The organism is Curtobacterium sp. PhB170, assembly GCF_003752345.1.
Taxonomy (GTDB): domain Bacteria; phylum Actinomycetota; class Actinomycetes; order Actinomycetales; family Microbacteriaceae; genus Curtobacterium.
The window spans coordinates 1-57,391 of record NZ_RJUM01000009.1 but is presented as its reverse complement, the minus strand read 5'-3'; the positions used below and the strand labels follow the sequence as shown (position 1 = coordinate 57,391).

Genomic DNA, 57,391 nt, shown 5'->3' with positions numbered 1-57,391 from the left:
CCGTCGTCGCCGGTGCCCGGACGACCACCCCGACGGCGGACGACGGCAGCGACCTCGGCTGGTTCGCCTCGGCCGAGCCCCTCGGCGACCGGGTGATCACGGCCGTGGCGCCGGGGGAGGGCGTCCGCCTGAACCTCGTCAACCCCACGCAGGAGGACCGGACGGTCACGATCCGCTCCGGGGACGAGAAGCGCACGGTCGAGCTGCTGTCCGGCGCCACGGCGACCGTCCCGGTGCAGACCGCGAAGCAGTTGTCGCTCTCCGGGACGGACGGTGTCGTCGCCGGTGTGACCTACCTCGGAGACGACGGCATCGCCGGGTTCCCGGTGCGGCCCTCGACCCAGGTGTCCACGCCGGTGCGGGTCTACCCCTGACGCCGAGGACGGTGCGGCGCCTCCGGGTGCCGCGGCGTCACCAGTGGCGGTAGCGCTCCGGCGCCAGGTCCCACGGGTCCTTGCCGATCAGCTCGCCGACGGCCCGGAACACGGCCGTCTCGATGATGATCCGCCGGTCCGCGTCGTCCTTCTCGGGGCTGCGGTTCACCCGCTCGACCGGGATCCGGAACACGGTGACCCTGCGGGTGTCGCGGTCGATCCGCCACCGGGGCATCGCGTCGGGCAAGGTGGCATCGGTCGGCATGTCGGCCACCTGGAACACCACGCCCGCCAGTTCGTCGGGCCACAGCCCGATCAGGTAGTGGGCGCTGTCGCCGACGATGCGGTCGAAGGCCTCGGCGCGGGTCGTGATCGGCGCGAGTTCGGGACCGGTCACGCTCGACCGCCCGCCGCGTCCGTGCCGGGACCGGCCTCGACCGCGGTCGACGGGAGTGACGAGGCGGGGCTTGCGACGCATCCCCACATCGTACGCGCGCACCGGGTGCTCCCGGGTGCTCCGCTAGGCTCCGTGTCGACATGGACGTGAGGATCTGCAGCAAGGTCGCGTGCGCCGCGAGCGCTTCGGCGACCCTGACCTACGACTACGGGGACTCCATGGTCGTCGTCGGGCCGCTCTCCACGCGGGTCGAACCGCACGGCTACGACCTCTGCACCCGGCACGCCGCCGGTCTGCGCGTCCCGCGCGGCTGGCAGGTGGTGCGGCGCGAGCCGCTGCAGCGCGAGACCGACTGACGGCTCGCGTCCGCGACGCACCAGCGGCGGTGCACGGGAGGCCCGTGGAACGTGACCGACGTCGGCTGGGGACCCGCGCCTCCCGGCATGGAAGACTGATGGGCATGCCCACCGAAGCCCAGACCGCAGCACCGTACCGCGTCGCCGACCTCTCGCTCGCCGAGGCGGGCCGCCACCAGATCCGCCTCGCCGAGAACGAGATGCCGGGCCTGATGGCCCTGCGCGAGGAGTTCGGGGCGGCGCAGCCGCTGGCCGGCGCGCGCATCGCGGGGTCGCTGCACATGACGGTGCAGACGGCCGTCCTGATCGAGACGCTCGTCGCCCTCGGTGCGCAGGTGCGATGGGCGAGCTGCAACATCTTCTCCACGCAGGACGAAGCCGCCGCGGCGATCGCGGTCGGCCCGACCGGCACACCGGACGCACCAGCCGGCGTCCCCGTGTTCGCGTGGAAGGGCGAGACGCTCGAGGAGTACTGGTGGTGCACCAGCCGCATCTTCGACTGGACCGCCGAGGCCGCTGCCGTGGAAGCCGACTGGGCCGGTCCCAACCTGATCCTGGACGACGGCGGTGACGCCACGATGCTCGTGCACACCGGTGCCGACGCCGAAGCCGCTGGTGCTGCTCCCGTCGCGGGTGCCGACGCGAGCGCCGAGTGGACGATCGTGCTCGACACCGTCGCGGCGTCGCTCGAGACGTCGTCCGACCGCTGGACCCGCATCGCCGCGGACATCGAGGGCGTCACCGAGGAGACCACCACGGGCGTGCACCGCCTGTACGAGCTGTCGCGGAACGGACAGCTGCGGTTCCCCGCGATCAACGTGAACGACTCCGTGACGAAGTCGAAGTTCGACAACAAGTACGGCATCCGCCACTCCCTGCCCGACGGCCTGAACCGTGCGACCGACGTGCTGATGGGCGGCAAGGTCGCGTTCGTGGTCGGGTACGGCGACGTCGGCAAGGGTGCGGCGGAGGCACTGCGCGGCCAAGGCGCCCGCGTCATCGTCAGCGAGGTCGACCCGATCTGCGCGCTGCAGGCCGCGATGGACGGCTACCAGGTGGCACGTCTGGCCGACGTCATCGAGACCGTCGACATGGTCATCACGTGCACCGGCAACCTCGGCGTCGTGGGCGTCGACGAGATGCTCGGGCTGAAGCACCTGGCGATCGTCGCCAACGTCGGCCACTTCGACAACGAGATCGACATGGCCGGGCTCGAGTCGCTGCCCGGTGTCGAGAAGGTCGAGATCAAGCCGCAGGTGCACGAGTGGCGTCTGCCGACCGGCCGCTCGATCCTGGTGCTGTCCGAGGGGCGGCTGATGAACCTCGGCAACGCCACCGGGCACCCGTCGTTCGTGATGAGCAACTCGTTCACGAACCAGGTGCTTGCGCAGATCGAGCTGCACACCCGTCGTGACGAGTACCCGACGGGGGTCTACGTGCTGCCGAAGCACCTGGACGAGAAGGTCGCGCGCCTGCACCTCGGTGCCCTCGGGGTGGAGTTGACGACGCTGCGCCCGGAGCAGGCGGCGTACATCGGCGTGCCGGTCGAGGGCCCCTTCAAGCCCGAGCACTACCGGTACTGAGCCGGGGCGCGCCGCGCTAGCGCGGGAAGCCCGGGGGCCGCGCCGACGCCGACGCACCCGCCTCGGTGAGGAACCCGACACGGGAGCGCAGCGCCTGCACGTCCCGCCCACGGCGCAGCACGACGACCCCGGCGAGGAACACCTCGGCGGGCACCGGCGGCACCGGGTGGGCGAAGGGTGCGACGTCCGCGGCGAGCGCGCGGGCGGCGGACTCCCGGAGTTCGGGGCGCATCACGGCGGCCCCGCGGAAGAACGCGCCGAGCCGGTTCTCGAGTCGCTGTGGCAGCGCCGAGACGTCCGCGACCGTGGCCCAGGCCGTCAGCTCGGGCGGCAGCACCACCTGGGGGTCGCGCTGCTTCGGCAGCCGCTCGTGCTGCACGACGGTGCCGGCGAGCAGGTCCCCGAGGCGCCGCGGACGACTGCCGAACAAGGCCACGAGCAGCGCCACCGACCCGAACGTCATCCACAGCTCGAACAGCCCGACGAGCGCGCGGGTGAACGCGTGCCGGAACCCGATCGCACCGCCGTCGACCCGGACGACCCGCGTGCCGACGGCGTACCGGCCGACGCTGCGGCCCCGGGTCACCGTCTCGACGGCGGCCGGCACGAGCACGAGCACGGCGACGAACAGGGCGAGGCTCAGCGCGGCGCCCCACGCCTCGTCGAGGCCGCTCGGCCACAGCCGGGACACCCCGAACATCAGCAGCAGGTACAGGACGAGCAGGCACACCCCGTCGAGGAGCGCCGACGCCAACCGCAGGACGAGTCCGGCCGGCTGCACGTCGAGCGCGACCGCCTCGCCGACCACGAGCTCGTCGGGGGTCTCGTCCAGGGCGAGCGAGAACCGGGCATCGGCGAGGTCGCGCGGCGTGCGGGGCTTCGACATGGGATCATTCTGTCGGAAGTCGGCCGACACGAGGGGGAACACGTGGACCTGGACGCCTACGCCGAAGTGCACCGCGACCGGTGGCAGGAGCTCGACCGCCTCGCGCGCGCCCGGCACACCACCGGTGCCGACGTCGACCAGCTCGTCTCCGGCTACCAGGCCGCCGCGACGGACCTCGCCCGCATCCGCGGCGCCGCACCCCGCACCGCGACCGGCGACCGGCTGTCGCTCACGCTGTACCGCGCCCGCCTGCGCTTCACCGGCACCCCGGTCGACCCGCTCACCGCGGTCGCCCTGTTCTTCACCCGGCAGCTGCCCGCGGCGCTGTACCGGATCCGCTGGGTGACGATCTGGGTGGCGCTGGCGACCGTCGCGATCGGCGCGATCGTGGCCGTCTGGATCACGACGACACCGGGGGCGACGGCGACCTTCGGCACGCCGGAGGCGCTCCGCCAGTACGCCACCCAGGACTTCGTCGACTACTACTCCGACCACGGCCTCGGCGCGTTCACGGCGCAGGTGTGGACGAACAACGCCTACATCGCGGCCACCATGGTCGCGTTCGGCATCACGGGCGTCTTCGTGCCGTTCTCGATCATGCAGAACGCCGTCGGGCTCGGGGTCTCCGCGGCGATCATGCACTCGCAGGGGCGCCTGGCCGACTTCTTCCTCTACATCGCCCCGCACGGCCAGCTCGAGCTGTACTCGGTGTTCCTCGCCGGCGGGGCGGGCCTGATGATCTTCTGGTCGTGGGTCGCTCCGGGGCCGCACCGGACCCGTGCGCAGGCCCTCGCCGAGGACGGCCGTGCCCTCATCACGATCGCGGTCGGCCTGACGCTGACGCTGCTGCTGTCCGGCCTGGTCGAGGGCATCGTCACCCGTCAGGACTGGCCGTGGCCGGTCAAGATCGGCATCGGGACGATCGCGCTCGCCGCGGTCCTGGCGTACCAGTGGGTGCTCGGCGGTCGCGCGTACCGGGCCGGGGAGCGCGGCGACCTCGACGAGTTCGAGCGCGGCACGTCCGCCCTGGTCGCCGGGTAGCGTCCGCCCGGTTTCAGAGCCGGCCGGTCGCCTTCGCGCGCAGGTAGGCGTCGGCCACGAGCGGTGGGACGTCCTCCGGTGCGCCACGGACGACCTCGGCGCCGCTCCGGCGTGCGACGTCGGCGACGCCGTCGGCATCGAGCAGGGTGCGTTCGGCGGCTGCCCGCCGGTACACGTCGCGCTCCGCGCCGGTGGGGAGGCCCGGCACGCGTCCGCCCTGCGCCGTGCGGATCGTCGTGGCCGGGTCCACCCCGCCGCGTGCGGTCCGCTGCACCGCCGGGTCCTCGATGCTCGTCACCACGACGGCGTGCCGCCGGGTGAGCCGGGGCAGCACCGCCAGCAGGTCACCGGAGGCACCGACCGAGTCGAGGCTCGACGCCAGCACGACGAGCGCCCGCGAGGTCGTGATCGAGTCGACGAGCGCCGGCACGGCGGACCAGTCGGTGGCGGCGAGCCCGGGTTCCGCCATCGCGAGGGCCTCGCCGAAGCGCTGGACCACGTCGGTGCGGGTCGCCCCGTGCACACGGTCGTGGACGGTGTCGTCGAGGACCGCCAGGTCGACCCGGTCGCCGGCGGCCGCGGCCAGGGCACCGAGGAGCAGTGCGGACTCGATGAAGGTGTCGAGGCGCGGTTCGTCGGCCACCCGTCCGGCCCCGGCGCGCCCGGCGTCGACGACGACCACGACCCGCCGGTCGCGCTCCGGGCGCCAGGTGCGGACCACGAGGTCCTGCCGTCGGGCGGTCGCTCGCCAGTCGATCGAGCGGACGTCGTCGCCCCGGACGTAGTCGCGCAGCGAGTCGAACTCGGTGCCGTGGCCGCGGAGCTGCAGGGTGGTCTCGCCGTCGAGTTCGCGCAACCGGGCCAGCCGTGACGGCAGGTGCCGTCGCGAGCGGAACGGCGGGGTGACGACGAGTTCGCCCGGCGCCGTGACGACCCGCTGGCGGGCGGCGAGACCGAGCGGACCGAACGCCCGGACCGCGACGCCGGCCGTGCGGCGTCGACCGCGGCGGAACGGGGTGAACCGCATGCGGGCGGTCCGCCGTTCGCCCGCGGGCACCGTCATCCGGATCCGGCGCGGCCGGTGTCCGGCCGAGGGCTCCCACATGTCGCGGACGATGCCCCGGAGCACCCGCCCGCCGTCGTTCGCGAGCACGAGCGTGCCGTCGGCGGTGCTGTCCCGGCGGGCCAGTCGCGGCATCCGCCGTTCGACCCGCACGCGTGCCAGGTCGGCGGCGAGGAGCACGTCGAGGGCCGCGGCGAGCAGCACGACGACGACCCACGCCAGGCCGGCCCACCCGCTGGCGAGCAGCACGGTGGGCACGACGGCGACGGCGAGCAGCGCGACGAACCGGCCGGAGACCGCCACTAGATCGGCACCCGCACCTGCTCGAGCACCTGCTGGAGCACACCGTCGGCGCCGACACCCTCGAGCTCGGCGTCGGCGGCCACCCGGAGCCGGTGCCGCCAGACCGGCAGGGCCATCGCCTGCACGTGGTCGGGCGTGATGGCGTCGTAGCCGGTGAGCCACGCCCAGGCCTTCGCGGCAGCGAGCAGGGCCGTCGCACCGCGCGGGCTGACCCCGACGCGGACGGACGGTGCCTGACGGGTGGCGCGGGCGAGGTCGACGATGTACGCCAGCACGTCGTCACGGGCACCGACGGCCCGGACGGCGCGCTGCGCGGCGAGGACCTCGTCGACGCCGACCACGGGGGTGATGCCCGCCGACCGGACGTCCCGCGGCACGAAGCCGTCGGCGTGCCTGCGGAGGACCTGCCACTCGACGTCGCGCGGCGGGATGTCGAGCGTCAGCTTCACCAGGAAGCGGTCGAGCTGCGCCTCGGGGAGCGTGTACGTGCCCTCGAACTCGATCGGGTTCATGGTCGCGGCGACGAAGAACGGGTTGGGCAGCAGCCGGGCGTCACCGTCGACGCTGACCTGGCGTTCCTCCATCGCCTCGAGCAGGGCGGACTGGGTCTTCGGGGGCGTGCGGTTCACCTCGTCGGCGAGCAGCACGTTCGTGAAGACGGGGCCCTCGCGGAACGGGAACGTGCCGGTGGAGGCGTCGTACACGAGCGAACCGGTCACGTCGCCGGGCATCAGGTCCGGCGTGAACTGGATCCGCTTCGTGTCGAGGGACATCGCGGCGGCCAGGCTGCGGACGAGCAGGGTCTTGGCGACGCCGGGCACGCCCTCGAGCAGCACGTGCCCCTGTGCCAGGAGTCCGACGATCATGCCGGACACCGCGCCCTCCTGTCCGACGACGGCCTTGGCGACCTCGGCCCGGACCCGCCCGAAGGCGTCGCGAAGCCCGGGGTCGTGCTGGTTCCGGTCGTGCGGGGCGCGGTGACCCGGTGCGGGGTCGTGCTGGTCGGGGGCAGCTGGCAGGTCGGTCACGGTCGTGCTCCTGGTCGGTCGTGGTCGGTGCTGGGACGGTCGCCCGAGGTGGATCGTCGGACGGCCCGTTCGAGGTCGTCGAGTGCCCTCGTGCCGTCGACGAGGGCGCGGTCGTCGGAGGTCGGACCGCCGACGAGGACGGCGCCGACGCGGTCGTGCGGGATGCCGGTGGCGCGGGCCGCTGCGCGGACGACGTCGTCGACGTGCGCGGACCGGGGGAGTCCGAGCATCCGACCGATCCGGCGCACCGCTGCGACGCGGAGGGTGTCGAGGGCGTGGGTGCGGTCGTGGGTGCGGGCGTACATGCGGGCCCGGCCCTCGGTGGTCTCGGCGGCGCGGACCACGACGGGCATCCGCTCGACGACGAGCGGCCCGAGACGTCGGCCCCGCCACACCGCGGCGGCGACGGCCACCAGGGCGAGCAGCGCGATGCCGCTCGGCACCCACGGCGGTGCGAGCTCGCCGAGGGTCGGGGCGGCGTCGGGGGCGCCGACGGTCGGCGTGTACCAGGTGAGACGGTCGTCCGAGCCGAGCAGGCCGAGGGCGAGCGCGGCGTTCCCGGCGGTCGCGATCGTGTCGTTGCGGAACGCCGACGTGGTGCCGACGAGGGTGACGTCACCGCCGGGCGTCGCCGCGCGGACGAGTCCCCAGGCTCGGTCGTCGCCGCTGCCGGACGGCGCGCAGCGGTCCGCGTCGGGGTCGTCCACCGTGTAGCCGTACCCGGCGGTGGACACCCGCGCGGCCGACGCCGCGGCCGGGATCGCGCAGGACGCGGTGGACACGGTGTCGTCGCCCTCGGGCGCGGTGGCCGTCGTGACGTCGAGGCCGAACGACGTGAACGGCGTGGAGTCGCCGCCGACCAGGACCACGTGCTCGGCGGTGCGGGCGATGCGCTCGGCGACGCCTGGGTCGAGGACGCCGTCGGAGTCGTCGACGAACACCGTGCCACCGTCGATCCCGTCGGCACGGTCGGTCACCCGGACGGAGGTGCCACGCTGCTCCAGGACACGGACCAGCGCGGCCGATCCGCTCGCGGTGGTCGAGGTCGGGTCGAGGGGGCGTCGCTCCGGGCCCTCGGCGCCCTGCACCACGGCCGTGAGCACCGCGAGCACGATCCCGACGAGCACGATGGCGATCCAGAAGCCGAACCTGAGTCGGCGGCCCTCTGGCTGGTCCGGCGACGGCGCACCCGTGCGCGGCGCGGCGGCGGTGGCAGTGCTGGCGGTCATGCCGGTACCACCGGCCCCGTGGACCTTGCCGGACGAGCCTGGCGCACGGCACGCTCGGTGTCGAGGACCCGGCGAGCAGTGGCCTCGTCGGCGTCGAGCCCGAGGTAGCGGACGGCGTCGAAGGCCGTCGCGGCGTCGTCGAGCGCCGGGGCCTCGGCGGGGAAGGGCGCGGCTCCCCGTACGGCGATGGTGCGTGCGGTGGCCCCGGGGACGTCCGGGACCAGGTCGCGCTCGCCGAGGCCGCGGGCGGTCGCACGGAAGCCGTCGAGGACCGCGGCCGACCAGTCGCCCCGGCGGATCGCGGACTGTGCGGCCTCGAGCAGTTCGCGGGCGGACCGGAGGTCGTCGTCGTCGAACACCCCGCCGGTGTCGTCCGCGTCGCTGCGTGCACGACGTCGGGGGAGCCCGCGGGCCACGACGACGAGCACGACGACGGCGACGAGCACCACGATCGCGATCACCAGGGCCGTGCGTGCCGCGACGGGGGAGTCGAGCCCGTCGGCGCGGAGCGACCCGAGCCAGTCGAAGAACGTCCGTGACGCGCGGTCCCACCAGGTCACGTGCGCGCCGTCGTACGCGGGCCGGTCGAGTTCGCGTTCGAGCAGACGGCGGGCCTCGTCGGGGTCGACCGCGGTCATGCGGTCCCGTCCGGCGGGCGGTGCTGCCCCTGCTGCGGCGGGAGTTGCGGCCACGGTTGCTGCTGTCCGGGCCAGGGCTGCTGCGCCTGCTGCTGTCCGGGCCACGCCTGCGGGGGCTGCCCGGGCCACTGCTGCTGCTGCTGCTGCTGCGCCCACGGCTGCTGCTGCCCGGCCCACGGCTGCTGCGGCCACGGCGGTCGGGCGACCGGCGCGGACGGTGCGAACGGGTCGGCCGGCTGCCCGGTGTCGAGGTGCGAGGCGATGCGCTGGTCGAGGGCCTCGGTCCGGATCCGTCGGTCGATGGTCAGGAAGGTGACGACCGCCGCGCTCAGCACGTCGGTGACGCACTGCACCGCGATCGCGAGCAGGCTGCCGATGACGATCAGGACGAGGGCGCCCGCACCGATGCCCGAGGACGCGTCGGTCTGCCCGAGCGGGTCGAACACGCCGCCGACGAGCACGGCTCCGATGGTGAGCGGCGCCGTGGCGATCGACGCCGCGACCCCGAACATCACCTGCACGAGCAGCAGGATGCCGAAGGTCCGCCAGAACGCACCGCGGGTGAGCCGCCACGACTGCGCGGCGGCGGCGAAGACCGGCCGGCCCTCGAGCGCGATGGTCGGCACGGTGAAGGCGAAGCGGATGCCGAGCCACGTCAGCACGACACCGAAGCCGAGCACCATCACGAAGACCGCCAGGACGAACCACCCGGCGCCGGCGTCCCCGGCACCGAGCGCCGCGAAGAACCCGACGAACACCACCGCGACGATGATCCCGACGACGAGCCCCGCGCCGATCTGCACGAACATCCACGCGACGACCGGCCACCGCCGCCCGGCGAGCAACGCCCACAGGCCCCGGAAGGTCGCGCGACGGCCGAGCACCCGCTGGCCGGTGTCCGCGGCGACCGGTGCCACCAGGAAGCCGCGACCGAGGTACGCCAGGAACGGCAGGCCGATCGTCAGCAGGATCCACAGCGTCACCGAGCCCGCGACGATCGTGTCGCCACCACCGCTGCCGTCGAACGCCGTCATCATCCGCGACTGCAGCGCCTGCTGGCCGAACGTGCTGACGAGGGTGGAGAGCAGCCCGAGCACGCCGCTGAGCAGCACGCTCCAGAGCAGCAGGACGCGGGCGTTGCGGCGGAAGACCGTGAAGGCGCCGCCGAGCACGTCACCGAACCCGAGTGGGCGCAGGGGGATCACCGGACGCGAGCCGGACGGCGGACGACCGCCGGGGGGTCGACCCGGCCCCGGGGCGGGCGGCGGCGGCGCGGAGAAGCGGGGCGGGCCTCCCGGCTGTCCCTGCCACGCGCCCTGCTGCCCGGCACCCTGCTGCCCGGCACCCCGCTGACCACTGCCAGGCGTCTGCCAATCGGACATGACCTCGGCCCCCTTCGTCGTGTCGGGCCGCGCTGCGACGCGCGGTCCACCTCCATCCTGGCGGAAAACGCCGCGTGACGGGGCCTCGGCTATCGTGTGGGGACACGTGCCGACCCGGCACCACCCGCACGCCACACGGAGTCCACATCACATGACACCGCGCATCCTCGTCGTCGACGACGACCAGGCCCTCGCCGAGATGATCGGCATCGTCCTCCGCTCGGAGGGCTACGAACCCGAGTTCAGCGCTGACGGCAACGACGCCGTCGACGCGTTCCACAGCACGAAGCCGGACCTCGTCCTGCTCGACGTGATGCTCCCGGGCATCGACGGCATCGAGGTCTGCAAACGCATCCGTGCCGAGAGCGGCACGCCGATCATCATGCTCACCGCCAAGAGCGACACCGCCGACGTCGTCCTCGGCCTCGAGAACGGTGCCGACGACTACGTCGTCAAGCCGTTCAACCCGAAGGAACTCGTCGCCCGCATCCGCACACGGCTGCGGCCGAGCGCCACCGACGCCACGGTGCTGCACGTCGGTGACGTGACGGTCGACGTCGCCGGGCACGAGGTCCGCCGCGGCGACACCGTCATCGCGCTCACCCCGCTCGAGTTCGACCTGCTCCGCGCGCTCGCCGAGAAGCCGAACCAGGTCTTCACCCGCGAGATGCTGCTCGAGCAGGTCTGGGGCTACCACTACAAGGCCGACACCCGACTGGTGAACGTGCACGTCCAGCGCCTGCGCGCGAAGATCGAGCACGACCCGGACAACCCGAAGACCGTCACCACGGTCCGTGGCGTCGGGTACCGGGCCGGAGGAGCCTGACCACCGTGCCGCCCGCCCCGCCCGCCGGCTCCGCTCCCGGCACGGCAGCCGGTGCCGCCTCCGGCACGGCCACCGTGTCGATCGGCGTGGTCGGCCGCGGGCGACGACGGATGCGCCGCTGGGTCCGTCGTGGCTGGCGGCCCGTCGCGTACGTGTGGCGTCGCTCCCTGATGTTCCGCTCGGTCGCCATCACGGTGATGACGACCGGTCTGGCGGTCGGGATCATCGGCACGGCCGTCATGGTGAGCATCTCGACGAACGTCTACTCGCAGCGCCGCGACCAGATCGAGTCGGAGTCGGCCCGCGCGACGATCGTCGCGCAGGGGATCTTCGACGCCGCCACCGCGGCCGAGGACAACAACCAGTCCGAGCTCGAGACGCTGCAGAACGAGGCGCAGCAGGCGATCCTGTCGAACACGACGAGCCCCGGGGGCACGAGCATCGCGATCGAGCGGAGCCCGGACCAGTCGACCCCGCAGACCCTGCAGACCATCGCGAGCCAGGACTTCCCGGACGCCGTCATCACCGACGCCCTGCGCAAGGAGGTCGGTGCGAACACCGGCAAGCTCAGCCTGCAGCCGGTGCAGCTCGACGACGACGGCCGCCGCGTGCCCGGGCTGGCCGTCGGCTCGACGCTGCAGATCCCGAGCGCCGGCCAGTACGAGCTCTACCTCGTCTACGACCTGTCCGACGCCCAGCAGACCCTCGACTTCGTGTCGCAGACGCTCTCGATCGGCGGTGTCGCGCTCATGGTGCTCATCGCCCTGGTGACGTCGCTCGTGGTCCGGTTGGTCGTCGTCCCGATCCGCGAGGCGGCGGAGACGAGCCGCAAGATCGCCGCCGGACGCCTCGACGAACGCATCCCGGTGCGCGGCCAGGACGACCTGGCGACGCTCGCACGGAGCTTCAACGGCATGGCCGAAGCGGTCAGTCGGCAGATCACCCAGCTCGCCGAGCTCTCCCGCGTGCAGCAGCGCTTCGTGTCCGACGTGTCCCACGAGCTGCGCACGCCGCTCACCACCATCCGGCTCGCCGGCGACATGCTCTTCGACTCGCGGCACGCGTTCGAGCCCTCGGTCGGTCGCTCGGCCGAGCTCCTGCACGCCCAGGTGGAGCGGTTCGAGCTGCTGCTCGCCGACCTGCTCGAGATCTCCCGCTACGACGCCCAGGCCGTGCAGCTCGACACCGAGCCGTCGGTGCCGGCGGCGCTCGCCGCGGACATCGTCGAGGAGTTCCGGCCCCTGGCCGAACGCGCCGGCATCGACCTGCAGCTCGCCACACCCGGCGGCCACACCACGATGCGACTCGACGCCAAGCGCGTCCGCCGCATCCTGCGCAACCTGGTCGGCAACGCGATCGAGCACGGTGACGCCAAGCCCGTCCAGGTCGTCGTCGACAGCGATGCCCGCACAGTCGCCATCGCGGTGCGCGACCAGGGCGTCGGCATGCCGCCGGAGGACGCAGCACGGGTGTTCGACCGATTCTGGCGCGCCGACCCGAGCCGCAAGCGCACCATCGGCGGCACCGGCCTGGGTCTCGCGATCAGCCTGGGTGACGCGAAGCTGCACGGTGGTCGGATCGACGTGTGGTCCCGCCCCGGTCAGGGGTCGACCTTCGTGCTCACCCTGCCCCGCAACGAACAGGTCACCGCCGCGACGTCGGCGATCCCGCTGCCCGAGCTCGACGAGTCGTACGACGGCCCCCGCGCCGTGCGAGAGGAGTCCTGATGCGCCCCCGTCTCCGTCCCCGCTTCCGGCACGTCGTCGCCGCGGCACTGGCGGCCGTCAGCGTGCTGGCGCTCACCGCCTGCGCCGCCATCCCCGTCGACGGCGCCGTCCGCACCGGGCAGACGATCAAGGACGAGTCGCTCTCCGGCGTCGACTTCCGGCCGGACAAGCCGATCACCGGCTCCGACCAGACGGCGATCCTGCGCGGGTTCATCGCGGCGGCCACCGGCGCACAGGACAACTACGCCATCGCCCGGCAGTTCCTCGCCTCGGACTTCTCGCAGCAGTGGAACCCGCGGCGGGGCGTCACGATCCGCGACGGCAGTGGCACCGTCGAGCGCGCCGACGACCGCGAGCTGACGTACACGCTCACCGCGAGCGCGACGGTGGACTCCGAGGGGGAGTACACCCAGGCGGTCCGCCCGACCTCGTCCACGTTGACGTTCCAGTTCACCCGCGAGGACGGCGAGTGGCGCATCGCCTACGCCCCGGACGGCATCATCCTGTCCCCGGTGAGCTTCGACTCCGTCTTCCAGCAGCACGCCCTGTACTTCTACGACCCGACGTTCCGGTTCCTCGTGCCCGACGAGCGCTGGTTCCTCGCCCGCTCGTCCACCAGCACCCGCATCGCGAGCGCGCTGATGGCCGGTCCCGCCGACTGGCTGAAGGGCGCCGTGGTCTCGTCGTTCCCCGAGGGCACCCAGCTCTCCCTGAACGCGGTCACCATCGACAGCGGCACAGCACTCGTCGACCTGTCCAGCGACGCCCTGCGCGCCAGCACCGTCGACCGCGTCCGGATGCGCGAGCAGCTGAGCAAGTCGCTCGCCTCGGTCGCCACCATCTCGTCGGTGTCGATGACCATCGAGGGCGCGAGCCTGTCCGTCCCGGACTCGAGCGGGGCGAACGCGCAGCAGAACCCGGACGTCGACCCCCGCCCCCTCGTGGACGAAGACGGTGTGGTCGGCTACGCGGCCTCGGGCACCGGCAAGGTCTCGAAGCTCGGCGGTGGCGTCGGCGACACCGTGGCCGGCCTCGACCCGACCTCGATCTCGCTGTCCGCCTCAGGCACCGCGGCCGCCGTCGGCAACCGCGACGGTGCCGTCGTCGTCCGCGGCGACGACCACCTGCGCGTCGACGCCCGCGAGGACCTCGTCGCCCCCGCGATCGACGACCTCGGGTTCGTCTGGGTCGGCCAGTCCTCGGACACCCGCCGGATCACCGCCTACGGCCTCGGCGGCGACCCGCACCAGGTCGCGACGTCGTTGCCGCGCGGCGACCTCGTGTCGTTCCAGGTGTCCCGCGACTCGACCCGGGCACTCGCCCTGATCCAGACCGCCGACGGTCCCGGCCTGTACGTCATGGCGATCATCCGCGGGTCCGACCGCTCCCCGACGTCGTTCGGCGCAGCCGTCCGCGTGCAGGCGGCCACCGGCGACGCCGTCGGAGCGACGTGGGTGAGCGACACCGACGTGGCGTCGGTCGGGCAGACCACGGCCGGGCCGAACGTCGTCCGGACCACCATCGGCGGGCAGTCGAGCACGCTGCCGAAGCCGGACGGTCGCGCGACCTCGATCAGTGGCGGGAGTGGTGGTGCACTGCTGCTCCGGATGTCGAGCGGGTCGGTGCTGCAGTCCACCGGCGGCGGCTGGGACACCACCGGCGTGACCGCGGACGTGCTCGGCGTCCAGCGCTGACGACGCGGTCACCCCTCCACACCCACCCCGGCCGGGAGGCCCGTCCACCGTCCGTACCGTCGGCCCACGACCGCCGTCCGGTCGCCACCACACTCGTCGCATGCGTACCGAGGACACGCCCACCGAGGACACGCCCACCGAGGACCCGCCCACCGAGGACCGGTCCACGGTGGACCCGCTCACGCCGTGGCGCGACGCGGCGCTCGCGGTGCTCGGCCTGTTCCTGCCGGTGGAGTGCCTGGGCTGCGGACGCCCCGACCGTGCGCTCTGCCGGGCCTGCCGCGCCGCCCTGGCCGTACGCCCGCGTCGGGTCCGACTCGTCGCGGGCGTGCGGCTCGACGCCGCCTTCGAGTACGAGGGACTCGTCCGGACCCTGCTGCTCGAGCTGAAGCTCCGCGGTCGGGTGGACGTCGCACGACCGCTCGGTGCTCGCTTCGGCTCGCTCGTGCGTGCCGCGCTCGCCGAGGCACCCGTGGGCATCGTCGTGCTGCGGGTCCCGCCGTCGCGGGCGGGGGCACGGCGTCGGGGGTTCGACCCCGTGGTGCTGCTGCTCGCCCGCGGCGGCGTCCGTGGCACCGGGCGGCTCCGACGGGTGTGGGTCCGGGGTGGACCGGCGAGCGGAGGGCCGGGCCAGAAGGAACGGACGGCGATCGAGCGGGTCGCCGCGACCGTCGGCACACTGCGGGCGTGCGGGGTCGACGGGCGGGACGTGGTGCTCGTGGACGACGTCGTGACGACCGGCGTCACGATGGCCGAGGGCGTGCGGGCGGTCCGCGCCGCGGGCGGGCGGGTCGTCCGGTGCGTGGCCGTCGCGAGCGTCGAGGACTGACGGCTCGGTGAACACCGGGTGACCGCTGTGCGTCCGGTGGGTGTCCGGCGGACTCGCCGACGCACCGTGACGCGGGACCTGCGGCGGGTCTAGCCTCGCGGCAAGGCGTTCGGGTTCGCCGGATGGAGGCGACGCGCCGAAGCTCGATGGGAGCCGCGACATGGACGTGACGATCACAGGCCGGAACGTCGGGGTCACCGACCGATTCCGCACCTACGTCGAACAGAAGTCCGAGAAGATCGACGTGCTCGCTGACCGTGCGCTCGCCTTCGAGGTGCGCATCAGCCGCCACCACGAGAAGTCGGGCGGCAGCCAGGGCGAGGACCGCATCGAGCTGACGCTCATCGGTCCCGGGCCCCTCGTGCGGGCGGAGTCCGCGGCGTCCGACAAGTACGCCGCCTTCGACCTCGCCTTCGCCCGCATCATGGAACGGCTGCGTCGTGCTCGTGACCGGCGCAAGGTGCACCGCGGTCGTCACCGCCCGACCTCGGTGGCCGAGGCCGCAGGCAGTGGCTTCGACGGCATGGGGGTGGTCCCCGCTGACGGCCGCCTCATCGAGGACGTCGCCACCGGCGCGGTCCCGGTCGTCGACGCCGACGCACCGGAGGACGAGGACGACGAGGTCTACAGCCCCGTGGTCATCCGGCACAAGGTCTTCGAGGCCGCCCCGATGACCGTCGACGACGCCCTGTACTTCATGGAGCTCGTCGGACACGACTTCTACCTGTTCGTGGACGCCGAGACCCACCGCCCGAGCGTCGTCTACCGACGCAAGGGCTGGGACTACGGCGTGATCGGCATCGACGACCAGACCGGTGCCGCGGCGTCGGTGGACGCCGAGCCGGCCGCCGCGCTCGCCTGACGCGATCGCTGCGGACACCGTCCGACCCGTGTGTGCGCGGTCCGTTCGCGGGCCGCGCACACCGCTGCCCCCACACCGACACCCCTCACAGCGCACGGCACCGGGGGGTTGCTAGCATGACTGGTCGATCGGGCGCGCAGGTCGCGCACGACGACCCCGTAAGGAGCTCACGTGGCAAACGTGCTGGAGAAGGTCCTCCGCATCGGCGAAGGACGCACCGTCCGCCGGCTGAAGGCGTACGCCTCGGCGATCAACGACCTCGAGGACGACTTCTCGAGCCTCACCGACGAGGAACTCCAGGACGAGACGAAGGAGCTGCGCGAGCGGTACGCCAACGGCGAGACCCTCGACGACCTGCTCCCCGAGGCGTTCGCCGCCGTGCGGGAAGCAGCGAAGCGCACCCTCGGCATGCGGCACTTCGACGTGCAGCTCATGGGCGGGGCGGCCCTGCACCTCGGCAACATCGCCGAGATGAAGACCGGTGAGGGCAAGACCCTCGTCGCGACCACGGCGGCGTACCTCAACGCGATCCCGTCACGCGGCGTGCACGTCATCACGGTCAACGACTACCTGGCGTCGTACCAGTCCGAGATCATGGGTCGCGTCTTCCGCGCCCTCGGCATGACGACCGGCTGCATCATCGCCAACCAGACGCCGGCCGAGCGCCGCGAGCAGTACGCCGCGGACATCACCTACGGCACGAACAACGAGTTCGGCTTCGACTACCTGCGCGACAACATGGCGTGGCAGGCCTCCGACATGGTGCAGCGCGGCCACTTCTTCGCCGTCGTCGACGAGGTCGACTCGATCCTCATCGACGAGGCCCGCACGCCGCTCATCATCTCCGGCCCGTCCTCGGGCGAGGCCAACCGGTGGTTCACGGAGTTCGCCTCGATCGCCAAGCGCCTGACCCCGGGCGAGGACTACGAGGTCGACGAGAAGAAGCGCACCGTCGGCGTGCTCGAGCCCGGCATCGAGAAGGTCGAGGACTACCTCGGCATCGACAACCTGTACGAGTCGGCGAACACCCCGCTCATCTCGTTCCTCAACAACTCCATCAAGGCCGTCGCCCTGTTCAAGCGCGACAAGGACTACGTCGTGATGAACGGCGAGGTGCTCATCGTCGACGAGCACACCGGCCGCATCCTGATGGGCCGTCGCTACAACGAGGGCATCCACCAGGCGATCGAGGCGAAGGAGAACGTCGAGGTCAAGGCGGAGAACCAGACCCTCGCCACGGTCACGCTGCAGAACTACTTCCGGCTGTACCAGAAGCTCTCCGGCATGACCGGTACGGCCGAGACCGAAGCGGCCGAGTTCATGTCGACCTACAAGCTCGGCGTGGTCCCGATCCCGACGAACAAGCCGATGCAGCGCATCGACCAGACCGACCTGGTCTACAAGAACGAGAAGTCCAAGTTCGAGCAGGTCGCCGAGGACATCGCCGAGCGCCACGAGCAGGGCCAGCCCGTCCTCGTCGGCACCACGAGCGTCGAGAAGTCCGAGTACCTGTCGAAGCTCCTCGCCAAGAAGGGCGTGAAGCACGAGGTCCTCAACGCGAAGAACCACGCGCGTGAAGCCGCGATCGTCGCCCAGGCCGGCCGACACGGCGCCGTGACCGTCGCGACGAACATGGCCGGCCGAGGCACCGACATCATGCTCGGCGGCAACTCCGAGTTCCTCGCGGTGCAGGAGATGCACGCCAAGGGCCTGTCGCCGACCGAGACCCCCGACGAGTACGAAGCCGAGTGGGACGAGGTCTTCGCCCGCGTCAAGGCCGAGGTCGAGGTCGAGGGCGACAAGGTCCGCGAGGCCGGTGGGCTCTACGTCCTCGGCACCGAGCGCCACGAGTCGCGCCGCATCGACAACCAGCTGCGCGGTCGTTCCGGCCGTCAGGGCGACCCGGGCGAGAGCCGCTTCTACCTGTCGCTCACCGACGACCTGATGCGCCTGTTCAACTCCGGTGCCGCCGAGAGCCTCATGGGCCGCTCGAACGTGCCGGACGACCTGGCGATCGAGAACAAGCTCGTCGGCCGCGCGATCCGTTCCGCCCAGGCACAGGTCGAGGGCCGGAACGCCGAGATCCGCAAGAACGTCCTGAAGTACGACGACGTCCTGAACCGGCAGCGCGAGGCGATCTACAGCGACCGCCGCCACATCCTCGAGGGCGACGACCTGCACGACCGCGCGCAGTCGTTCCTCAAGGCCGTGATCGACGACGTGATCGACACCCACACCGGCGAGGGCTCGCCGGACGACTGGGACCTCGACGCCATGTGGACCGAGCTCGGCACGCTCTACCCGATCTCGATCTCCATCGACGAGGTCATCACCGAGGCCGGCTCGAAGGGCAAGGCCTCGCGTGACTTCCTCGGCCGCGAGATCCTCTCCGACGCCAAGCTGGCGTACTCCACGCGTGAGGAGCTCCTCGGCGACGAGGCGATGCGCGAGCTCGAGCGTCGTGTCGTGCTGTCGGTGATCGACCGCCGCTGGCGCGACCACCTGTACGAGATGGACTACCTCAAGGACGGCATCGGCCTCCGTGCGATGGCGCAGCGTGACCCGCTCGTCGAGTACCAGCGCGAGGGCTACGCGCTGTTCCAGACGATGATGGGCCAGATCCGCGAAGAGTCGGTCGGCTACCTGTTCAACCTCGAGGTCCAGGTGCAGTCCGACGGCGAGAACGCCGTCATCGAGGCCAAGGGTCTCGGCGAGGACGAGGTCTCCGGCCTCGAGTACTCGGCACCGTCGATCGACGGCGAGGTCGAGGTGCGCGACGAGAAGGGCCGCCTCGAGCAGGCCGCCACGGCGCGCGCACAGCAGGCCCAGGCCGAAGCCGAGGCAGCTGCCGAGCCCGAGCAGGGCTCCGCGTTCGGCAACGCGGCCACGGCCTCCGGCCAGGCTGCCGCGGCCGGCAACCGTGCCGAGCGTCGTCAGGCGTCGAAGAAGTAGTCCGCGTGCGCGACAGCGCATCGTGAGCAGCAATGGTCGGGTCCCGCGTCGGGACCCGACCATTGCTGCTCACCAAGCGCACCGACCGGCGGACGGGAGGCCCGTGGCGACACCGCCACGGGCCTCCCGTCCGCGTCAGGCACCTACAGGACGCCGATCGCGGTCGCGCGCCACCTGCCGTCCCGCGTCTCCAACCGCATCGCCACGGCGCGTGCATGACTGCGCGTGTGCACGACGACGGTTGCCTCGGCGACGCCGTCCGCCGGTCGGCAGACGAGCACGCTGCCGACCCGCAGCACCGCTCGGCTCCGCGACCGTCGGCGCACCGAGCGGGCGTGCGCGGCCACGGCTGCACGTTGCTGCAGGTGTCGGTGCACGTCGTCGGTGATCCAGCGGGCGATGCTGTCGACCTCGCGGGCCCCGGTCAGGACCTCGGCGACGCACAGTCCCAGGGCGCGTGCGGTGTCCGCCGGGTCCGGTGGGCCGCTCGCTGGTTGCTCGACCGGCTCTGGTTCGACGATCGTGAGCGGCGGTGAGTGCGCCGTCGTCGTCGTGTGGTCGATCCGGCGTGCCTGCTCCGCCACCCCTGCCCCTTCCGTTGCTGGTGCGAGCGTATGGGGCGTGCAACATGAGAAATACAAAGCTGCTGAGCCTGTGGAGAGGGCGACGTTGTCCACAAGTCGGCGCACCTAGACTGGCTGGGTGTCGACCCTCAGTGACCTCGTCCTCGCGCAAGGCCGTTCCTCCGAAGCCGACGTGGAGTGGCTCCACCTGCTCGTGGGGGACTGGCAGCTGCTCGCTGACCTGTCCTTCGCCGACATGGTGCTGTGGGTGCCGACTGCCGAGGACGGCTCGTTCGTCGCCGTGGCACACGCCCGACCGAGCTCCGCGGCCACGTTGTTCTACCGCGACATCGTCGGCCAGGAGATCCGCGAGGAGTGGCGCGGTCAGGTGACCGAGAGCTTCGCCGGCGCCCGCGTCGTCGACTCGGCCGAGCCCGACTGGTACGAGGACACCCCCACCCGGGTCCGCGCGATCCCGGTGCTGCGGCGCCTCAGTGCCAAGAGCGCGGAGACCACCGAGCGGCCGATCGCCGTCGTCACGCGGCACTCCAACCAGGACGAGATGCGGACGCCGAGCCGCCAGGAACTGAACTTCACCGCGAGTGCGAACGACCTGTTCGGCATGATCGCGACGGGCGACTTCCCGGACCTCGGCGCCCCGGCCGGTCCGCGCCGCGGCGCCCCGCGCGCCAGTGACGGCCTGCTGCGCCTCGACACCGCCGGCATCGTGACGTTCGCCAGCCCGAACGGCCTGAGCGCCTTCAACCGGATGGGCTTCGAGGGGGAACTCGAACGGAAGTCCCTCGCCGAGGTCACCACCGAACTCATCGGCGCGCAGCTCGACGTCGACGAGTCACTGCCCCTCGTCGTCACTGGTCGCGCTCCGTGGCGGGCCGACATCGAGTCGAAGGGCGTGACGGTGTCGCTGCGGTCGATCCCGCTCCGCGACCACGGCGACCGCATCGGTGCGATCGTGCTCTGCCGCGACGTGTCCGAGCTCCGGCACCAGGAGCGCGAGCTCATCACCAAGGACGCGACGATCCGCGAGATCCACCACCGCGTCAAGAACAACCTGCAGACGGTGGCGTCGTTGCTGCGCATCCAGGCCCGCCGGACGCACTCCGACGAGGCACGCACGTCGCTGCAGAACGCGATGCGCCGCGTGGCAGCCATCGCCGTCGTGCACGACACGCTGTCGAGCGGCCTGAGCCAGACGGTCGACTTCGACGACGTCTTCGACTCGGTGCTCAAGCTCGTCACCGAGGTCGCCGCGTCGCACAACACCACCGTGCACCCGAAGAAGACCGGCGAGTTCGGGGTGCTGCCGTCCGAGGCTGCCACGCCGCTCGCACTCGGGCTCACCGAGCTCGTCACGAACGCCGTCGAGCACGGGCTGGACGGCCGCGACGGTGAGGTCGAGATCGTCGCCCGCCGGTTCGACGACCACCTGGAGATCGAGGTCCGTGACAACGGCGTGGGCCTGCCCGAGGGGAAGGTCGGCTCGGGTCTCGGCACCCAGATCGTCCGCACGCTCATCCAGGGCGAGCTGGGCGGCACGATCGACTGGCACACCCTGACCGGTAGCGGCACCGAGGTGACGATCACCATCCCGTTCCGCTGGCTGACCGCTCCCGCCTAGCCCCTGCGCCGCGCCGCGGGAGTGGCGCGTCGGGTTCGCGCCCGCTCACGGGCATTGCGCCCCGGCTCTTCGGGGCGCAATGCCCCTGCGGGGGCGCGCATGGGCACCCCGCTTCTGCCGGGCAGCCGCCTCCGCGCCCGCTCGTGAGGTTCCGAGATCTGCGCATCTCGGCGGGCGATCGCGCGTGTTGTGGAACCTCGACGGTCGGCGCGCGGCAGGTTGTGGAACCCCCGAGGACCAGCGCACGGCGTGCCGCCCCGCCCCGCCCGGGCCCCCGCGCGCCACGCGCACGACGACGCCCGCCGCCCCCGAAGGGACGACGGGCGTCGGTGTGTCAGTGCGTCGGGCGGAACCTGGTCAGGAAGCGCGGCGGGCGCGGGCAGCACGACGCTTCAGCGCACGACGCTCGTCCTCGCTGAGGCCACCCCAGACACCGGAGTCCTGGTTGTTCTCGAGTGCGTACTGCAGGCACATCTCGGTGACCGTGCAGCGCGCACAGACCGACTTGGCCTTCTCGATCTGATCGACGGCGGGCCCGGTGTTCCCGACGGGGAAGAAGAGCTCGGGGTCCGCGGTGAGGCAAGCTGCCTTGTCACGCCAGTCCATGTGTGGTGCTCCTTGATGTCGATGCTCGAACGGCAGGCCGGGGCCGGGGTTCGGGGGATCGGAACGCTGACCATGCATGAGGCATGAGGGGACAACTGTGGGGAGGAGTCCGCTGGAAGCGAGTCTGACGCCCGCGTGACGCTCGGGGGAGGAGCGACGAACCACGGGAGACGCACACCACATCGTGCCGTCCAAACGACCTCGAATATCGTTCCATACTGGTAGGGGCAAATCAAGGGTTCCGATGCTGGAGGATCACTGTGCACGATGACGACCCGACCGCGGTCGACCGTCCTGAGCGACGCTCACGCGCGCTGATCGGCCTGCTGGTGGTGGTCGGCCTCGAGTTCGCCGCGCTCGTCGTGGTCACGGTCGTCCTGGTCGTCGAGCTGATCGTCGCGCCGGCGTCGAGCCTGGCCTCCGGGATCGCGCTGACGATCCTGTCGGCCGTCGCGGCGCTCTGGCTCGGTGCGCTCCTGAACGGCCTGTGGAAGCGTCGCGCCTGGGTGCGCTCGGGGATCATCGTCTGGCAGGTCCTGCAGGGTGCGATCGCGATCGGCGCGTTCCAGGGCGTCTTCCGTGAGCCGGCGGTCGGCTGGGTCCTGCTGATCCCCGCCCTGCTCGGCATCACGTTCGTGCTGTCGCGGTCGGTGACAGCCGCGCTCGCGCGTCCCGTGGAGTAGACGCGACGGACGGACGGACGGGAGGCGCGGTGCCAGCTGGCACCGCGCCTCCCGTCTCGCTGTGGTCCGGTCCTCAGACCAGGCCGAGCTTCTTCCGCAGGCTCGCCACGTGTCCGGTCGCCTTGACGTTGTAGAGCGGCAGCTGCACGCTGCCGTCCTCGTCGACCACGATCGTGGAGCGGATCGTGCCGGTCACGATCTTGCCGTAGTTGTTCTTCTCGCCCCACGCGGCGTAGGCCTTGTGCACCGCCAGGTCGGGGTCGCTCAGCAGCGGGAAGGTGAGTGCCTGCTCGTGCTGGAAGGTCTTGAGCTTCGCCTGCTCGTCCTTCGAGACGCCGAGGACCTCGTAGCCGGCTGCCTGCAGCGACGACATGTTGTCGCGGAAGTCGCAGGCCTCGGTGGTGCAGCCGGGGGTGGACGCGGCCGGGTAGAAGTACACGATGACCTTCTTGCCCCGCAGCGCCGCGAGCGAGTGCTCGGCGCCGTCCTGGTCCGGCAGCGTGAAGTCGGGGGCGGTGTCGCCGGCGGCGAGACGGTCGGTCATGGTGCTCCTGTTCGCTTGGTGCCCACGAGTGGTCGTGAGCGCGCAGAACCCATGCTATTGTTGATTCCCGTTGCGGCACGGAAGCCGGAACATGCACCTCTAGCTCAATTGGCAGAGCAACTGACTCTTAATCAGTGGGTTCTCGGTTCAAGTCCGAGGGGGTGCACCACGACCACGAAGGCCCCGACTCATCGAGTCGGGGCCTTCGTGCGTTCCGGGCGTGTGCACGCGTTCCGAACGGGACACGCCCGAGGTGCTTCCGGCGGTCGGATTCAGTCGGCGGCGACGTCGACGATCCGTTCCGGGCCGACGACGAGGTCGACGGCGCCGGCGGAGGCCGCTGCGAGGTCCGCGGTCAGGATCGCGAGCGCGTCGGCGGGCACCCAGACCTCGAACGTCGCTGCGCGCCCGTAGGCCGTCGCACCGAGGGTCGCGTGGTGGTGCCGGACCCAGTCGCGCAGGACGTTGTCGAGCCGGCCGGCCTCGGCGTGCGGGGCGTCGAAGTGCACCTGCGTGAGCGCCTCGCGTCGGACGAGCGCGGCGGTGTCGAGGGCCTCGGAGACCGAGGTCGAGTAGGCGCGGACGAGTCCGCCGGCGCCGAGCTTCACGCCGCCGAAGTAGCGCGTCACGACGGCGACCACGTCGGTGAGGTCGCGGCGGCGGAGCACCTCGAGCATCGGCACGCCCGCCGTGCCCGACGGTTCTCCGTCGTCCGACGACCGGGCCTGGTCGCCGAGGGTGCCGGTGACCATCGCGGTGCAGTTGTGCCGGGCGTCCCAGTGGCGGCGTTTCACCTCGGCGATGACCCGCTCGGCGTCCGCGACGTCCGACACGGGGGTGACCGTGGTGATGAACCGCGACTTCGTGATGACGATCTCGTGCTCGACCGGCTCGGCGATCGTCGCGGGGAAGCTGCGGGCCATGCCCACGAGGCTAACGGCGTGCACCGTGTCCGCCGCGCTACGATGTCGTGCACGCACGGCTGGGGAGGAGTCCGACATGGAGACCGGTGATCCGAGGGGCGGGGTCCTGGACGCCGCCGAACTCGCACGGCGCATCAACCTGCTGCTCGACTTCGAGGAGTCCCAGCGTGGTGCTCCGGTGCCGTTCGCCTCGATCGAGGAGTACGTCGCCGCCCACGGCGGTTCGCTCTCGCGGGCGAAGTGGACCTACATGCTCTCCGGCGACGGCCGACGCAACCGCGACACCGAGCTCCTGCGGCTGCTCGCGGGGTTCTTCGAGGTCGACGAGCGCTTCCTGCTCGAGGACAGCGACGTCCCCGAGCGCATCGGCGCCCAGCTCGCCCTCGTCCGCTCCCTGCGTTCCGCCCGCGTGAGCGAGTTCGCTGCACGCACCTTCCCCGGCGAGCTCTCACCCGACGCGCTGCGGCGCATCGCCGAGGTGCTCGAGGAGGAATCACAGCGCGGGAGCGTGGCGTGACCGACCCGCTGCTCGAGTCCTTCTGGGCACGCGGTGCGGTCGAGGGGTGGTCCGACGTCGACCAGGCCGTCGCAGCCGCAGCCGTCGTCGTGGACAAGCCCATCGTCGTCCGCGAAGAGGCGTTCCTGGCGACGGAGCCCGTGTGCGGCTTCGTCGCGACGCTCGAGCACGCCCACCTGATCATGATCTCACCGACCGCGTCGCCGACCTTCCGGGCGTTCGTCATCGGCCACGAGCTCGGCCACGTCCTGCACCGGCACCAGGAGCACGCGCCCCAGTCGGCCTACATCCGCGACGTCATCCCGGACCTGCCCGAGTACAAGGTCGAGCGGGCGCTGGCGCGGGGGATGTTCTCGAACGCGTACGAACACGAGGCCGAGGTCTTCGCCGACGCACTCGCGTCGCTCATCCGGCGACACCGCGGCCGCCCGAGCGCCTTCCGCGGGGTCTTCGGGTGATCGTCGCCGTCGTCCAGGCGGTGCTGCTCATCGCCGGGACGATCGCGCTCTTCGTCCTGCAACGCGGGCAGGACCGCACCCTGGCGGTGACCTTCCTGCTGTTCGCCGGCACCATCGTCACGAACGTCGACCCGCTGTACCGGTGGCTCGACCCACTGCTCGGTGGCTTCAACGTGGTCACCGTGGTCAGCGACTGCCTGATGGTCGCCGGTACGAGCACGCTGCTCTGGGGCGTGGCGAAGGCGGTCGGGGCAGCCCGGCCGTGGCTCCGGAACGCGATCGTGGTGTCGTGCGCCGCGGTGGTGGTCGTGGTGGTCGTCGCCTTCTCGGTGCTGGACAAGCCCGCCACCACGACGACGTTCATGCTCGACGCCGGGTCGCACCCGGCCGCGACCGTCTACTCGATCGCGCAGACGGTGTACCTCGGGGTGGCGCTCGGCGCGACGGGCCTCATCTGCGTCCTCCGCCTGCGCGAGGCCCGGACGACGACGGACCTGGTCGGGCTGTGGGTCCTCGTGCTCGGCGGCGTGCTGGGGGTCGTCCGGATGGTCGTCGTCGTGGTCATGGACCTGGCGCACGTCACGGGGGACCTCGACCGGATGCGCTCCCTCGCGCTGCCGTACGACGTCACGACGCCCGGCGCCGTGATCTGCGTCTCGACGGGGATGCTGCTGCTCGTCGTCGGACACCGGGTCTCGCGACGTCGGCGCACCCGTCGGGTCGACGTGGCGCTGCGACGTCTCGCGCCGCTGCACGCGCGGATCGGTGCCGACAACGCCTACCCGTCGACCGAGGACCCCGCCACGCGGTTGAGCCGCGCGATCGTCGAGGTCAACGACGGGCTCCGGCGGACGCGTGCGCCGTTGACCGATGCCGAGCGAGCCGTCCTCGCCGAGGCCGAGTCGGCGCTCGACTCCGCGTAGCCCGAAGGGGTGGCTCGACGGTCTCCCGGAGCCCGTGTAGGGTTTGTAGCAAGTGCTACAGATCCTGTGGCTCGTCGGTGGGACTCGGCCGCGTTGGGGGCGGCCGAGCACCACCGACACTCGTTGTCTAGACTCGGACGGTGCTCGTCTTCGCCGCAGTCGTCCTGTTCATCGGTGCCGTCTTCAACGTCGTCACCTGGCCGCGCTTCTTCCAGCGCGTCGCGAAGGACACCCGCGCGCGGGACGCCGCGGGCAAGCCGACGACGTTCTACACGGTGCACCTCGTGCTGCTGCTCATCGCGCTCGCCATCGCCGTCGCCGCGGTCGTCGCCGGGATCTTGCTGCTGGTCTGAGCCGTCCGCCGTCGGGCGTCGCTTCAGCGCTGCTTCAGGGCGGCACGGCAGGATCGTCGCCATGCGTGTCCTGGTGGTCGATGACGAGGTGCGACTCGCCGACGGCGTCCGTCGCGGCCTCGAGGCCGAGGGGTGGGCGGTCGACGTCGCCCACGACGGCGTCGACGGCCTGTGGCACGCCCGCGAGTTCCAGTACGACGCGATCGTCCTCGACCTGATGATGCCGGGGATGAGCGGATGGGCGGTCTGCGCCCAGCTCCGGGCCGACCAGGACTGGACGCCGGTGCTCATGCTCACCGCCAAGGACGGCGAGTGGGACCAGATCGAGGCTCTCGACGCCGGCGCCGACGACTACGTCACGAAGCCCTTCTCACACCCGGTCCTCGTCGCCCGGCTGCGCGCGCTCGTCCGCCGTGGTGCGCGGGAACGCCCGGCGGTGCTGACCCTCGGCGACCTGGTGGTCGACCCGGCCGCACGGACGGTGACGCGTGCCGGGACCCCCGTCGACCTAACGAGCCGGGAGTTCGCGGTGCTCGAGTACCTCGCGCGGCGCTCCGGGCAGGTGTGCTCGAAGCGCGAGGTGATCGAGAACGTCTGGGACGTCGACTTCGAGGGCGACCCGAACATCGTCGAGGTGTACGTCGGGCACCTCCGGCGCAAGCTCGACCGGCCGTTCGGACGGACGTCACTCGAGACCGTCCGCGGTGCGGGCTACCGACTGGCGGCCGACGGTGGCTGACCGGGGGACGGGGCGCAGGCGCCGCTTCCGGTCGGTGCGCGCGCGGACCACACTCGGCGCCGGCGTGGTCGTGCTCGCCGCCCTGGTCGTCGGTGCCGTGGGGTTCGTCGTGGTGCTCCGCCTGGTGCTGCTCGACGGGGTGCGGACGTCCGCCGAGGCCGGACTCGAACAGGTGTCGTCACGGGTCGAGTCCGACGGTGCCGGTGCGGTGACCGACTACGAGGACGTCCTGGTGCAGGTGGTCGGTGCCGGCGGCTCGGTCCTCGCGCACGGTGAGGACGCCGACGCTCCGGCCCTGCCGACCGCCGACGAGTCCCGGTGGTCGCACGACGGCGAACGCTGGTTGCTCGTCGCCGACGACGTCGACCTGCCCGGTGGGGGTGAGGCGACCCTGGTGTACGGCGTCTCCCTCGAGCAGACCGACACGGCCATCCGGACCGCCGTGGTGCTCCTCGCCGTCGGGGTGCCGGTGCTCGTCCTCGTGCTCGGGGTCGTGACCTGGTCCGTGACCGGGCGGTCGTTGCGGCCGGTGGAACGGATGCGCACCGAGGTCGAGACGATCCGTGCCGCGCAGCCCGATGCCCGCGTGGTCGTGCCGGACACCGGCGACGAGATCGCCCGGCTCGCGACGACCATGAACGCCATGCTCGACCGGCTCGACCGATCCGCGGCGGGGCAGCGGCAGTTCGTGTCTGACGCCTCGCACGAGCTGCGGTCGCCGATCGCTTCCCTCCGTCAGCACGCCGAGGTCGCCGTCGCGTACCCGGGCCGGACGGACGTGGCCGAGTTCTCCGACGTCGTGCGGTCCGAGGCCGTGCGCCTGCAGGACCTCGTCACCGGGCTGCTCGAGCTGTCACGGCTCGACGAGGGCGGCGCGGGTGTCCGTCGTCCCGTGGACCTCGACGACCTCGCACTCGAGGCCGTCGCGCGGGCGCGGGCCCGGGTGCCGGGTGGTGCGACCGGCGACCGTGCGATCCGGGTCGACGGCTCCGGGATCTCCGCCGCACGCGTGCTCGGCGACGAACGGCTCCTCACCGGCGTGGTCCGGAACCTCGTCGACAACGCCGTCCGGCACGCCACGTCGCGCGTCGCGGTGGCCCTGGTCGAGCAGGACGGCGCCGCGGTGCTGACCGTCGACGACGACGGCTCCGGGATCCCGGCGGCCGAGCGCGACCGGGTGTTCGAGCGGTTCGTCCGGCTCGACGAGGCCCGCAGCCGCGACGCCGGTGGTGCCGGCCTCGGTCTGGCGATCGTGCGGGACGCCGTCCGGGCGCACGGAGGCGAGGCGATGGTGGCGGACTCGCCGCTCGGCGGGGCGCGGTTCGTCGTGCGCATCGCACTCGGCGGCTGAACAGGCGGCTTCAGGTCTGCTTCAGCACCCCGCCGACATGCTCGTCCCATGACCTTCCGCACCCAGCTCCAGAAGCCCTCTGCCCGCCGCATCGCCGCCCTCGCCGCCCTCGCCGCCCTGCCCGTCGTGGCCGCGCTCGCCCTCACCGGCTGCTCCACCGACGGGTCGTCCGACTCGGCGGCATCGTCCTCGAACGGGTCGGCCGCGACGGACGCCACCACCGGCACGTCGGGTGGCGCGTCCGCGACCGCCGCCTCGGCCACGTCGAACGACGCCCTGCTGGCCGCCGTCGCGACCGCACGCGGGAGCGTCGGCTCCGGCACCGTCATCTCGGTCGAGCAGGAGCAGCGTGGCAGCGCGTACGAGGTCCTCGTCGTGACGAAGGACGGCACCGAGCACGAGGTGCACACCGACGCCGCCGGCACCGGGGTGACCGGTACCCCGCAGACGGAGGCCGCGGACACCGACGACCGTGCCGAGCACGACCGGTTCGTCGCAGCGGCGGACCTCGACGTCAGCAAGGCCGTCAGCGCCTTCGAGGACCTGCACGCCGGTTCGATCACCGAGCTCGGCCTCGACGACCACCTCGGCACGGTGGTCTGGGAGGGTGACGTCGTCGACGGATCCGGCACCAAGCACAGCGTCCGGATCGACGCCGGCTCGGGCGACGTCGTCACCGACCAGGTCGACACCGACGACTGACCCGGCGACCGGCCCGGCGACCGGCCCGGCGACCGGCCCGGCGACCGGCCCGGCGACCGACCCGGCGACCGACCCGGCCGACGTCGGCGGTCAGCGGTAGACCTGGGGCATCCGACCTCGGCGTCGGCGACCTCGGGAGACACCATGACGGACCAGACCCCTCGCACCTACCCGCAGGGCGTGCCGAGCTGGATCGACGGACGACACCCGGACCCCGACGCCGCGCAGGCGTTCTACGGCGGTCTGTTCGGCTGGGACTTCGAGGAGCGCTTGCCGCCCGGTGCCCCCGGCTCGTACCGGATCGTGAGCATCGACGGCCGCGAGGTCGGCGCGATCGCCTCGGGTGACGAGCCGGCGTCGTGGACGACGTACATCGCCGTGGACGACGCCGACGCGGTGGCCGCTCGGGTCGTCGAGCTCGGTGGCACCGCCGCTCCGGTGGAGGACGCCGGGCCGGGTGGCGCCGCGGGCCGCAGCGTCGACTGCGTCGATCCGCGCGGTGCGGCGTTCGGACTCTGGCAGGCGCGCGACCGGCTCGGGTCGCAGCACATCAACGCCCCCGGCGGCTGGGTCTTCAGCGACCTCCGCTCGACCGAGCCGGAGCAGGCGATCTCGTTCTACGAGCAGCTGTTCGGCTGGCGGGTTTCGGGCATCGAGGAGGGCCCGAGCGCCATGGTCCGGCTGCCCGGCTACGGGGACCACCTCGCGGCCACCTCCGACCCCGACATCCGCGATCGGCAGGTCGGCGCACCGGAGGGCTTCGCGGACGTCATCGGCGCCCTCGCCCGACTCGACGACGGGCCGGACGACTGGCACGTGTCGTTCAGCGTGGCGGACCGTGACGCCGCCGCCGCACGGGCCGAGGAGCTCGGCGGAGCCGTGCTCGATACCTGGCAGGGCCCGTGGACGCGTGCGGCCGAGCTGCGGGACCCGCAGGGCGCCACGTTCCGCGTCACGCAGTTCGCCCCGGAGGGCGACGCCTGAGCGCAGCGCCCGTGGACCGTCAGCCGGTGGTGAGCGGCGGTCCGAGCACCTTCCGGATCGCCAGTGCGGCGAGTTGCTCGTCCGAGGTGTCGAGCAGCACGCGGAAGGTCTCCGGCTCAGTGACGAACTCGACGCAGACGGCGTCCTCGTCGCACGGTCCGAGCCGCCACCCCGACACCGCGTCCATCGGAACCGAGACCCGCGCCTCGCGCTCGTAGTCGGTCTCGGCCTCCAGGCGGTCGGGGAACACCCGCAGGCGTCCGTACGCGCCTCGCCAGCTCAGCTGGAGATCGAGGGTGGGGGGAACAGACGCAGGGGAGACAGAGCGGTCCGGCACCCGCCGATCGTACCGACGGGTGCCGGACCCACTGCACTCGGCGCGCGACGTGCTGCGCTCCGGGGACAGATCAGACGGTGTCGTCGGACCCCTTGTGCTCGCCGCCGTCCTGGCCGTCGCGACGGACCTGGTTCGCCGGGTCACGGACACCGATCGGGTACGGACCGGTGACGCCCTGTCGGAGCGACGCGATGCGCAGGATGCGGTCGCGCTGCAGGAACCAGCCGACGACGAGCAGCGGGATGACGATCACGAGGGACGCGATCGTGTAGGTGCCGACCGGGTAGTCGATCGCCATCAGCACGATGACCGACGCCAGGAACGCCAGGGTGAGCCACGCGGTCACCGGGGCGCCGGGCAGCTTGAAGGACGGCTCCTTCGCCAGTCCCTGCTTCGCCCACGACCGGAGCCGCATCTGACAGAGGATGATCGTGCCCCACGCCGTGATGATGCCGAGGCTCGCGATGTTCAGCGCGATCTCGAATGCCTGGCTCGGGACGAAGTAGTTCAGGACGACGCCGGCGACGGTGAAGCCGGCGGTGAGCAGGATGCCGGCGTACGGCACACCGCCCTTCGACATCTTGGTGGTCCACTTCGGCGCCGAACCGTTCATGCCCATCGAGTGCAGGGCGCGACCGGTCGAGTACAGACCGGCGTTGAGCGACGACAGGGCCGCCGTGAGCACCACGAAGTTCATGATGCCGCCGACGATCGACCCGACCTGCGGGTTGCCGAGCGACGAGAAGAACGTCACGAACGGGCTCTCGCCCTCCTTGTACGCCGTGTACGGCAGGAGCAGGGAGAGCAGGATGATCGACCCGACGTAGAAGACCGCGATGCGGAACACGACGGAGTTGATGGCGCGGGGGATGACCTTCTCGGTGTTCTGCGTCTCACCGGACGCGGTGCCGACGAGCTCGATCGCCGCGTACGCGAACACGACACCCTGGATCACGATGACCGCGGGGAGCAACCCGTTCGGGAACAGTCCGCCGTTGTCGCCCCAGATCGAGAAGCCCGTGCGGACGGCTTCGCCGCCGGCCTCGACCGGGAACGCGAAGACGAGCCAGATGATCGCGACGACGAGGAACGCGACGAGTGCCGCGACCTTGATGAGCGCGAACCAGAACTCGAGTTCGCCGAACACCTTGACCGCGACCATGTTGGCGGCGAGCACGACGATCAGGGCGATCAACGCGAGGAGCCACTGTGGTGCGGCGGTGAACGCGGACCAGTACTGCAGGTAGATCGCGACGGCGGTGGTGTCGACGATCGAGGTCATCGCCCAGTTCAGGAAGTACATCCAGCCGGCGGCGTAGGCGAACTTCTCGCCGTAGAACTCACGTGCGTAGGAGATGAACGACCCCGACGACGGACGGTGCAGCACGAGCTCGCCGAGGGCGCGCAGGATGAAGAACGCGAAGATGCCGCAGATCAGGTAGGTCAGCGCGAGCGCGGGGCCCGCGGTGTGGAGTCGTCCACCCGCACCGAGGAAGAGTCCGGTGCCGATGGCCCCACCGATCGCGATCATCTGCAGCTGCCGGGGCTTCAGACCGTGCTGGTAGCCCTCTTGCTCGTGCGAGAAGTCGTTCGCCGGAGCACGGTTCACGCCCGTGTCGTTCTGCGCTGTCATGCGCGCCAACCTACATGCGCACGGAACCGGGGCGGCACACAAACCTCCGAACGAGCTGATCTGTAACAGGACGGTCACGATCGCGATCCCCATGTGCGTGGGCGACACGCCGACGACGGGGTACAGCGGTGCCGGGATTCCGGCGGACGTCGATTGTGATCGGGGGACAGGAGACCGTTAGGTTTGAACGTCCCCACAGGCCCGACGGCCGGGGGCACGACGACCAGAACGCGTCCGCGGCCAGCAGCGCCGCAGCCGTACGGTCGGCCGGACCGGGACCGCCCCGAGCGTGGTCCCCGCGTGCGTGATCGCTCGCCCTGCGCCGTTGCGCGGGCTCGACGTGGCCGCGCGCACCGTCCCGGACGACCCGTTCGCAACCACACCGTCGCCGCACGTGCGCTCCGTCCGCCGTGGCGACGCGAGGAGCCCAGTTGTCCATCGCACCACCCCAGAGCCGGCACACCCCGTCGCCGGACCCCACCGGCACGTCCCCGGACCCCACCACGTCGCCGGCGGTCAGCGTCCGCGACGTCTACAAGGTGTTCGGCCGCCGACCGGCCGACGCCGTCCGCCGCCTCGCCGCCGGCGCCACCCGCGACGAGGTCCGCGAGCAGGGATCCGCCGCGGTCATCGACGCGTCCTTCGACGTCCGACCCGGCGAGATCTTCGTCGTCATGGGGCTGTCCGGCTCCGGCAAGTCCACCCTCATCCGGATGCTCAACGGCCTGCTCGAGCCCACCGCCGGCAGCGTCGAGATCGGCGGCCGCACGGTCACCGGCGCGACGCCGAAGGGGATCCGCGACATCCGCCGGTCCAGCGTGTCGATGGTCTTCCAGCACTTCGCCCTGCTGCCGCACCGCACCGTGCTCGAGAACGTCGCGTACGGCCTCGAGGTGAACGGTGTCGACAAGACGACGCGCCTCGCGAAGGCCCGTGAGGTCATCGACCTGGTCGGCCTGGACGTCTGGGCCGACGCGAAGCCCGACGAGCTGTCCGGCGGCATGCAGCAGCGCGTCGGCATCGCCCGCGCCCTCGCCGCCGAGACCGACGTCCTGCTGATGGACGAGGCGTTCAGCGCGCTCGACCCGCTCATCCGCCGTGAGATGCAGGAGCAGCTCGTCGACCTGCAGCAGCGGCTCGGCAAGACCATCGTCTTCATCACGCACGACCTCAACGAGGCCATGTTCCTGGGGGACCGCATCGCCGTGATGCGCGACGGCCGGATCGTGCAGATCGGGTCGCCGGAGGAGATCCTCACCGACCCGGCGAACGACTACGTCGCCCAGTTCGTGCAGGACGTCGACCGTGCCCGTGTGCTCACCGCCGCGAGCGTCATGGAACCGGCCCGCGCCACCGTCCCGCTGACCGTGGGTCCTCGTGGCGCACTGCGCACCATGCGCGACCTGCAGACGGCCGCGCTCTTCGTCACCGGTCGTGGCCGGAAGCTCGAGGGCTGGGTCCGCGACCGCCACGTGATGCGCCAGGTGAAGGCTGGCGACACGAACCTCGATGCCATCGTGAACACCGAGTACGCGCGGGTCGCCCCCGACACGGCGCTGACCGACCTGTTCGAGCTCGCCGTCGAGTCGCCCCTGCCGATCGCCGTCGTCGACGACGAGCAGCGCCTGCTCGGCGTCGTGCCCCGCGTCACCCTGCTGGCCGCGCTCGGCAACGTGCCGACCGCGACGATGCCGATCCCGGTCCTCGAACCGGTCACCCGCATCTCCGACTCCGACATGGACTCGACCCTCGCCGCGACCGGCGAGACGCCTGCCCACACCGGCGAGCCCGCCATCGAAGGAGACCACGCATGATCACCCCCGGTACCAACTCCTTCGGTGACTTCCACCTGCCCCTCGGCAGCTGGGTCGCCGCGGTCGTCGACTGGATCACGACCTACCTGTCCGGCTTCTTCGACGTCGTCCGCTACGTGTTCACGTGGATGGACGCGTGGATGGAGTACTTCCTCTCCACCCCGCCGTTCTGGGCCGTCGTCGCGGTCCTCGTCGTGCTCGCGTTCCTGGCGAAGGGCTGGAAGCTCGCGCTCGGCGCTGCCATCGGTCTGCTGTTCATCGTCAGCGTCGGGCAGTGGACGAACGCGATGAACACGCTCGCGCTCGTCGTGGTCGCCGCCGGCCTGGCCGTCGTCCTCAGCATCCCGCTCGGGGTGTGGGCCGCCCGGTCCGACGCCGCGAGCCGGATCATCCGCCCGGTCCTGGACTTCATGCAGACGACCCCGGCGTTCGTCTACCTGATCCCGGCGCTGCTGCTGTTCCGCGTCGGCGTCGTCCCCGGCATCGTCGCGACGATCGTCTTCGCGATGGCCCCCGGCGTCCGGCTCACCGAGCTCGGCATCCGCGGGGTCCCGAGCGAGGTCGTCGAGGCCGGTGCCGCCTTCGGGTCGAGCCCGTGGCGCATCCTCCGTCAGATCCAGCTGCCGTTGGCGAAGGCCAGCATCATGGCCGGCGTCAACCAGGTCATCATGCTGTCGCTGTCGATGGTCGTCATCGCCGGCATGGTCGGCGCTGGCGGCCTCGGCGAGCAGATCGTCGCCTCCCTGAACCGCATCGACGTCGGTCTCGGGGCGGAGGCCGGTCTGTCGGTCGTGGTCCTGGCGATCCTGCTGGACCGCCTGACCGCAGCGCTCGGCGGCGACGCGAGTGGTGCCTCCCGGCCGTGGAAGCGCGGGCGCAAGCCCACCGTGACCGCGACGCCGAACGCGGCGACCGCCCAGACCGCCGCCACCACCGAAGCAGCCCCGGCCGACCGCCGGCGCGAGCCGCAGACGACCAGCGCGTGAGGAATGACCACATGATGAAGCGAACCAAGCGCACCCTCGCGGCAGCCGCGCTCGCCGCGGCGACCGCCGTCGGCCTGTCCGCCTGCATGCCGCCCGGCTACTACGGTGCCTCCGGCACCGTCGACAACGGTGACCAGAAGTCGATGCACGTCGTCGTCTTCAACGGTTGGGACGAGGACACCGCCGCCAGCTACCTCTGGAAGCACGTGTTGGAGCAGAAGGGCTACGACGTCCAGCTCACGAACTCCGACGTCGCACCCGCCTACACCGGCCTCGCGTCCGGCGACTACGACGTCGTGTTCGACACCTGGCTGCCGAACACGCACAAGGAGTACATGGACACCTACGGCAAGGACCTGACGGACCTCGGCGCCTGGAACGAGCAGGCGTCGCTGGAACTGGCGGTGCCGGAGTACTCGGACATCGACTCGATCGACGAGCTCAAAGCGCACGCGTCCGACTTCGGCAACAAGATCATCGGCATCGAGCCCGCCGCCGGTGAGACGAAGGTCGTGTCCGACCAGGTCATCCCGCAGTACGGCCTGGACGGCATGGACTTCATCACGAGTTCGACGCCGGCGATGCTCGCCGACCTCAAGGCCTCGATCGCGAAGAAGGAGGACGTCGTCGTGACGCTGTGGCGTCCGCACTGGGCGTACGACGCCTTCCCGATCAAGGACCTGAAGGACCCGAAGGGTGCGCTCGGCAAGAACGAGGAGATCCACACGATCGCCAAGAAGGACTTCGAGCAGGACTTCCCGCAGGCGTCGAAGTGGATGGAGGACTTCTCGATGGACTCCGACACCCTCTACTCGCTCGAGAACGCGCTCGTGAACAGCGGCGCGAAGGCCAGCGAGTACCCCGCGATCACGGAGAAGTGGGCTTCCGAGCACCAGGACTTCGTCGATTCGCTCACGTCCGGCAAGTAGTCAGCAGGTCGGACAGGAGGCCCGGTGCGCGTCGTGCGCACCGGGCCTCGGTCGCGCGCGGGGCCGGTTTTCCTGAACGACGCCTGTCGTTTCGTTGCTTGCATGGAGGGATGGACATCCTCCTCCGACTCCTGGTCGCGATCGGGTTCGCCCTCCTCATCACCGCCGTCGCCGCGGTCGTCCTGCACCTGGTGCTCCGGACGGTCGCGCGACGGGAGCGGTGGGCCGGCGTGCTCTCGCGCCGGGCGAAGCACCCGTTCCGCACCACCCTGCTCGTGGTCCTGCTCTGGATCGCGTTCACCTCGAGCGTCCCGCGCGACGCCGACGCGTACCCGTGGCGCGACGAGGTCGTGCACGGGTTCCTCATCGTCACGATCGCGGTGGGCTGCTGGCTGGCGTGCCAGATCGCGATCTTCCTCGAGGACCTCGGCCTGCACCGGTTCCGCATCGACGTCCCCGACAACCGGCAGGCCCGCCGCATCCGCACGCAGGTCCTCATCATCCGGCGGCTGACGGTCGCCGTGCTCGTCATCATCGCCGTCGGCGCGATCCTGCTCACCTTCGACGGGGTCGAGGCCGCCGGCGCGAGCGTGCTCGCGAGCGCCGGACTCATCTCGGTCGTCGCGGGTCTGGCGGCGCAGTCGACGCTCGGCAACGTCTTCGCGGGCATGCAGCTCGCGTTCTCCGGGTCGATCCGCGTCGACGACGTCGTCGTGGTCGAGCAGCAGTGGGGGCGGATCGAGGAGATCACCCTGACCTACGTGGTCGTGCACCTGTGGGACGACCGGCGCTTCGTCCTGCCGTCGACGTACTTCACGAGTACCCCGTTCGAGAACTGGACGCGCACGAACAGCGAACTGCTCGGTGCCGTCGAGATGGACCTGGACTGGCGGGTCCGGCCGGGCGAGATGCGCGAGGAACTCGACCGGATCCTCGACCGCACCGAGCTGTGGGACCGCCGCGTCAAGGTGCTGCAGGTCACCGACGCCGTGCAGGGGTACGTGCGGGTGCGGGTCCTCGCGACGTCGCACGACGCACCGTCGCTGTTCGACCTGCGCTGCTACATCCGCGAGGAACTCGTCGAGTGGATCCAGCGCACCCACCCCGACGCCCTGCCGGTCCAGCGCGTGCTCATGGTCGACGAGACGGCACCGCGGCGGCGCACGGCGTCGACCGCTGCCGACTCGGCGCTGTTCGCGCCGGGGCAGGAGGACCGCGCGGCACTCTTCACCGGCCCGATCCAGACGTCGGACATCCCGCCTGCGGAGCGCTGACGGGCTCGGGACCCGACACGGGACGGACGGGAGGCCCGGTGCCAGCTGGCACCGGGCCTCCCGTCCGTCGTGTGGTCGCGGCCTGGACCTACGGCTGGCGCGCCTTGACGGCGCGGTCGTCCTCGACCACCGTGCCGATCGCCACGATCGTGGTCGCGATCCACGCGACCCACGTCAGGGCGAGCCGCCAGTCGCGGGGTCCCTGGCGGGTGGTCTGGAGCACGCTGTAGCCGCTGATGAGCGAACTCCACACCGCACCGTTGAACATGAACTTGCGCACAGAGGCCTCCTGTCGTCGTGCTGCCAACGCTACCGGTCAGTACATTGGAGCGCCGCCGGACACCCTGCCCGGCGCACTCGTGGAGGAGCGCCCGTGCGTCAGGCCGTCATCGGAGCAGTGCTGCTCGTCATCGGCGCGGTGTGCGTCGCGCTCGGACTGCTGCCACTCGACGACCTCGGGGTCCTGGCCGAGCGGGTCCTGCCCGTCCTCGGGTTCGTCCTCGGGCTGACGATCGTCGCCGAGCTCGCTGCGGACGCCGGGGTGTTCGACCGACTCGCCGACGTCGCGGCACGTGTCGGCGGCGGACGCACCATCGGGCTGTGGGGCGCGGTCGTCGTCCTCGCCGTGCTCTGCACGGTCTTCCTGTCGATCGACACGACCGCGGTGCTGCTCACCCCGATCGTGATCTCACTGGCGCGCCGGGTCGGGCTGCCGCCGATGCCGTTCGCGCTCACCACCGTCTGGCTCGCGAACACCGCGTCCCTGCTGTTGCCGGTGTCGAACCTGACGAACCTGCTCGCCGTCGACCGGATGGGCCTCGGCGGCCCGCTGCCCTTCGCCGGGCTGATGGCCTGGCCCGCCGTCGCCGGGGTCGTCGTGCCGTGCGCCGTCCTGCTCGTGGTGTTCCGCGGCAAGCTCTTCGGGCGCTACACGCCGGTGTCGGTGCGGCGTCCGTCCGACCCGGTGTCGTTCTGGGCGGCGTCCGGTGTGCTCGTCGCGCTCGTCGTGGCGCTCACCGCCGGGGTGACGGTCTGGATCGCGGCCGTGGCCGGTGCCCTCGTGCTCGTCGTCGTCGCGGCGTTCCGGTCGCCGGCGGAGCTCCGGCCGTCGCGGGTGCCGTGGTCGACGCTGCTGTTCGCCGCCGGGCTCTTCGTCGTGGTCGAGACCCTGCACAGCACCGGGCTCACCGACCCGATCGTGCGGGCGCTCGGCGACGGCACCGGAACGGGGCCGCTCCTGCTGCTCGGCGCCGGGGGAGCGGTGGCGGCGAACGCGATCGACAACCTGCCCGCGTACCTGGTGCTCGAGCCCGCCGCCGGTCACGAGGCCGTGCGGTACGCGGCGCTCCTCATCGGCGTGAACGCCGGGTGCCTGGTCACGCCGTGGGCCTCGCTCGCCACCCTGCTGTGGCACGCACGGCTGTCGGCCGAGGGCGTGCACCTGTCGTGGGGCAAGTACATGCTGCTCGGGTGCATCGCGGCTCCGCTCACCGTGGTCGCCGGGGTGCTCGCGCTGGCGCTCTGACGCGGGGCCGCTGGGGTGCTCGCGCTCCGACGCGCGGTCGCGGTCAGAGCCAGTCGCGGGCCTTGAAGACGCGGTAGAGCACGAGCGACGACGCGACGATGAGCGCGAGCGATACGTACAACCCGCTCCACGCACCCTCGCCCGGGAACGTCACGTTCTGCCCGAAGAAGCCGGTGATGGCGGTGGGGATCGCGATGATCGCGGCCCAGCTCGTCACCTTCTTCATCACGGTGTTCTGCCGGTTCGACGCCAGGTTGAGGTTCGTGTCGAGGACACTCGAGACGGCGTCGCGCAGTTGCTCGACGGAGTCCGAGATCGACACCAGGTGGTCCTCGACGTCGCGGAAGTAGGGCCGGATGCCGTCCGAGATCGTCTCCGCGTCGCCGTGCAGCAGCGACGCGACGCTGTCGCGGGTCGGGACGACGAGCCGCCGCAGCACGCCGAGGGCCTTGCGGAGGCGGAACGACCGGCGTTGGATCTGCTGTTCGCGGGCGTTGCCCCGCTCGAACAGGTCGTCCTCGAGGTCGTCGATCCGTCGCTCGATGTCCTCCACGGTCTCGGTGGCGTGGTCGACGACGGCGTCGAGCAACGCCCAGACGAGCCACGGCACACCGTGCTCGGCCACGTCGGCGTTCGCGTCGAGCCGGTGCTCCATCGCGGCAGTGTCGACGTCGACGCCGTGGATGGTGACGAGGGCGTGCTCGGTGACGAACGCCTTCACCTCGTGGGTGACGAGCTCACCGTCCTCGCCGAGACCGCCGACGTCGTAGACCACGAGGAACAGGCTGTCGCGGTACCGGTCGAGCTTCGGGCGCTGGCCCTGCTCGACGGCGTCCTCGACGGCGAGGGCGTGGATGCCGAGCTCCTGTTCGACCTGCACGAGGTCGTCGTGCACCGGGTCGGTGTAGTCGACCCAGACGAAGGTGTCCGCGTCGGCGACGAGGTCCGAGACCCGGTCGACCGGGAAGTCCCGTTCCGCCGCGTCGCCGTTCCGCCACGCCCGTGTCCTGACCATGCGCGTCAGCCTAGTGAGACGGCCGGCCCGGGGATCCCAGGCCGGCCGTCGTCGCGTTCGGTGGTGCGTCAGTAGGCGGAGACGAGCTTCCCGTCCTCGACCTTCAGGTACTGGTACACATCGAAGCTGTCCTCGCCGTGCTCCTCGTCCCCGAAGTACGAGGTGTAGTCGTACTCGACGACACCGTCCTTCGTGCTCTGCACCATGACCGTGCCCGAACCGGAGGCCTCGACCTCGACCTCGGGCATCGTCGTGACGTCGTAGCGCACCGCGCCATCAGCGTCGTACGGGCCGTACCAGGGGCACCCGCTCAGCGCGCTGAGGTCGGTCTTCGTGGCGCAGTCGTCGATCAGGTCGGTCACGTACTGCTCGGCGTCCTGCTGCAGCGCCTTCGTGGCGGTGGGGGTGAAGTCGACGTACCCGGACGACGTCGCGCCGACCGACACCTGCTCGGTGCCGCCGGTGAAGTACTTCGTCCCGCCGACCTGCACCTCGTAGGTGCCGGGGTAGGCGAGCGAGGTGAACCGGCCGTCGCTGATCTCGCCGATCTCCTTGCCGCCGACCGTGACCGGGGCACCCTCGAGCACCTCGGACGCGGTCAGGGTGACGGTCTGGGCGAGCGGCTCGGTGACGCGCCACTCGTCCTTCACCAGGAACGCGGTGCCGGTGCGCCGGAGGCTGACCTGGCCGGAGCGGTTCTTGCCGCCCTGGGTGTAGCTGACGGTGGCGAGGGCGCTGTCACCGCTCGTCGAGACGCGGCCGACGCGGATGTCCGACGGACGGTCCTTCGCGCTCTTCAGCACCGCGGTGTCGAGCATGGCGGCGTCGGACGGCACCTCGCTGAGTCGGGCGGCGGTGTCGGCGTCGCCGCTCGCGATGGCCTGCACGTAGGACTTCACGGTCGGAGCCGGACCCCACACGTTGGCACGGAGCACACCGGTGGTGACGGCTCCCGCGATGACGACGACGACCACGGCGCCGCCGGCGATGAGCGAGCGGACCAGGACCTTCTTGGCGCGCGGCGACATCGGAGCGGGCGCGGGAGCGCCGCCGCCGACGAAGGGCTGATCGGGCTGACCGGGGTGGCCGACGCCGGGCGTCGCCGCCCACGCTGCTGCTGCCGGGTCGCCCGCGGGCGCCGCCGACGGGAACGCCGGGTCGGCCGGCGGGAACGCCGGGCCGGCCGGCGGGAACGCCGGAGTCGCTGCCGGGAAGGTCGGTGCGGCCGCCGGGCGCGGGTCCGCTCCGACGAGGCGCGAGGTCCGCAGCACGACGCCACCGCCGAGGCGGGGGAGCAGCACGGGCGCGAGGTACCGTGCCACGGCCTCGATCGCGCCGCCCCACAGCGCGAACACGAGCGGCGTCCACGGTGCGATCCCGATCGAACCGGTCCCGCTGACGGCGCTGATGCCCGTCGCCTGGTAGGACACCAGGCCGGTGCCGAGCACGAAGAGCAGGAGCCCGAGGGCGAACCAGACGACCGGGGTCACGACCCAGTCCAGCGTGGTGCGGAACCGGTCGTTGCGGCGGACGGCGAGTGCGAGGCCCGCGACGACCGAGGTCACGAGGACGAGCAGGACGACGAGCCAGGTCCAGCCGCCGGCACCGCCGAAGACCGACGCCGTGCTGCCCGCCGACCCGAAGCCGGACAGCCCGACGCCGCCGAAGAAGCCGAGGGCGGTGAGGCCGACCGCGACGTTGCCGACGAGCACCGGCAGCGCTGCGCCCCACGAGGGCTGTGCGACCAGGGCGACGACGATGACGACGACCGTCACCAGCACGACGAGCACCGTGAGCTGCGACGCCGCGACGCGCAGCGTGCCGAGGACGCGACCGGCGAACACGTTCCGGCCGAGCAGGGCCGACGGGCGTGCGAGCACCGCGGCGAGTGCGCCGATCACGAAGGCGCCGAGGATGCTGCCGAGGCCGACCGCGTGCACGGGGTCGATGGAGGCGCCGGAGACGGCGGGGAACCGGATGGCGAGGATGCCCGCGGCGGCGTTGGTCAGCACCGTGGTCACCAGCCCGGACAGGACGGCGGTCAGCAGGACCGGGGTGCGCCCGAGGCCGCGGGTGCGGATGCGACGGGTGAGCACGACGGCCAGCACGACCTGCGCGGCGAGCACGAGCGCCGGGACGACCGCGAGCGCGCCCGACCCCGACCCGAGGAAGCCGATCGAGCCGGACAGGTGCAGGCGGCCGAGGTCGGCGAGGGCGACGAGCTGGGCGGGGGTGCCGAGCAGGACGCTGACCCCGGACAGCAGCGACTGGACGTCGGGGGTGCTCCCGGCGCCGAGGTCGGTCCCGGTGCCGGTCGACCCCGACCCGACGGAACCGGATCCGCCCGCTGCCAGCACGGCGACGGTGAGGAGCAGTGAAATCGCAGCGACCACGTAGGCGGCGACCCAGCCGCCGACGGCGGCGAGCACGGCGGCCAGCCAGTCACGGCCGGACACGGACCGCAGCAGGCGACCGAACGCATCCGACGACTGCGGGCCGGGCTGCCCCGGCGGAACGGGCGGGACGGGCGGGTTCGGCGGGTTCTCGCTCATGGCTGGTGGGTCCTCTCCGACCGGGAGGCCGATGCCGCACGCCAGCACCCGTGTCCCCCCGACACGCACCCGCAGCGTACCGGAACCCGCCGATCCGCCGTGAATCCGCTGTCCGGGCGCTGGTAGATTCCCACCGTGTCTGCGCCTTCTCGTTCCTCCACCAAGTACGCCTTCGTCGTCGCCTCGAACCGCCTGCCGGTGGACCGGGTCGTCGACCAGGACGGCAACGAGGGATGGCGGCACTCGCCCGGTGGCCTCGTCACCGCCCTCGAGCCCGTGATGCGCGCGAACGACGGGGCCTGGGTCGGCTGGGTCGGCCAGCCCGAGGTCGAGGTCGAGCCGTTCGACAACGAGGGCATCCACATCGTGCCGGTCCCGTTGTCCGACGACGACGTCGAGGAGTACTACGAGGGCTTCAGCAACGACACCCTCTGGCCGCTGTACCACGACGTCATCGAGCACCCGAGCTACCACCGCGACTGGTGGAACGCCTACAAGCGGGTCAACGAGCGCTTCGCCGCCCAGATCGCCGAGATCACCGAGCAGGACGGCATCGTCTGGGTGCAGGACTACCAGCTGCAGCTCGTGCCGGCACTGCTCCGGGCCAAGCGTCCCGACCTGACGATCGGCTTCTTCAACCACATCCCGTTCCCGCCGGTCGGCATCTACGCCCAGCTGCCCTGGCGCGCGCAGATCCTGGACGGCCTGCTCGGCGCCGACGTCATCGGCTTCCAGCGCCACGACGACGCGAGCGACTTCCTCCGCGCGGTCCGTCACATCAAGGGCTACACGACGAAGGGCCAGACGATCGACGTCCCCGTCGACGACCCGGACGCACCGCGCAGCCGCAAGGGGATCACGGTCCGCCACGTCGAGGCCCGGCACTTCCCGATCTCGATCGACGCCGAGGCCTTCGAGGACATCGCGCGCCGTCCCGAGGTGCAGGAGCGTTCCCGCGAGATCCGCGAGAGCCTCGGCAACCCGAAGACGGTGCTGCTCGGGGTCGACCGCCTCGACTACACCAAGGGCATCCGGCACCGCATCAAGGCCTTCGGCGAGCTCGTCGAGGACGGCCGCATCAAGGTCGAGGACGCCGCCCTCATCCAGGTCGCGAGCCCGAGCCGCGAGCGCGTCGACACCTATGCCACGCTCCGCGACGAGATCGAGCTGAGCGTCGGCCGCATCAACGGCGACCTCGGGGTCATCGGCCACCAACCGATCTCGTACCTGCACCACGGCTACCCGCGCGAGGAGATGGTGGCGCTCTACCTGGCCGCCGACATCATGCTCGTCACCGCACTGCGCGACGGCATGAACCTCGTCGCGAAGGAGTACGTCGCGGCCCGCTTCGACAGCGACGGGGTGCTCATCCTGTCCGAGTTCGCCGGTGCAGCCGACGAACTGAAGCAGGCCGTCATCGTCAACCCGCACGACATCGGCGCCCTGAAGGACAGCATCGAGCGCGCGATCGAGATGCCGCGCCGCGAGCGCTCGACACGCATGCGTGCGCTCCGGAAGCGCGTGCGTGACAACGACGTGGCGCGCTGGTCGCGCTCGTTCCTCGAGGCGCTCGACCGGCACGCGCCGCGGAACGCCCAGCTCGACCCGTCCGCCACCGACCCGGCGGACCGACACCGTGAGGCGCAGACCGACAACATGTCGATCTTCGACCAGGACGCCCAATCCGCCAGGGCTGCCGAGGACACCCGGGAGGCACGTGATGACTGAGACCACCACCGACCAGACCGCCATCGACACGGCTCTCGAGACGCTCGCGGCTGCGCCGCGACTCATCGTCGCCCTCGACTTCGACGGCACGCTCGCGCCGTTCGCCGACGAGCCGTCGCAGGTGGGCGCCCTGCCGGGCTCGTGGGCAGCGGTCCTGACCCTGCACCGCGCGAAGGACACCGAGGTCGTCCTCGTCTCCGGTCGCCCGCTCGGCAGCCTCGCGGCCGTGTCGCACGCGCCGCAGGACATGGCGCTGGTCGGGTCGCACGGCGTCGAGTGGCGCGTGGACGGCCACGACGAGGCTGCCCTGACCGACGACGAGGTCGCCCGGGTCGCACGGATCGGTGCGGCGCTCGACGAGGTCGGCGCGCGGTACCCGGGTGTCGTCATCGAGCACAAGCCGGCCGGCCACGGCGTGCACACCCGTCGCGTGAGCGCCGAGGTCGCCGCGCAGGCGAACGCCGACGCGAGCCGTGCGGCGCACGAGGCCGATGCCGACGTGCTCGAGCGCGGTGGCAAGGACATCGTCGAGTTCGCCGTCCGGCACGTCACGAAGGGCGACGCGATCGCCCGGCTGCGCGAGCTCCACGGTGCCGACGCGGTGTTCTTCGCCGGTGACGACGTCACCGACGAGGACGGCTTCCGCGTGCTCGCCGACGGCGACGTCGGCGTGAAGGTGGGCCCGGGGGAGACCCGTGCCGGGTACCGCATCGCGGACCCGGCGGCGCTGACGGGTGTCCTGAAGCAGCTCGCGAGGATCCGTGCGACGCGCTGACCAGGGTGATCCGGGCCTCCCGGTCGGACTCCAGAACATGCAAGCGCATGTTGTTGTCCAACTGGTATCCCAAAGCGTCCTAGACTCGCTCCATGCCTGATATCGACGTCAAGCCGCGCAGCCGGGTCGTCACCGACGGGATCGAAGCAACCACCTCGCGTGGCATGCTGCGGGCCGTCGGTATGGGAGACGAGGACTGGAGCAAGCCGCAGATCGGCATCGCGTCCTCGTGGAACGAGATCACGCCCTGCAACCTCTCGCTCGACCGCCTCGCACAGGGCGCCAAGGAAGGCGTCCACTCCGGCGGCGGCTACCCGCTGCAGTTCGGCACCATCTCCGTCTCGGACGGCATCTCGATGGGCCACGAGGGCATGCACTTCTCGCTCGTCTCGCGCGAGGTCATCGCTGACAGCGTCGAGACCGTCGTCAACGCCGAGCGCCTCGACGGCACCGTCCTGCTCGCCGGCTGCGACAAGTCCCTGCCGGGCATGCTCATGGCCGCCGCACGCCTCGACCTGGCGAGCGTGTTCCTGTACGCGGGCTCGGTCATGCCGGGCTACGTGAAGCAGGCCGACGGCACGATGAAGGAAGTCACGATCATCGACTCCTTCGAGGGCGTCGGTGCCTGCAAGGCGGGCACCATGTCCGAGGAAGAGCTGAAGAAGATCGAGTGCGCCATCGTCCCGGGCGAGGGTGCCTGCGGTGGCATGTACACGGCCAACACCATGGCGAGCGTGGCCGAGGCCCTCGGCATGTCGCTGCCGGGCTCCGCCGCCCCGCCGAGCGCCGACCGCCGCCGTGACTACTACGCGCACCGCTCCGGCGAGGCCGTGGTGAACATGCTCGAGCACGGGATCACCGCCCGCCAGATCCTGACGAAGGAAGCCTTCGAGAACGCGATCGCCGTGGCGATGGCCCTCGGAGGCTCCACCAACGTCATCCTGCACCTGCTCGCCATCGCCTACGAGGCCGAGGTCGAGCTGTCGCTGGACGACTTCAACCGCATCGGTTCGAAGGTCCCGCACCTGGCCGACATGAAGCCCTTCGGCAAGTACGTCATGGTCGACGTCGACCGCAACGGCGGCATCCCGGTGATCATGAAGGCGCTGCTCGACGCCGGCCTGCTGCACGGTGACTGCCTCACCGTCACGGGCAAGACCGTCGCCGAGAACCTGGCCGAGATCGACCCGCCGGCGCTCGACGGCGAGGTCTTCCGCACGCTCGACAACCCGATCCACGAGACCGGCGGCCTGACCGTCCTGCAGGGGACCTTCGCCCCCGAGGGTGCCGTGGTGAAGACCGCGGGCTTCGACGCCGAGGTGTTCGAGGGCCCCGCGCGGGTGTTCGACCGCGAGCGTGCCGCGATGGACGCCCTCACCGAGGGCAAGATCCAGAAGGGCGACGTCGTCGTCATCCGCTACGAGGGTCCCAAGGGCGGCCCGGGCATGCGGGAGATGCTCGCCATCACCGCAGCCATCAAGGGCGCGGGCCTCGGCAAGGATGTACTACTCTTGACCGACGGACGATTCTCAGGCGGCACAACCGGCCTGTGCATCGGCCACATCGCACCCGAGGCAGTGGACGCAGGTCCAGTTGCCTTCGTGCGCGATGGCGACCGCATCCGTGTCGACATCGCGGCTCGCTCGCTCGACCTACTGGTCGACCCGACCGAGCTGGAGGCCCGCCGTGACGGCTGGGCCCCGCTGCCCCCGCGCTACACCCGCGGAGTCCTCGCGAAGTACGCCAAGCTCGTGAAGTCCGCCGCCCAGGGCGCGGTCACGGGCTAGCGTTCGACACACGCACCATCGCCACCTCTCCAGGCAAGGACCACCTCATGCCCACGGAAGCAACTCCGCTGTCCGCGGCCGCCGGTGCACGCCGGTCGCCGGAGATCCTGACCGGCTCGGGAGCCGTCCTCCGGACGCTCGAGCACCTCGGGATCACCGACGTCTTCGGCCTGCCGGGCGGTGCCATCATCCCGTTCTACGACGAGCTCATGGCGTCGAAGACGATCCGCCACATCCTCGTCCGCCACGAGCAGGGCGCCGGCCACGCCGCCGAGGGCTACGCCTCGGCGTCCGGCAAGGTCGGTGTCGCCATCGCGACGTCCGGCCCCGGTGCGACGAACCTCGTCACGGCCATCGCCGACGCCTACATGGACTCGGTGCCCTTCATCGCGATCACCGGCCAGGTGTTCTCGACGCTGATGGGGACCGACGCGTTCCAGGAAGCCGACATCGTCGGCATCACGATGCCGATCACGAAGCACTCGTTCCTGGTCACGGACCCGGCCGACGTTCCGGCGACCCTGGCCGCGGCGCACCTCATCGCGACGACCGGTCGGCCTGGCCCCGTGCTGGTCGACATCACGAAGGACGCCCAGCAGAAGTCGGCGCCCTACGTCTGGCCTCCCAAGATCGACCTGCCCGGCTACCGACCGGTCACCAAGGCGCACGGCAAGCAGATCACCGCGGCCGCGCAGCTCCTGTCCGAGGCCGAGCGTCCGGTGCTCTACGTCGGTGGCGGCGTGATCCGCTCCCGCGCGACCGCCGAGCTGCTCCGCTTCGCCGAGGCGACGGGGGCGCCCGTCGTGACGACGCTGATGGCACGCGGTGCCTTCCCGGACTCGCACCCGCAGCACCTCGGCATGCCCGGCATGCACGGCACCGTCCCGGCGGTGCTCGGTCTGCAGGACAGCGACCTGATCATCGCGCTCGGTGCCCGCTTCGACGACCGCGTGACGGGCAAGGCCGACGAGTTCGCGCCGAACGCCAAGGTCGTGCACGTCGACATCGACCCGGCCGAGATCTCGAAGATCCGCTTCGCCGACGTCCCGATCGTGGGCGACGCCCGTGAGGTCCTGGTCGACCTGCTCGACGCGTGGGGCGGCATCGCCGTCGACGACCGCGCCTCGACGGCCGACTGGTGGACGAAGCTCCGCCAGCTCAAGGTCGACTTCCCGCTCGGGTACGCCGAGCCGACCGACGGGCTGCTCGCCCCGCAGGCCATCATCAAGCGCATCGGCGAGCTCTCCGGTCCCGAGGCCGTCTACGCCTCGGGTGTCGGGCAGCACCAGATGTGGTCGGCGCAGTTCATCAAGTACGAGCGTCCGAACGCCTGGCTGAACTCCGGCGGCGCGGGCACGATGGGCTACTCCGTCCCCGCGGCGATGGGCGCGAAGGTCGCCCAGCCGGAACGCGTGGTCTGGGCGATCGACGGCGACGGCTGCTTCCAGATGACGAACCAGGAACTCGCGACCTGCGTCATCAACGACATCCCGATCAAGGTCGCAATCATCAACAACTCGTCGCTCGGCATGGTGCGGCAGTGGCAGACGCTGTTCTACGACGGCCGCCACTCGTTCACCGACCTCGAGACCGGTCACGACTCGCGGCGTGTGCCCGACTTCGTGAAGCTGGCGGACGCGTACGGCGCCCTCGGCATCCGCGTCGAGAAGGCCGACGAGGTCGACGCCGCCATCCAGCTCGCACTCGAGACGAACGACCGCCCCGTGGTGATCGACTTCGTCGTGAGCCGTGACTCGATGGTCTGGCCGATGGTCCCGCAGGGAGTCAGCAACTCGTCCATCGAGTACGCCCAGGCCCTCGCACCCACCTGGGACGACGAGGACGCCGACATGACGGGGGAAACCGCATGAGCCACGTCCTGTCCCTCCTCGTCGAGGACAAGCCCGGTCTGCTGACCCGTGTCGCGGGCCTGTTCGCCCGCCGCGGGTTCAACATCGAGTCGCTCGCCGTCGGCAACACCGAGGTCGACGGCCTCAGCCGGATCACCGTCGTCGTCGACGTCGAGGACCTCCCGCTCGAGCAGGTGACGAAGCAGCTCAACAAGCTCGTCAACGTCATCAAGATCGTCGAACTGGACTTCTCGCAGTCCGTCCAGCGCGAGCACATGCTCGTGAAGGTCCGTGTCGACAACCAGACACGGTCGGCCGTGCTCGAGGCAGTGAACCTGTTCCGCGCACAGGTCGTCGACGTCGCGAACGACTCGCTCATCGTCGAGGTGACCGGAGACCCCGGCAAGATCCAGGCGATCCTCCGCGTCCTCGAGCCCTACGGCATCAAGGAGCTCGCCCGTGCGGGACTCCTCGGCATGGGCCGCGGACCGAAGAGCATCACCGACCGGGTGCGCTGACCAGCGGTCCGCCACCCCCACAATCCACCAGAACCAAGGAGACACACCCTCGTGACTGACATCGTGTACGACGCCGACGCCGACCTGACGCTCATCCAGGGCAAGAAGGTCGCCGTCATCGGGTACGGCTCGCAGGGCCACGCCCACGCCCTCAACCTCCGTGACTCGGGTGTCGAGGTCAAGATCGGCCTCAAGGAGGGCTCTAAGAGCCGCCAGAAGGCCGAAGAGGCCGGCTTCGAGGTCCTCACCCCGGCCGACGTCACCGCCTGGGCCGACGTCGTCGTCATCCTCGCGCCGGACCAGGTCCAGCGCATCGTCTACGCCGACGACATCCGTCCGAACCTCAAGCCGGGCGCGACGCTCGTCTTCGGCCACGGCTTCAACATCCGCTTCGGCTACATCGAGGCGCCCGAGGGCGTCGACGTGTCGCTCGTCGCCCCGAAGGGCCCGGGTCACACCGTCCGTCGCGAGTACGAGGCCGGCCGTGGCGTCCCCGTGATCGTCGCCGTCGAGGTCGACGCGTCGGGTTCCGCCTGGGACCTCGCCTGGTCGTACTCGAAGGCCATCGGTGGGCTGCGCTCCGGCGGCATCAAGACGACCTTCACCGAGGAGACCGAGACCGACCTGTTCGGCGAGCAGGCCGTCCTGTGCGGTGGTACCTCGCAGCTCATCCAGTACGGCTTCGAGACCCTGGTCGAGGCGGGCTACCAGCCGCAGATCGCGTACTTCGAGGTCCTGCACGAGCTCAAGCTGATCGTCGACCTGATCTGGGAGGGCGGCCTCACCAAGCAGCGCTGGTCGATCTCCGACACCGCCGAGTTCGGTGACTACGTCTCCGGCCCGCGCGTGATCTCGCCCGACGTCAAGGAGAACATGAAGGCGGTGCTCGCGGACATCCAGAACGGTGCCTTCGCGAAGCGCTTCATCGACGACCAGGACGCCGGCGCACCCGAGTTCAAGGCGCTCCGCGCCAAGGGCGAGGGCCACCCGATCGAGGCGACCGGCCGCGAGCTCCGCGCGCTCTTCGCGTGGAAGCAGAACGACGGCGACTACGTGGACGGCTCGGCAGCGCGGTAGTCTTCCGAGGAACACTCGATGACGAGGCGGCGGTGCAGCCCTTGCACCGCCGCCTCGCGACGTGACCCGAACGTTATGCAGCAGCTCTTCTCCAGCCCCGACGCCGTGGACCGGCGTCCCGTCGGCGTGCGCCCGGACGATGTGCGACAGCCGTCGTCCGCGGTCCGCACGAGCGGTCAGGGGCGGACCGACCAGCATGGGATGATCATCGGATGGCGGTGACGAAACGAGCGGTCCACATCGGCGCCGGCAAGATCGGGCGTGGGTTCGTGGGCCAGTTCCTCGTGGCGAGCGGCTACGAGCTCACCTTCGTCGACGTCGACGACCGTGTGGTGTCCGCGTTGAACGAAGCCGGACGCTTCGTGGTGCACGAGGTCGGCGAGATGCCGGTCGAGCACCTCGTCTACGGCTTCCGGGCGCTCAGCAGCAAGACCGACCGCGACCGCGTGATCCAGGCGATCGCCGAGGCGGACGTCGTGACGACCGCCGTCGGTGCCCGGACGCTCCCGCTCGTCGCACCGCTCATCGCCGAGGGACTCGCGGCACGTCCGCTCGAGCGCGGCGACGTCACGATCGTGGCGTGTGAGAACGCGTTCAACGCCACCGACTCCCTGCACGCGAGCATCCGGCGGGCGCCGGTGCTCGAGGACCGCGACATCGCCGCGGTCTTCGCGAACTGCGCCATCGACCGGATCGTCCCCGACCAGTCCGGCGTGCTCGGGCAGTCCGGCGGCCTCGACGTCGTGCTCGAGCCCTTCTACGAGTGGGTCATCGAGCGCACGCCGTTCCTCGGCTCCGACGCCGAACCCCCGACGATCGAGGGCGTCACCTGGGTCGACGACCTGCAGCCCTTCGTCGAGCGCAAGCTCTACACGGTGAACACCGCGCACGCGACGGCCGCCTACCACGGCTACGTCCGGGGCATCCGGCTCATCCGTGAAGCCCTCGAGGACGACGCCGTCCGTGCCGAGGTCGACGGCGTGCTCGCCGAGACCACCGCGCTCCTTGTTGCGAAGCACGGCTTCGACCCGGAGGACCACGCTCGGTACGTCGCGGCGAACCTGTCGCGCATCGCGAACCCGCACCTGCCCGACACCACCGTGCGCGTCGGACGCAACCCGCTCCGCAAGCTCGGCCGACGCGAGCGCTTCGTCGGTCCCGCCGCGCAGCTCGCCGAACGCGGGTTGCCGGTCGAGCACCTGCTCGGGGCCGTCCGCGTCGCGCTCGCGTTCGACGACGAGAACGACCCGGAGTCGATCGAGCTGCACGCGCTGCTCCGCTCCGGCGCGACGGCGCACGCGCTCACCGAGATCCTCACCGGCCTGATGGAGAGCCACCCGCTCTTCCCCGCCGTGCGCGACGTCGTCGCCGAGGTGCTCGCGACGCAGCCCGCCGACGCCTGAGCGCACCTCCCACCGGGAACCCGTGGTCTCCCCGTGCGCCGGTCCCTCGTAGGATCGAGGCATGAACACGGCAGCATCCCCACCCGACGGGTCGGTCGACCCGGACGTGACGAACGCCGTCGACCACGACGACGAGGCGCTCAGCTGGGGTGACGCCGACGACGCCACCCACGTCGACGCCGCGCACAACCCGGTCGCCGTCAAGGACCGTGGCGACCGCGACCCCGAGGCACCGGAGACCTCCGGCGCCCTCGTCGGGTTCGGCGTGTTCGGTGGGCTCTACCTGCTCTACACGGTCGCCTGGCTGCTGACGGCGTCGACCTCGTACGTCTCGGGTGTCGACACCGTCCTGACGGTCTTCGTCGAGGTGCTCCGGTTCCTCGCCATCCTGGCGCCGGCGCTGTGGTTCACGGTGGTGCTGTGGGCCGCCCGCGGCAGCCGGACCCGGACACGACTGCTCTGGATGCTGCTCGGTGCCGTGGTGCTGTTCCCGTGGCCGTTCCTGCTGACGCGGAGCTTCGGGTGACCGCCGCGACGCCGGCCGGCCGCCGGTCGCGCGGTCCGGTCGTCGGCCGCATCGCGGTCTGGCTCGTGTTCGCCGTGCTGTTCGCCTACATGACGGTGCAGGCGGTGGGGAACCTCACGCAGATCTCGCAGCGGGTGGACGAGTTCAACGCGTTCCTCGCGACCACCTCCGGTGGCGAGTCGCTGCAGGCCAGCACGCCCTGGCTGTGGCTGGTCCTGGACATCCTGATCGCCCCGGTCGCCTTCGTGGTCGCCCTGGTGATCACGCGTCGTGCGCGGCTCGCGGTCACCCTCGCCGTGTTCGTCCTCGCCTTCGCGGCGGCGGGCGCCCTCTGGCTCGACCTGCAGCTGTTCGTGCCGAGCCTGCTGCAGTTCTAGGCGCCCACGGTCGTAACGGGCCGCGCACGTCGATAGCATGGTGGGATACCAACCGTCTCTCGTGAGGAAACAGCAGCTGTGTCGAAGCCGGTCGTCCTGATCGCCGAAGAACTCTCGCCCGCCACGGTCGACGCCCTCGGGCCCGACTTCGAGATCCGGAACGTGGACGGCACCGACCGCCCCGCGCTCCTGTCGGCCCTCGCCGACGCGGATGCCGTGCTGGTGCGTTCCGCCACCAAGGTCGATGCCGAGGCGATCGCCGCGGCCCCGAACCTCAAGGTCGTCGCCCGTGCCGGTGTCGGCCTGGACAACGTCGACATCAAGGCGGCGACCACCGCCGGTGTCATGGTGGTGAACGCGCCGACGTCGAACATCATCTCCGCCGCCGAGCTCACCGTCGGGCACATCCTGTCGCTCGCCCGCCACATCCCGGCCGCGCACGCGTCGCTCGCCGCCGGTGCGTGGAAGCGCTCGTCGTACACCGGCGTCGAGCTCTACGAGAAGACCGTCGGCATCATCGGTCTCGGCCGCATCGGCGCGCTCATCACGCAGCGCCTGCAGGCCTTCGGCGTCCAGGTGATCGCGTACGACCCCTACGTCACGACGGCCCGCGCCCAGCAGCTCGGGGTCGAGCTCGTCTCGCTCGACGACCTGCTGCGGCGTGCCGACTTCGTCACGATCCACATGCCGCGCACGCCCGAGACCCTCGGCATGATCTCGGACGACCAGTTCGCGCTCATGAAGCCGACGGCGTTCGTCGTGAACGTCGCCCGCGGCGGCCTGATCGACGAGGACGCCCTGCACCGTGCACTGACCGCGAACACCATCGCGGGTGCCGGTCTCGACGTCTTCGTGTCGGAGCCCCCGAAGGACTCCCCGCTCGTCTCACTGTCCAACGTCGTCGTCACGCCGCACCTGGGTGCCTCGACGGACGAAGCGCAGGAGAAGGCCGGCGTCTCGGTCGCCAAGTCGGTGCGTCTCGCCCTCGGCGGCGAGCTCGTGCCGGACGCGGTCAACGTCGCCGGCGGCGTCATCGACCCGTACGTCCGCCCTGGCATCCCGCTCGTCGAGAAGCTCGGCCAGGTCTTCACGGCCCTCGCCACGTCGCCCGTCACGAGCATCGACGTCGAGGTCCACGGCGAGCTCGCCGAGTACGACGTCAGCGTGCTCAAGCTCGCGGCGCTCAAGGGCGTCTTCACCGACGTCGTTAGCGACCAGGTCTCCTACGTCAACGCCCCGCTCATCGCGGAGCAGCGCGGTGTCACCGTGCGGCTCATCACCGAGACCGACAGCCCCGAGTACCGCAACGTGCTCACGATCCGCGGCGCCCAGTCCGACGGCCCCGCGATCAGCGTCTCCGGCACGCTCACCGGCCCCAAGCAGGTCGAGAAGCTCGTCGAGATCAACGGGCACGACGTCGAGGTCCCGCTCGACCGGCACCACGTCGTCATGGAGTACGTCGACCGCCCGGGCATCGTCGCGGTCTACGGCAAGGAGTTCGGTGAGGCCGGCATCAACATCGCGGCGATGCAGATCTCGCGCGAAGCCGCCGGCGGCCAGGCGCTCAGCGTCCTCACCGTCGACTCGCCGGTGCCCGCCGAGATCCTCGAGCACGTCGGCCGGGCGATCGACGCCTCCTCGCTCCGCGAGATCGACATCACGCTCTGATGGCCGTCCGGACGCTCCAGCTCGCGGTGATCCGCGGGGACGGCATCGGTCCAGAGGTCGTCGACGAGGCCCTCAAGGTCCTGCACGCCGTGACCCCGGACGACCTCGTCATCGAGGAGACCCCGTTCTCCCTCGGTGCGACGCGCTACCTCGAGACGGGCGACATCCTCACCGAGGACGACATGTCCGCCATCGCGTCGCACGACGCGATCCTGCTCGGAGCGGTCGGCGGGGACCCCCGCGACCCCCGGCTCGCCGGCGGGATCATCGAGCGTGGGCTCCTGCTGAAGCTGCGCTTCGCGTTCGACCACTACGTCAACCTGCGTCCGACCAAGGTCCACGACGCCGTCGCGACGCCGCTCGCCGACCCGGGTGCGGTGGACTTCGTCGTCGTGCGCGAGGGCACCGAGGGACCGTACGTCGGCAACGGCGGCGCCATCCGCACGGGCACGCCGCAGGAGATCGCGACCGAGGTCTCGCTGAACACCGCGTTCGGTGTCGAGCGGGTCGTCCGCTACGCCTTCGACCTGGCGAACCGTCGGGTACGGAAGCACCTCACGCTCGTGCACAAGAGCAACGTCCTGGTGCACGCCGGGGCCCTGTGGCAGCGCACGGTCGCGGCCGTCGGAGCGGAGTTCCCAGACGTCACGGTGGACTACCAGCACGTCGATGCGGTCACCATCCACATGGTGCGGGATCCTGCTAGGTTCGACGTCATCGTCACCGACAACCTCTTCGGCGACATCATCACCGACCTGGCCGGCGCGATCAGCGGCGGCATCGGTCTGGCGGCCTCGGGCAACATCAACCCGGACGGCACCTTCCCCAGCATGTTCGAGCCGGTCCACGGCTCCGCGCCGGACATCGCGGGTCAGCAGAAGGCCGATCCCACGGCCGCCATCCTCTCCGTCGCACTGCTGCTCGACCACATCGGTCGCAGCGACCTCGCGACGGCGGTGACGCGGGCCGTCGAGGCGGACCTGGCAGACCGGGGCACCACGCAGCGTCGCACGGCCGAGATCGGCGACGCCATCGCCGCCGCGGCCACGGCACGCACCACCACCGCCTGAGAAGGAGCCCTCCCCATGAGCACCGACACCGCCTTCGGACTCGAGTTCGCCACCACCCCGTCCGCGGACCGTCGCGCCGCCGCCGAGCGCGAGGAGATCCTCGCCGACCCGGGCTTCGGCAAGCACTTCACGGACCACATGGCCACCGTCGAGTGGACGCTCGACGGCGGTTGGCACGGTGCCTCGGTCCACCCCTACGGCCCGCTCTCGCTCGACCCGAGCGCCAGCGTGCTGCACTACGCGCAGGAGATCTTCGAGGGACTCAAGGCGTACCGGCACGCGGACGGGTCGGTGTGGTCCTTCCGCCCGGACGCCAACGCTCGTCGGTTCCAGCGGTCGGCCCGTCGGCTGGCGCTGCCGGAACTGCCGGTCGAGGCCTTCGTCGAGTCGATCCGGCAGCTCGTGCAGACCGACGTCGACTGGGTGCCGTCCGCGCCCGAGACGAGCCTGTACCTCCGGCCGTTCATGATCGCGACCGAGTCGTTCCTGGGGGTGCGTGCTGCGCAGGCGGTGGCGTACCACTGCATCGCGAGCCCGGCCGGGGCGTACTTCACCTCGGGCCCGAAGCCGGTCTCGATCTGGCTCTCGACCCAGTACGCCCGCGCCGGCAAGGGCGGGACCGGTGCCGCCAAGACCGGTGGCAACTACGCGTCGTCGCTGCTGCCCCAGCAGGAGGCCTACGAGCACGGGTGCCAGCAGGTCATGTTCCTCGACTCGGTCGAGGGCAAGTACCTCGAAGAGCTCGGGGGCATGAACGTCGTGCTCGTGAAGTCCGACGGCACGCTCGTCACGCCGGACTCCGACTCCATCCTCGAGGGCATCACGCGCGACTCGATCCTGCAGTTGGCAGAGGACCGCGGGCTCACGGTCGAGAAGCGCCGGGTGACCCTCGACGAGTGGCGTGACGGTGTGGCCGACGGCTCCATCACCGAGGCGTTCGCCTGCGGGACGGCCGCCGTCGTGACCCCGATCGCGGAGCTCCGCGGCGAGGGCTTCACGATCGGTTCGCCGACCGAGGGCGCCGGGGAACTCACGATGTCCCTGCGCGACGAGCTCACCGACATCCAGTACGGCCGTCGTCCCGACCCGCACGGGTGGATGACGAAGCTGACCGACGCGTCCTGATCGACGTGCGAGCGTGGGTAGGGTCGAACGGTGAAGATCGCACGGTTCAGCAGCAAGGGTGAAGACCCCCGGTACGGCATCCTCGACGAGCGGCACCTGGTGGTGCTCGCCGGAGACCCGATGTACCAGGGGTTCGAGACCACGGGGGAGCGTGTCGCACTCGCCGACGCCAAGCTCCTCGCCCCCGTCATCCCGCGGTCGAAGGTCATCGGGGTGGGGCTCAACTACCTCGAGCACGCCTCGGAGATGGACGAGCGCGCCGGCGACGACCCGGTGGTGTTCCTCAAGCCGAACACCTCGGTGATCGGACCCGACGAACCCATCCGTCTGCCGGCGGACATCGGCCGCGTCGACCACGAGGGCGAACTCGCCATCGTGATCGGATCGCTCGCCAAGAACGTCCGGCGCGAGGACTTCGCGAGCGTCGTGCTCGGGTACACGATCGCCAACGACGTGACCGCCCGCGACCTGCAGGCCCGCGACGGCCAGTGGACCCGTTCGAAGGGGTTCGACACCTTCTGCCCGCTCGGTCCGGTGATCGAGACCGAGATCGACCCGTCGGACATCCGCATCGAGACCCGCGTGGACGGCGACCTGCGCCAGGCGGGCTCGACGAACGAGATGGTCCACGACATCCCCTCGTTGGTCGAGTTCGTGTCGTCGATCTGGACCCTGCTGCCCGGTGACGTCATCCTGACCGGTACCCCCGCCGGGGTCGGCCAGATCCGCGACGGCGAGGTCGTCGAGGTGACGATCTCGGGCATCGGCACGCTCAAGAACCCGGTGATCGCGCGCCACTGACCTGGCTCGTCACCACGACGGCCCGTTCCCCCTCGGGGGAGCGGGCCGTTCCGCGTGCGGGGCCGTTCCGGGCGACACGCCCGGGATGCGGCCTGGCTTGGCGCAGCCGTTCGTCCCTGCGTAAAGTAATCACTCGTTGCCACGGCGGCGGAGAACGGAACGGCTGAGACGGTCACTGGGTTTACCCGGGGATCTTGTCCGCCACGGTTCTTCCCCGGGCAGCGGATTCACCAGCCTCTCTGGCGGAGCATCTTCGGGTGTCGAGCGGGGGAGTGCGTCTGGTCCTTGAGAACTCAACAGCGTGCACATTGTCAATGCCAATTTATTGATTGACCTCGTGCCTGGGCAGCTTCGGTTGTTCAGGTCATGAAGCAATTCCTTTTGGATTGAAGATTGTCAGTAGACAGTCAACAGTCAGAATCAACTCGGTCTGATGCCCTTTGGGGTGTTGGGTCTGTATTTTTTT

54 protein-coding genes and 1 tRNA gene (1 of these 55 cut by a window edge) are annotated in these 57,391 nt (G+C 71.1%); 39 read left to right on the top strand and 16 right to left on the bottom strand.

Annotated elements, in window-relative coordinates; all coding sequences use genetic code 11:
- On the top strand, positions 1 to 374 hold the 3' portion of the coding sequence (locus EDF40_RS04480; protein ID WP_123338975.1) for a DUF5719 family protein. Its footprint begins 1,030 nt before the window's first position; the window shows 374 of its 1,404 coding nt (coding positions 1,031-1,404); the start codon falls outside the window, past its left edge; the stop codon is at positions 372 to 374.
- Between the two features lie 37 nt (positions 375 to 411).
- Here the strand turns inward: EDF40_RS04480 and EDF40_RS04475 are convergent, their stop codons facing one another.
- Positions 412 to 852 carry a metallopeptidase family protein gene (locus EDF40_RS04475; RefSeq protein WP_123338976.1) on the bottom strand — a complete coding sequence of 147 codons (441 nt, stop codon included), beginning with the start codon at positions 850 to 852 and terminating at the stop codon, positions 412 to 414.
- 59 nt (positions 853 to 911) lie between these two features.
- Between EDF40_RS04475 and EDF40_RS04470 the strand changes: the two genes are divergently transcribed.
- Positions 912 to 1,127, top strand: a complete 216-nt coding sequence (locus tag EDF40_RS04470; RefSeq protein WP_123338977.1) for a DUF3499 family protein — start codon at positions 912 to 914, stop codon at positions 1,125 to 1,127.
- A 104-nt stretch (positions 1,128 to 1,231) separates the two neighbouring features.
- On the top strand, positions 1,232 to 2,710 hold the full coding sequence (ahcY, locus tag EDF40_RS04465) for an adenosylhomocysteinase (RefSeq protein ID WP_123339072.1): 1,479 nt from the start codon (positions 1,232 to 1,234) through the stop codon (positions 2,708 to 2,710).
- A gap of 16 nt (positions 2,711 to 2,726) precedes the next feature.
- Here the strand turns inward: ahcY and EDF40_RS04460 are convergent, their stop codons facing one another.
- Positions 2,727 to 3,596 (bottom strand): RDD family protein, encoded by an 870-nt coding sequence (locus EDF40_RS04460; protein WP_123353874.1) that lies wholly within the window; start codon positions 3,594 to 3,596, stop codon positions 2,727 to 2,729.
- 42 nt (positions 3,597 to 3,638) lie between these two features.
- Between EDF40_RS04460 and EDF40_RS04455 the strand changes: the two genes are divergently transcribed.
- Positions 3,639 to 4,637 carry a stage II sporulation protein M gene (locus EDF40_RS04455; RefSeq protein WP_111085975.1) on the top strand — a complete coding sequence of 333 codons (999 nt, stop codon included), beginning with the start codon at positions 3,639 to 3,641 and terminating at the stop codon, positions 4,635 to 4,637.
- 13 nt (positions 4,638 to 4,650) lie between these two features.
- On the opposite strand, the gene EDF40_RS04450 is transcribed toward EDF40_RS04455, so the two are convergent.
- From EDF40_RS04450 to EDF40_RS04430, 5 genes are read right to left on the bottom strand one after another with little or no spacing between them, the layout of a single operon-like run.
- The gene (locus EDF40_RS04450) at positions 4,651 to 6,003 is read right to left on the bottom strand and encodes a DUF58 domain-containing protein (protein ID WP_123338979.1); all 1,353 of its coding nucleotides are present in this window, start codon (positions 6,001 to 6,003) and stop codon (positions 4,651 to 4,653) included.
- The gene (locus EDF40_RS04445) at positions 6,003 to 7,031 is read right to left on the bottom strand and encodes a MoxR family ATPase (protein ID WP_260212597.1); all 1,029 of its coding nucleotides are present in this window, start codon (positions 7,029 to 7,031) and stop codon (positions 6,003 to 6,005) included. The genes EDF40_RS04450 and EDF40_RS04445 overlap by 1 nt, the downstream gene beginning before the upstream one ends.
- A complete protein-coding gene (locus EDF40_RS04440; RefSeq protein ID WP_123338980.1) occupies positions 7,028 to 8,260 on the bottom strand; it encodes a DUF4350 domain-containing protein in 1,233 nt (410 codons plus the stop codon). Before EDF40_RS04440 ends, EDF40_RS04445 begins: the two co-directional genes overlap by 4 nt.
- On the bottom strand, positions 8,257 to 8,898 hold the full coding sequence (locus tag EDF40_RS04435) for a DUF4129 domain-containing protein (RefSeq protein ID WP_123338981.1): 642 nt from the start codon (positions 8,896 to 8,898) through the stop codon (positions 8,257 to 8,259). The genes EDF40_RS04440 and EDF40_RS04435 overlap by 4 nt, the downstream gene beginning before the upstream one ends.
- Positions 8,895 to 10,103, bottom strand: a complete 1,209-nt coding sequence (locus tag EDF40_RS04430; protein ID WP_185002766.1) for a glycerophosphoryl diester phosphodiesterase membrane domain-containing protein — start codon at positions 10,101 to 10,103, stop codon at positions 8,895 to 8,897. Before EDF40_RS04430 ends, EDF40_RS04435 begins: the two co-directional genes overlap by 4 nt.
- Before the next feature lie 328 nt (positions 10,104 to 10,431).
- Between EDF40_RS04430 and mtrA the strand changes: the two genes are divergently transcribed.
- The 6 genes from mtrA to secA all read left to right on the top strand — a co-directional run bounded on the left by mtrA (position 10,432) and on the right by secA (position 19,170).
- Complete coding sequence (mtrA, locus tag EDF40_RS04425) at positions 10,432 to 11,106, top strand: MtrAB system response regulator MtrA (RefSeq protein WP_123292246.1); 675 nt, start codon at positions 10,432 to 10,434, stop codon at positions 11,104 to 11,106.
- 5 nt (positions 11,107 to 11,111) lie between these two features.
- Complete coding sequence (gene mtrB / locus EDF40_RS04420; RefSeq protein ID WP_260212598.1) at positions 11,112 to 12,833, top strand: MtrAB system histidine kinase MtrB; 1,722 nt, start codon at positions 11,112 to 11,114, stop codon at positions 12,831 to 12,833.
- Positions 12,833 to 14,527: a GerMN domain-containing protein gene (locus EDF40_RS04415; RefSeq protein WP_123338983.1), complete on the top strand. Its 1,695-nt coding sequence runs from the start codon at positions 12,833 to 12,835 to the stop codon at positions 14,525 to 14,527. The genes mtrB and EDF40_RS04415 overlap by 1 nt, the downstream gene beginning before the upstream one ends.
- 100 nt (positions 14,528 to 14,627) lie before the next feature.
- Positions 14,628 to 15,356, top strand: a complete 729-nt coding sequence (locus EDF40_RS04410; protein WP_123338984.1) for a ComF family protein — start codon at positions 14,628 to 14,630, stop codon at positions 15,354 to 15,356.
- A 160-nt stretch (positions 15,357 to 15,516) separates the two neighbouring features.
- Positions 15,517 to 16,218 (top strand): ribosome hibernation-promoting factor, HPF/YfiA family, encoded by a 702-nt coding sequence (hpf, locus tag EDF40_RS04405; protein WP_123338985.1) that lies wholly within the window; start codon positions 15,517 to 15,519, stop codon positions 16,216 to 16,218.
- A 171-nt stretch (positions 16,219 to 16,389) separates the two neighbouring features.
- Positions 16,390 to 19,170, top strand: a complete 2,781-nt coding sequence (gene secA, locus EDF40_RS04400; RefSeq protein ID WP_123338986.1) for a preprotein translocase subunit SecA — start codon at positions 16,390 to 16,392, stop codon at positions 19,168 to 19,170.
- Positions 19,171 to 19,313: 143 nt separating this feature from the next.
- On the opposite strand, the gene EDF40_RS04395 is transcribed toward secA, so the two are convergent.
- Positions 19,314 to 19,754, bottom strand: coding sequence for an Rv3235 family protein (locus EDF40_RS04395; protein WP_123338987.1), 441 nt, complete (start codon positions 19,752 to 19,754; stop codon positions 19,314 to 19,316).
- A gap of 118 nt (positions 19,755 to 19,872) precedes the next feature.
- On the opposite strand from EDF40_RS04395, the gene EDF40_RS04390 reads away from it, so the two are divergent.
- Positions 19,873 to 21,372: a sensor histidine kinase gene (locus tag EDF40_RS04390; RefSeq protein ID WP_111085963.1), complete on the top strand. Its 1,500-nt coding sequence runs from the start codon at positions 19,873 to 19,875 to the stop codon at positions 21,370 to 21,372.
- Positions 21,373 to 21,729: 357 nt separating this feature from the next.
- Here the strand turns inward: EDF40_RS04390 and EDF40_RS04385 are convergent, their stop codons facing one another.
- On the bottom strand, positions 21,730 to 21,978 hold the full coding sequence (locus EDF40_RS04385) for a WhiB family transcriptional regulator (RefSeq protein WP_017888820.1): 249 nt from the start codon (positions 21,976 to 21,978) through the stop codon (positions 21,730 to 21,732).
- Positions 21,979 to 22,238: 260 nt separating this feature from the next.
- Between EDF40_RS04385 and EDF40_RS04380 the strand changes: the two genes are divergently transcribed.
- Positions 22,239 to 22,661 carry a hypothetical protein gene (locus tag EDF40_RS04380; RefSeq protein WP_111085962.1) on the top strand — a complete coding sequence of 141 codons (423 nt, stop codon included), beginning with the start codon at positions 22,239 to 22,241 and terminating at the stop codon, positions 22,659 to 22,661.
- A gap of 73 nt (positions 22,662 to 22,734) precedes the next feature.
- Here the strand turns inward: EDF40_RS04380 and bcp are convergent, their stop codons facing one another.
- On the bottom strand, positions 22,735 to 23,205 hold the full coding sequence (gene bcp, locus EDF40_RS04375; RefSeq protein WP_123338988.1) for a thioredoxin-dependent thiol peroxidase: 471 nt from the start codon (positions 23,203 to 23,205) through the stop codon (positions 22,735 to 22,737).
- 93 nt (positions 23,206 to 23,298) lie between these two features.
- Here bcp and EDF40_RS04370 point away from each other — a divergent pair.
- Positions 23,299 to 23,374, top strand: a tRNA-Lys gene (locus EDF40_RS04370).
- 103 nt (positions 23,375 to 23,477) lie between these two features.
- Here EDF40_RS04370 and EDF40_RS04365 read toward each other — a convergent pair.
- A complete protein-coding gene (locus EDF40_RS04365) occupies positions 23,478 to 24,128 on the bottom strand; it encodes a YigZ family protein (protein ID WP_395862372.1) in 651 nt (216 codons plus the stop codon).
- A gap of 76 nt (positions 24,129 to 24,204) precedes the next feature.
- Here EDF40_RS04365 and EDF40_RS19115 point away from each other — a divergent pair, with 76 nt between their 5' ends.
- From EDF40_RS19115 to EDF40_RS04325, 8 genes are all read left to right on the top strand, one after another.
- The gene (locus EDF40_RS19115) at positions 24,205 to 24,645 is read left to right on the top strand and encodes a hypothetical protein (RefSeq protein WP_185002764.1); all 441 of its coding nucleotides are present in this window, start codon (positions 24,205 to 24,207) and stop codon (positions 24,643 to 24,645) included.
- Positions 24,642 to 25,103 (top strand): ImmA/IrrE family metallo-endopeptidase, encoded by a 462-nt coding sequence (locus tag EDF40_RS19110; RefSeq protein WP_165932448.1) that lies wholly within the window; start codon positions 24,642 to 24,644, stop codon positions 25,101 to 25,103. Before EDF40_RS19115 ends, EDF40_RS19110 begins: the two co-directional genes overlap by 4 nt.
- A complete protein-coding gene (locus tag EDF40_RS04355; protein WP_123338991.1) occupies positions 25,100 to 26,026 on the top strand; it encodes a hypothetical protein in 927 nt (308 codons plus the stop codon). The genes EDF40_RS19110 and EDF40_RS04355 overlap by 4 nt, the downstream gene beginning before the upstream one ends.
- 140 nt (positions 26,027 to 26,166) lie before the next feature.
- Positions 26,167 to 26,379, top strand: a complete 213-nt coding sequence (locus EDF40_RS04350; RefSeq protein WP_111085956.1) for an SCO4848 family membrane protein — start codon at positions 26,167 to 26,169, stop codon at positions 26,377 to 26,379.
- A gap of 61 nt (positions 26,380 to 26,440) precedes the next feature.
- On the top strand, positions 26,441 to 27,118 hold the full coding sequence (locus EDF40_RS04345) for a response regulator transcription factor (protein WP_123338992.1): 678 nt from the start codon (positions 26,441 to 26,443) through the stop codon (positions 27,116 to 27,118).
- A gap of 34 nt (positions 27,119 to 27,152) precedes the next feature.
- Positions 27,153 to 28,469: a cell wall metabolism sensor histidine kinase WalK gene (locus EDF40_RS04340; protein WP_185002759.1), complete on the top strand. Its 1,317-nt coding sequence runs from the start codon at positions 27,153 to 27,155 to the stop codon at positions 28,467 to 28,469.
- A 48-nt stretch (positions 28,470 to 28,517) separates the two neighbouring features.
- Positions 28,518 to 29,171 (top strand): PepSY domain-containing protein, encoded by a 654-nt coding sequence (locus tag EDF40_RS04335; RefSeq protein ID WP_123338994.1) that lies wholly within the window; start codon positions 28,518 to 28,520, stop codon positions 29,169 to 29,171.
- A 144-nt stretch (positions 29,172 to 29,315) separates the two neighbouring features.
- Complete coding sequence (locus EDF40_RS04325; RefSeq protein ID WP_123338995.1) at positions 29,316 to 30,155, top strand: VOC family protein; 840 nt, start codon at positions 29,316 to 29,318, stop codon at positions 30,153 to 30,155.
- Between the two features lie 19 nt (positions 30,156 to 30,174).
- On the opposite strand, the gene EDF40_RS04320 is transcribed toward EDF40_RS04325, so the two are convergent.
- Positions 30,175 to 30,492, bottom strand: a complete 318-nt coding sequence (locus EDF40_RS04320; RefSeq protein ID WP_148053800.1) for a hypothetical protein — start codon at positions 30,490 to 30,492, stop codon at positions 30,175 to 30,177.
- A gap of 70 nt (positions 30,493 to 30,562) precedes the next feature.
- The gene (locus tag EDF40_RS04315; RefSeq protein ID WP_123338997.1) at positions 30,563 to 32,125 is read right to left on the bottom strand and encodes an amino acid permease; all 1,563 of its coding nucleotides are present in this window, start codon (positions 32,123 to 32,125) and stop codon (positions 30,563 to 30,565) included.
- Between the two features lie 539 nt (positions 32,126 to 32,664).
- Here EDF40_RS04315 and EDF40_RS04310 point away from each other — a divergent pair.
- The 4 genes from EDF40_RS04310 to EDF40_RS04295 all read left to right on the top strand — a co-directional run bounded on the left by EDF40_RS04310 (position 32,665) and on the right by EDF40_RS04295 (position 37,128).
- Entirely contained in the window at positions 32,665 to 33,939 is a 1,275-nt protein-coding gene (locus tag EDF40_RS04310; protein WP_123339073.1) for a glycine betaine/L-proline ABC transporter ATP-binding protein, read from the top strand.
- The gene (locus EDF40_RS04305; RefSeq protein ID WP_123338998.1) at positions 33,936 to 34,925 is read left to right on the top strand and encodes a proline/glycine betaine ABC transporter permease; all 990 of its coding nucleotides are present in this window, start codon (positions 33,936 to 33,938) and stop codon (positions 34,923 to 34,925) included. The genes EDF40_RS04310 and EDF40_RS04305 overlap by 4 nt, the downstream gene beginning before the upstream one ends.
- Before the next feature lie 11 nt (positions 34,926 to 34,936).
- Positions 34,937 to 35,854, top strand: coding sequence for a glycine betaine ABC transporter substrate-binding protein (locus EDF40_RS04300; protein ID WP_221180449.1), 918 nt, complete (start codon positions 34,937 to 34,939; stop codon positions 35,852 to 35,854).
- 110 nt (positions 35,855 to 35,964) lie between these two features.
- Positions 35,965 to 37,128 (top strand): mechanosensitive ion channel family protein, encoded by a 1,164-nt coding sequence (locus EDF40_RS04295; protein ID WP_123338999.1) that lies wholly within the window; start codon positions 35,965 to 35,967, stop codon positions 37,126 to 37,128.
- Positions 37,129 to 37,216: 88 nt separating this feature from the next.
- Here the strand turns inward: EDF40_RS04295 and EDF40_RS04290 are convergent, their stop codons facing one another.
- On the bottom strand, positions 37,217 to 37,408 hold the full coding sequence (locus tag EDF40_RS04290; protein WP_111085947.1) for a hypothetical protein: 192 nt from the start codon (positions 37,406 to 37,408) through the stop codon (positions 37,217 to 37,219).
- A 93-nt stretch (positions 37,409 to 37,501) separates the two neighbouring features.
- On the opposite strand from EDF40_RS04290, the gene EDF40_RS04285 reads away from it, so the two are divergent.
- On the top strand, positions 37,502 to 38,653 hold the full coding sequence (locus EDF40_RS04285) for an SLC13 family permease (RefSeq protein WP_123339000.1): 1,152 nt from the start codon (positions 37,502 to 37,504) through the stop codon (positions 38,651 to 38,653).
- Between the two features lie 43 nt (positions 38,654 to 38,696).
- Here EDF40_RS04285 and EDF40_RS04280 read toward each other — a convergent pair whose 3' ends face one another.
- Together EDF40_RS04280 and EDF40_RS04275 are read right to left on the bottom strand one after the other, a co-directional pair.
- A complete protein-coding gene (locus tag EDF40_RS04280; protein WP_123339001.1) occupies positions 38,697 to 39,668 on the bottom strand; it encodes a magnesium transporter CorA family protein in 972 nt (323 codons plus the stop codon).
- A gap of 68 nt (positions 39,669 to 39,736) precedes the next feature.
- Complete coding sequence (locus EDF40_RS04275; protein WP_123339002.1) at positions 39,737 to 42,220, bottom strand: hypothetical protein; 2,484 nt, start codon at positions 42,218 to 42,220, stop codon at positions 39,737 to 39,739.
- 135 nt (positions 42,221 to 42,355) lie between these two features.
- Here EDF40_RS04275 and otsA point away from each other — a divergent pair, with 135 nt between their 5' ends.
- From otsA to EDF40_RS04210, 13 genes are all read left to right on the top strand, one after another.
- Positions 42,356 to 43,948, top strand: a complete 1,593-nt coding sequence (otsA, locus tag EDF40_RS04270) for an alpha,alpha-trehalose-phosphate synthase (UDP-forming) (protein ID WP_123339003.1) — start codon at positions 42,356 to 42,358, stop codon at positions 43,946 to 43,948.
- Positions 43,941 to 44,723: a trehalose-phosphatase gene (otsB, locus tag EDF40_RS04265; RefSeq protein ID WP_123339004.1), complete on the top strand. Its 783-nt coding sequence runs from the start codon at positions 43,941 to 43,943 to the stop codon at positions 44,721 to 44,723. The genes otsA and otsB overlap by 8 nt, the downstream gene beginning before the upstream one ends.
- 92 nt (positions 44,724 to 44,815) lie before the next feature.
- Entirely contained in the window at positions 44,816 to 46,510 is a 1,695-nt protein-coding gene (gene ilvD, locus EDF40_RS04260) for a dihydroxy-acid dehydratase (protein ID WP_123292267.1), read from the top strand.
- A gap of 47 nt (positions 46,511 to 46,557) precedes the next feature.
- Positions 46,558 to 48,381, top strand: coding sequence for an acetolactate synthase large subunit (locus tag EDF40_RS04255; protein ID WP_123339005.1), 1,824 nt, complete (start codon positions 46,558 to 46,560; stop codon positions 48,379 to 48,381).
- On the top strand, positions 48,378 to 48,878 hold the full coding sequence (ilvN, locus tag EDF40_RS04250) for an acetolactate synthase small subunit (RefSeq protein WP_022907763.1): 501 nt from the start codon (positions 48,378 to 48,380) through the stop codon (positions 48,876 to 48,878). The genes EDF40_RS04255 and ilvN overlap by 4 nt, the downstream gene beginning before the upstream one ends.
- Positions 48,879 to 48,929: 51 nt before the next feature.
- On the top strand, positions 48,930 to 49,955 hold the full coding sequence (gene ilvC / locus EDF40_RS04245) for a ketol-acid reductoisomerase (RefSeq protein ID WP_111085939.1): 1,026 nt from the start codon (positions 48,930 to 48,932) through the stop codon (positions 49,953 to 49,955).
- Between the two features lie 212 nt (positions 49,956 to 50,167).
- Positions 50,168 to 51,358, top strand: coding sequence for a mannitol-1-phosphate 5-dehydrogenase (locus tag EDF40_RS04240; protein WP_123292269.1), 1,191 nt, complete (start codon positions 50,168 to 50,170; stop codon positions 51,356 to 51,358).
- A 61-nt stretch (positions 51,359 to 51,419) separates the two neighbouring features.
- Positions 51,420 to 51,884: a hypothetical protein gene (locus EDF40_RS04235; RefSeq protein WP_111085937.1), complete on the top strand. Its 465-nt coding sequence runs from the start codon at positions 51,420 to 51,422 to the stop codon at positions 51,882 to 51,884.
- The gene (locus EDF40_RS04230; protein ID WP_123339006.1) at positions 51,881 to 52,261 is read left to right on the top strand and encodes a hypothetical protein; all 381 of its coding nucleotides are present in this window, start codon (positions 51,881 to 51,883) and stop codon (positions 52,259 to 52,261) included. The genes EDF40_RS04235 and EDF40_RS04230 overlap by 4 nt, the downstream gene beginning before the upstream one ends.
- Positions 52,262 to 52,339: 78 nt before the next feature.
- Positions 52,340 to 53,929, top strand: a complete 1,590-nt coding sequence (gene serA, locus EDF40_RS04225) for a phosphoglycerate dehydrogenase (protein WP_123339007.1) — start codon at positions 52,340 to 52,342, stop codon at positions 53,927 to 53,929.
- A complete protein-coding gene (locus EDF40_RS04220) occupies positions 53,929 to 54,999 on the top strand; it encodes a 3-isopropylmalate dehydrogenase (protein WP_123339008.1) in 1,071 nt (356 codons plus the stop codon). Before serA ends, EDF40_RS04220 begins: the two co-directional genes overlap by 1 nt.
- Positions 55,000 to 55,014: 15 nt before the next feature.
- A complete protein-coding gene (locus EDF40_RS04215; protein WP_123339009.1) occupies positions 55,015 to 56,124 on the top strand; it encodes a branched-chain amino acid aminotransferase in 1,110 nt (369 codons plus the stop codon).
- 30 nt (positions 56,125 to 56,154) lie between these two features.
- Positions 56,155 to 56,925, top strand: a complete 771-nt coding sequence (locus EDF40_RS04210) for a fumarylacetoacetate hydrolase family protein (RefSeq protein WP_111085932.1) — start codon at positions 56,155 to 56,157, stop codon at positions 56,923 to 56,925.
- Positions 56,926 to 57,391 lie beyond the last annotated feature (466 nt).

Bases quoted from the DNA above. Each gene is read 5' to 3' on its own strand.
- EDF40_RS04475 (WP_123338976.1), bottom strand. From the start codon at position 852: ATGCGTCGCAAGCCCCGCCTCGTCACTCCCGTCGACCGCGGTCGAGGC.
- EDF40_RS04470 (WP_123338977.1), top strand. From the start codon at position 912: ATGGACGTGAGGATCTGCAGCAAGGTCGCGTGCGCCGCGAGCGCTTCG.
- ahcY (WP_123339072.1), top strand. From the start codon at position 1,232: ATGCCCACCGAAGCCCAGACCGCAGCACCGTACCGCGTCGCCGACCTC.
- EDF40_RS04460 (WP_123353874.1), bottom strand. From the start codon at position 3,596: ATGTCGAAGCCCCGCACGCCGCGCGACCTCGCCGATGCCCGGTTCTCG.
- EDF40_RS04440 (WP_123338980.1), bottom strand. From the start codon at position 8,260: ATGACCGCCAGCACTGCCACCGCCGCCGCGCCGCGCACGGGTGCGCCG.
- EDF40_RS04435 (WP_123338981.1), bottom strand. From the start codon at position 8,898: ATGACCGCGGTCGACCCCGACGAGGCCCGCCGTCTGCTCGAACGCGAA.
- mtrA (WP_123292246.1), top strand. From the start codon at position 10,432: ATGACACCGCGCATCCTCGTCGTCGACGACGACCAGGCCCTCGCCGAG.
- EDF40_RS04415 (WP_123338983.1), top strand. From the start codon at position 12,833: ATGCGCCCCCGTCTCCGTCCCCGCTTCCGGCACGTCGTCGCCGCGGCA.
- EDF40_RS04410 (WP_123338984.1), top strand. From the start codon at position 14,628: ATGCGTACCGAGGACACGCCCACCGAGGACACGCCCACCGAGGACCCG.
- hpf (WP_123338985.1), top strand. From the start codon at position 15,517: ATGGACGTGACGATCACAGGCCGGAACGTCGGGGTCACCGACCGATTC.
- EDF40_RS04385 (WP_017888820.1), bottom strand. From the start codon at position 21,978: ATGGACTGGCGTGACAAGGCAGCTTGCCTCACCGCGGACCCCGAGCTC.
- bcp (WP_123338988.1), bottom strand. From the start codon at position 23,205: ATGACCGACCGTCTCGCCGCCGGCGACACCGCCCCCGACTTCACGCTG.
- EDF40_RS04365 (WP_395862372.1), bottom strand. From the start codon at position 24,128: ATGGCCCGCAGCTTCCCCGCGACGATCGCCGAGCCGGTCGAGCACGAG.
- EDF40_RS19115 (WP_185002764.1), top strand. From the start codon at position 24,205: ATGGAGACCGGTGATCCGAGGGGCGGGGTCCTGGACGCCGCCGAACTC.
- EDF40_RS04345 (WP_123338992.1), top strand. From the start codon at position 26,441: ATGCGTGTCCTGGTGGTCGATGACGAGGTGCGACTCGCCGACGGCGTC.
- EDF40_RS04335 (WP_123338994.1), top strand. From the start codon at position 28,518: ATGACCTTCCGCACCCAGCTCCAGAAGCCCTCTGCCCGCCGCATCGCC.
- EDF40_RS04325 (WP_123338995.1), top strand. From the start codon at position 29,316: ATGACGGACCAGACCCCTCGCACCTACCCGCAGGGCGTGCCGAGCTGG.
- EDF40_RS04315 (WP_123338997.1), bottom strand. From the start codon at position 32,125: ATGACAGCGCAGAACGACACGGGCGTGAACCGTGCTCCGGCGAACGAC.
- EDF40_RS04305 (WP_123338998.1), top strand. From the start codon at position 33,936: ATGATCACCCCCGGTACCAACTCCTTCGGTGACTTCCACCTGCCCCTC.
- EDF40_RS04300 (WP_221180449.1), top strand. From the start codon at position 34,937: ATGATGAAGCGAACCAAGCGCACCCTCGCGGCAGCCGCGCTCGCCGCG.
- EDF40_RS04295 (WP_123338999.1), top strand. From the start codon at position 35,965: ATGGACATCCTCCTCCGACTCCTGGTCGCGATCGGGTTCGCCCTCCTC.
- EDF40_RS04280 (WP_123339001.1), bottom strand. From the start codon at position 39,668: ATGGTCAGGACACGGGCGTGGCGGAACGGCGACGCGGCGGAACGGGAC.
- EDF40_RS04275 (WP_123339002.1), bottom strand. From the start codon at position 42,220: ATGAGCGAGAACCCGCCGAACCCGCCCGTCCCGCCCGTTCCGCCGGGG.
- otsB (WP_123339004.1), top strand. From the start codon at position 43,941: ATGACTGAGACCACCACCGACCAGACCGCCATCGACACGGCTCTCGAG.
- ilvD (WP_123292267.1), top strand. From the start codon at position 44,816: ATGCCTGATATCGACGTCAAGCCGCGCAGCCGGGTCGTCACCGACGGG.
- EDF40_RS04255 (WP_123339005.1), top strand. From the start codon at position 46,558: ATGCCCACGGAAGCAACTCCGCTGTCCGCGGCCGCCGGTGCACGCCGG.
- ilvN (WP_022907763.1), top strand. From the start codon at position 48,378: ATGAGCCACGTCCTGTCCCTCCTCGTCGAGGACAAGCCCGGTCTGCTG.
- EDF40_RS04240 (WP_123292269.1), top strand. From the start codon at position 50,168: ATGGCGGTGACGAAACGAGCGGTCCACATCGGCGCCGGCAAGATCGGG.
- EDF40_RS04235 (WP_111085937.1), top strand. From the start codon at position 51,420: ATGAACACGGCAGCATCCCCACCCGACGGGTCGGTCGACCCGGACGTG.
- EDF40_RS04220 (WP_123339008.1), top strand. From the start codon at position 53,929: ATGGCCGTCCGGACGCTCCAGCTCGCGGTGATCCGCGGGGACGGCATC.
- EDF40_RS04215 (WP_123339009.1), top strand. From the start codon at position 55,015: ATGAGCACCGACACCGCCTTCGGACTCGAGTTCGCCACCACCCCGTCC.